General features: G+C 65.9%; 43 protein-coding genes and 1 tRNA gene (1 of these 44 only partly in view). 30 read left to right on the top strand and 14 right to left on the bottom strand.

The annotated features are described in order from the left end of the window. The 5 genes from V9K93_RS00440 to V9K93_RS00460 all read left to right on the top strand — a co-directional run. Nucleotides 1-102, top strand: partial view of a hypothetical protein gene (locus V9K93_RS00440; protein ID WP_337301923.1) — the end only. 537 nt of this gene lie to the left of the window's left edge; only the last 102 of its 639 coding nucleotides appear in the window; the start codon falls outside the window, past its left edge; its stop codon occupies nt 100-102. Between the two features lie 173 nt (nt 103-275). Next, a tRNA-Met gene (locus tag V9K93_RS00445) sits at nt 276-352 on the top strand. Between the two features lie 132 nt (nt 353-484). Next, on the top strand, nt 485-739 hold the full coding sequence (locus V9K93_RS00450) for a hypothetical protein (RefSeq protein WP_239498896.1): 255 nt from the start codon (nt 485-487) through the stop codon (nt 737-739). After that, complete coding sequence (locus V9K93_RS00455; protein ID WP_337301924.1) at nt 732-1670, top strand: lysozyme; 939 nt, start codon at nt 732-734, stop codon at nt 1668-1670. The genes V9K93_RS00450 and V9K93_RS00455 overlap by 8 nt, the downstream gene beginning before the upstream one ends. 32 nt (nt 1671-1702) lie before the next feature. Then, the gene (locus tag V9K93_RS00460) at nt 1703-2122 is read left to right on the top strand and encodes a hypothetical protein (RefSeq protein ID WP_337301925.1); all 420 of its coding nucleotides are present in this window, start codon (nt 1703-1705) and stop codon (nt 2120-2122) included. Nucleotides 2123-2178: 56 nt separating this feature from the next. Here the strand turns inward: V9K93_RS00460 and V9K93_RS00465 are convergent, their stop codons facing one another. Continuing rightward, nucleotides 2179-2760, bottom strand: a complete 582-nt coding sequence (locus V9K93_RS00465) for a hypothetical protein (protein WP_337301926.1) — start codon at nt 2758-2760, stop codon at nt 2179-2181. A 183-nt stretch (nt 2761-2943) separates the two neighbouring features. Between V9K93_RS00465 and V9K93_RS00470 the strand changes: the two genes are divergently transcribed. The 7 genes from V9K93_RS00470 (at nt 2944) to V9K93_RS00500 (ending at nt 8244) form a co-directional block, all read left to right on the top strand. Then, nucleotides 2944-3876: an SOS response-associated peptidase family protein gene (locus tag V9K93_RS00470; RefSeq protein ID WP_337301927.1), complete on the top strand. Its 933-nt coding sequence runs from the start codon at nt 2944-2946 to the stop codon at nt 3874-3876. A 96-nt stretch (nt 3877-3972) separates the two neighbouring features. Further along, complete coding sequence (locus V9K93_RS00475; protein WP_337301928.1) at nt 3973-4401, top strand: BLUF domain-containing protein; 429 nt, start codon at nt 3973-3975, stop codon at nt 4399-4401. A 29-nt stretch (nt 4402-4430) separates the two neighbouring features. Continuing rightward, nucleotides 4431-4826 (top strand): hypothetical protein, encoded by a 396-nt coding sequence (locus V9K93_RS00480; protein ID WP_337301929.1) that lies wholly within the window; start codon nt 4431-4433, stop codon nt 4824-4826. Between the two features lie 100 nt (nt 4827-4926). Next, the gene (locus V9K93_RS00485; protein ID WP_337301930.1) at nt 4927-5550 is read left to right on the top strand and encodes a hypothetical protein; all 624 of its coding nucleotides are present in this window, start codon (nt 4927-4929) and stop codon (nt 5548-5550) included. A 382-nt stretch (nt 5551-5932) separates the two neighbouring features. Next, entirely contained in the window at nt 5933-7024 is a 1092-nt protein-coding gene (locus V9K93_RS00490) for a hypothetical protein (protein ID WP_337301931.1), read from the top strand. A 75-nt stretch (nt 7025-7099) separates the two neighbouring features. After that, nucleotides 7100-7531, top strand: coding sequence for a GNAT family N-acetyltransferase (locus tag V9K93_RS00495; protein ID WP_337301932.1), 432 nt, complete (start codon nt 7100-7102; stop codon nt 7529-7531). A 140-nt stretch (nt 7532-7671) separates the two neighbouring features. After that, complete coding sequence (locus V9K93_RS00500; RefSeq protein ID WP_337301933.1) at nt 7672-8244, top strand: hypothetical protein; 573 nt, start codon at nt 7672-7674, stop codon at nt 8242-8244. A gap of 14 nt (nt 8245-8258) precedes the next feature. Here the strand turns inward: V9K93_RS00500 and V9K93_RS00505 are convergent, their stop codons facing one another. Next, nucleotides 8259-8705: a GNAT family N-acetyltransferase gene (locus V9K93_RS00505; protein WP_337301934.1), complete on the bottom strand. Its 447-nt coding sequence runs from the start codon at nt 8703-8705 to the stop codon at nt 8259-8261. Continuing rightward, complete coding sequence (gene smpB / locus V9K93_RS00510; RefSeq protein WP_040007975.1) at nt 8702-9205, bottom strand: SsrA-binding protein SmpB; 504 nt, start codon at nt 9203-9205, stop codon at nt 8702-8704. The genes V9K93_RS00505 and smpB overlap by 4 nt, the downstream gene beginning before the upstream one ends. A 57-nt stretch (nt 9206-9262) precedes the next feature. Here smpB and V9K93_RS00515 point away from each other — a divergent pair, with 57 nt between their 5' ends. Both V9K93_RS00515 and V9K93_RS00520 read left to right on the top strand, forming a co-directional pair. Further along, complete coding sequence (locus tag V9K93_RS00515) at nt 9263-9688, top strand: type II toxin-antitoxin system RatA family toxin (RefSeq protein ID WP_012510750.1); 426 nt, start codon at nt 9263-9265, stop codon at nt 9686-9688. A gap of 3 nt (nt 9689-9691) precedes the next feature. Continuing rightward, on the top strand, nt 9692-9949 hold the full coding sequence (locus tag V9K93_RS00520) for an RnfH family protein (RefSeq protein WP_100468243.1): 258 nt from the start codon (nt 9692-9694) through the stop codon (nt 9947-9949). Between the two features lie 36 nt (nt 9950-9985). On the opposite strand, the gene V9K93_RS00525 is transcribed toward V9K93_RS00520, so the two are convergent. Then, a complete protein-coding gene (locus V9K93_RS00525) occupies nt 9986-10378 on the bottom strand; it encodes an outer membrane protein assembly factor BamE (RefSeq protein ID WP_012510752.1) in 393 nt (130 codons plus the stop codon). A 103-nt stretch (nt 10379-10481) separates the two neighbouring features. Here V9K93_RS00525 and fur point away from each other — a divergent pair, with 103 nt between their 5' ends. Beyond that, the gene (fur, locus tag V9K93_RS00530) at nt 10482-10889 is read left to right on the top strand and encodes a ferric iron uptake transcriptional regulator (protein ID WP_005409235.1); all 408 of its coding nucleotides are present in this window, start codon (nt 10482-10484) and stop codon (nt 10887-10889) included. Between the two features lie 63 nt (nt 10890-10952). On the opposite strand, the gene V9K93_RS00535 is transcribed toward fur, so the two are convergent. After that, nucleotides 10953-12209: an SGNH/GDSL hydrolase family protein gene (locus V9K93_RS00535; RefSeq protein ID WP_337301935.1), complete on the bottom strand. Its 1257-nt coding sequence runs from the start codon at nt 12207-12209 to the stop codon at nt 10953-10955. A gap of 97 nt (nt 12210-12306) precedes the next feature. On the opposite strand from V9K93_RS00535, the gene V9K93_RS00540 reads away from it, so the two are divergent. Then, entirely contained in the window at nt 12307-13224 is a 918-nt protein-coding gene (locus V9K93_RS00540; protein WP_337301936.1) for a LysR family transcriptional regulator, read from the top strand. A 124-nt stretch (nt 13225-13348) separates the two neighbouring features. Here V9K93_RS00540 and recN read toward each other — a convergent pair whose 3' ends face one another. Beyond that, nucleotides 13349-15010: a DNA repair protein RecN gene (recN, locus tag V9K93_RS00545; RefSeq protein WP_253078876.1), complete on the bottom strand. Its 1662-nt coding sequence runs from the start codon at nt 15008-15010 to the stop codon at nt 13349-13351. 114 nt (nt 15011-15124) lie between these two features. Between recN and hrcA the strand changes: the two genes are divergently transcribed. The 4 genes from hrcA to dnaJ all read left to right on the top strand — a co-directional run bounded on the left by hrcA (nt 15125) and on the right by dnaJ (nt 20160). Continuing rightward, entirely contained in the window at nt 15125-16189 is a 1065-nt protein-coding gene (hrcA, locus tag V9K93_RS00550) for a heat-inducible transcriptional repressor HrcA (RefSeq protein ID WP_337301937.1), read from the top strand. A gap of 63 nt (nt 16190-16252) precedes the next feature. After that, a complete protein-coding gene (gene grpE / locus V9K93_RS00555) occupies nt 16253-16768 on the top strand; it encodes a nucleotide exchange factor GrpE (RefSeq protein ID WP_046983364.1) in 516 nt (171 codons plus the stop codon). A gap of 181 nt (nt 16769-16949) precedes the next feature. Further along, nucleotides 16950-18875, top strand: a complete 1926-nt coding sequence (gene dnaK, locus V9K93_RS00560) for a molecular chaperone DnaK (protein WP_012510757.1) — start codon at nt 16950-16952, stop codon at nt 18873-18875. A 154-nt stretch (nt 18876-19029) separates the two neighbouring features. Further along, nucleotides 19030-20160, top strand: a complete 1131-nt coding sequence (gene dnaJ, locus V9K93_RS00565) for a molecular chaperone DnaJ (protein WP_004153270.1) — start codon at nt 19030-19032, stop codon at nt 20158-20160. 92 nt (nt 20161-20252) lie between these two features. Here dnaJ and V9K93_RS00570 read toward each other — a convergent pair whose 3' ends face one another. Beyond that, entirely contained in the window at nt 20253-21050 is a 798-nt protein-coding gene (locus V9K93_RS00570; RefSeq protein ID WP_295377871.1) for an AraC family transcriptional regulator, read from the bottom strand. A gap of 72 nt (nt 21051-21122) precedes the next feature. Here V9K93_RS00570 and V9K93_RS00575 point away from each other — a divergent pair, with 72 nt between their 5' ends. The 3 genes from V9K93_RS00575 to V9K93_RS00585 all read left to right on the top strand — a co-directional run bounded on the left by V9K93_RS00575 (nt 21123) and on the right by V9K93_RS00585 (nt 24878). Further along, nucleotides 21123-22322: an MFS transporter gene (locus V9K93_RS00575; RefSeq protein ID WP_136640021.1), complete on the top strand. Its 1200-nt coding sequence runs from the start codon at nt 21123-21125 to the stop codon at nt 22320-22322. Nucleotides 22323-22848: 526 nt separating this feature from the next. Then, nucleotides 22849-23757 carry a pyridoxal kinase gene (gene pdxY / locus V9K93_RS00580; RefSeq protein WP_337301938.1) on the top strand — a complete coding sequence of 303 codons (909 nt, stop codon included), beginning with the start codon at nt 22849-22851 and terminating at the stop codon, nt 23755-23757. Beyond that, nucleotides 23754-24878: a prephenate dehydrogenase gene (locus tag V9K93_RS00585; RefSeq protein WP_337301939.1), complete on the top strand. Its 1125-nt coding sequence runs from the start codon at nt 23754-23756 to the stop codon at nt 24876-24878. Before pdxY ends, V9K93_RS00585 begins: the two co-directional genes overlap by 4 nt. A 265-nt stretch (nt 24879-25143) precedes the next feature. Here V9K93_RS00585 and V9K93_RS00590 read toward each other — a convergent pair whose 3' ends face one another. From V9K93_RS00590 to V9K93_RS00610, 5 genes are all read right to left on the bottom strand, one after another. Further along, nucleotides 25144-25338 carry a hypothetical protein gene (locus V9K93_RS00590; RefSeq protein WP_046983651.1) on the bottom strand — a complete coding sequence of 65 codons (195 nt, stop codon included), beginning with the start codon at nt 25336-25338 and terminating at the stop codon, nt 25144-25146. A 70-nt stretch (nt 25339-25408) separates the two neighbouring features. Further along, on the bottom strand, nt 25409-27181 hold the full coding sequence (locus V9K93_RS00595; protein WP_337301940.1) for an ABC transporter transmembrane domain-containing protein: 1773 nt from the start codon (nt 27179-27181) through the stop codon (nt 25409-25411). Then, complete coding sequence (locus tag V9K93_RS00600) at nt 27174-27770, bottom strand: IMPACT family protein (RefSeq protein WP_046983661.1); 597 nt, start codon at nt 27768-27770, stop codon at nt 27174-27176. The genes V9K93_RS00595 and V9K93_RS00600 overlap by 8 nt, the downstream gene beginning before the upstream one ends. A gap of 40 nt (nt 27771-27810) precedes the next feature. Next, nucleotides 27811-28791 carry a hypothetical protein gene (locus V9K93_RS00605; protein WP_337301941.1) on the bottom strand — a complete coding sequence of 327 codons (981 nt, stop codon included), beginning with the start codon at nt 28789-28791 and terminating at the stop codon, nt 27811-27813. Then, nucleotides 28788-29306 carry an RNA polymerase sigma factor gene (locus tag V9K93_RS00610; RefSeq protein WP_229298213.1) on the bottom strand — a complete coding sequence of 173 codons (519 nt, stop codon included), beginning with the start codon at nt 29304-29306 and terminating at the stop codon, nt 28788-28790. Before V9K93_RS00610 ends, V9K93_RS00605 begins: the two co-directional genes overlap by 4 nt. 247 nt (nt 29307-29553) lie before the next feature. On the opposite strand from V9K93_RS00610, the gene V9K93_RS00615 reads away from it, so the two are divergent. Beyond that, entirely contained in the window at nt 29554-32394 is a 2841-nt protein-coding gene (locus tag V9K93_RS00615) for a bifunctional diguanylate cyclase/phosphodiesterase (protein ID WP_337301942.1), read from the top strand. A gap of 19 nt (nt 32395-32413) precedes the next feature. On the opposite strand, the gene V9K93_RS00620 is transcribed toward V9K93_RS00615, so the two are convergent. Together V9K93_RS00620 and V9K93_RS00625 are read right to left on the bottom strand one after the other, a co-directional pair. After that, nucleotides 32414-33007 carry an LOG family protein gene (locus V9K93_RS00620; protein ID WP_012510766.1) on the bottom strand — a complete coding sequence of 198 codons (594 nt, stop codon included), beginning with the start codon at nt 33005-33007 and terminating at the stop codon, nt 32414-32416. Nucleotides 33008-33197: 190 nt separating this feature from the next. Next, nucleotides 33198-34694, bottom strand: a complete 1497-nt coding sequence (locus V9K93_RS00625; RefSeq protein WP_136639956.1) for an aminotransferase class III-fold pyridoxal phosphate-dependent enzyme — start codon at nt 34692-34694, stop codon at nt 33198-33200. 210 nt (nt 34695-34904) lie between these two features. Between V9K93_RS00625 and queA the strand changes: the two genes are divergently transcribed. From queA to fabV, 6 genes are all read left to right on the top strand, one after another. Continuing rightward, complete coding sequence (gene queA / locus V9K93_RS00630; protein WP_337301943.1) at nt 34905-35972, top strand: tRNA preQ1(34) S-adenosylmethionine ribosyltransferase-isomerase QueA; 1068 nt, start codon at nt 34905-34907, stop codon at nt 35970-35972. Nucleotides 35973-36098: 126 nt separating this feature from the next. Further along, nucleotides 36099-37229 (top strand): tRNA guanosine(34) transglycosylase Tgt, encoded by a 1131-nt coding sequence (tgt, locus tag V9K93_RS00635; RefSeq protein ID WP_337301944.1) that lies wholly within the window; start codon nt 36099-36101, stop codon nt 37227-37229. Between the two features lie 134 nt (nt 37230-37363). Beyond that, entirely contained in the window at nt 37364-37708 is a 345-nt protein-coding gene (gene yajC / locus V9K93_RS00640; protein WP_012510769.1) for a preprotein translocase subunit YajC, read from the top strand. Between the two features lie 61 nt (nt 37709-37769). Next, nucleotides 37770-39626, top strand: coding sequence for a protein translocase subunit SecD (gene secD / locus V9K93_RS00645; RefSeq protein ID WP_046983659.1), 1857 nt, complete (start codon nt 37770-37772; stop codon nt 39624-39626). Between the two features lie 15 nt (nt 39627-39641). After that, nucleotides 39642-40622 carry a protein translocase subunit SecF gene (gene secF, locus V9K93_RS00650; RefSeq protein WP_136639954.1) on the top strand — a complete coding sequence of 327 codons (981 nt, stop codon included), beginning with the start codon at nt 39642-39644 and terminating at the stop codon, nt 40620-40622. A 685-nt stretch (nt 40623-41307) separates the two neighbouring features. Then, nucleotides 41308-42567 carry an enoyl-ACP reductase FabV gene (fabV, locus tag V9K93_RS00655; protein WP_295380941.1) on the top strand — a complete coding sequence of 420 codons (1260 nt, stop codon included), beginning with the start codon at nt 41308-41310 and terminating at the stop codon, nt 42565-42567. Nucleotides 42568-42694 lie beyond the last annotated feature (127 nt).

The raw sequence follows: 42694 nt of genomic DNA on the forward strand, positions 1-42694 counted from the left end.
GACGGAGATCCAGCGGCGAAGGCACTGAAGTCTGCTGTTGCCAGGGCTGAGTCTGCGTTCAGAGATTTTGCCATGATGAAGCCGCAGCGTTCACGTAGCTGACCTCACTTGTTCCTCATGAGGAAGATTTCTTCCTCATGAGGAACCGCAGTTGCCTCGGGAACCGAAAGTAGGTTTGAATTCCTACAGTGGGCGTTCTTATGGGCGCCTCAATTCAAAGGCCGTTGATTGACCAGGACGTGGGAGTCCGCTGGTCGATCAGCGGCCTTCTTGTTTGCGGGGTAGAGCAGTCCGGCAGCTCGCGTGGCTCATAACCACGAGGTCGGTGGTTCGAATCCACCTCCCGCTACCAAATGGCCGGTAGTCATGGCCACCACTCAAGCCAGCACATAGGCCGTCGTGAGACGCGCCGCTGGTGTCCGCGCGACCTTGCAATCGTGGTAGTGGTGGGCCATGCCGGCCTCCTTTCATTGGGGGAACCGCGGTGAGCATCAAAGAGCAGATCACAACGGACCTGGCGGTCGCAGGTTCGAAGATCGGAGCGACTGTCAGCGTCACCGCTGCGACGTACTCGCCGGGGTACACCCTGAGCGACTGGGCCTTGATTGGCACGATCATCTTCACTGTCGTCCAGACCCTCACGTTGATGATGAAAAACTGGGGTGACTGGTCTGCCTGGTGGACTGCGCGCATGGGCAACGCCAAGCGCTTCTGGGCGCGGATCCGCCGCCGTGGCTGACAGCAAGCTCAGCAACAAGCAGCGCGTCGGCTTCGCCGCCGCGCCGCTGGTGCTGATCGGCGCCCTGGTGGCCGCCTTGGGCTCGAACGATTCAGCCCACGAGGGGCGCCGCTACACCGCCTACTACGACTCGGCCGGCATCCTAACCGTCTGCGCCGGCATCACGGGCCCGGCGGTGGTGAAGGGCAAGCGCTACACCGACGAAGAGTGCACCAGGGTGGAGACGGCTTACGTCCGCACCATGCTCGGCCACATGGGGCAGTGCGTTCGCGGCGAGTTCGAGTTCCACGAGATCAAGGCGTGGGGCCACTTCGCCTACAACATTGGCACCCCGGCGTTCTGCGCCAGCACCGCGGCGAAGCGGCTAAACGCCGGCGAGCGCCAGGCCGCATGCACCGAAATGTGGAAGTGGCGCTACGTCACCATCGGCGGCGTGAAGCGTGACTGCGCGCTGCCGCAGTGGAGCTCGAAGTGCGGCGGCATCATCGATCGCCGGCAGTGGGAAAGCCCCATGATCAAGGCCGGCCGCTATGCGACGCAGGGAGTGAACACCCTGCGCGGCGATCCCGTCGTGGCAGATCTGTCGCCTTGGGAGATCCTGCTGCAGGCCAACGGCTTTGCACCGGAGAAGGTGTCCAGGCAGTACGAGACGACACGCGCGCTGAAGAACTACGAGCAGCACATCCTCGATCGCCGAAAATCACTGGTAAACGCCTTCGCCATGGCGCTGCGCAATGGTGACGCCGGCGACCGCGCCTCCGTTCTGGCCAAGATCCGCGACTTCAACAAGGTCAATCCGGAGCTGGCCATCACTTCGAGCGGTCTGCAGCAGTCCGTCAAGAACCGCGCCCGCTATAGCGCCAGGGCCGAGGCCGGCATCATCCTCAACCCGAAGCTGGCCGCGCGTCTGAACAAAGCCGTGACGGAGTAGCTGCTGCAACTTTGCACCGCCATCGGATCTGCTTGGATGAAACCAATGTGAAGACGCCGGCGATGGTGCCGGCCCTATCGATACAGGGGCATTGGTTGATGGACAAGAAGGACTTGCGGGTGGTGGCCAGTGGAAAGGGATCGCAGGAGAAAACCCAGCCGAGGGACAGTGGTGCTGGTTTTCTTTCGCCTGCAACAGGCTTGGAGGTGGGGCCCAAGGCATCGAGGGGGCGGCACTCCCGCCGCCAGACGCTGGAGAAGGGCATGGAAGATGAGCGCCACAAGGCACAGGTGGTCTCGATGGAGGCCTTCAAGGCAGGCCGGGTAGGGCAGATTCCGCCGGAGGTGCTAGACATGTATGACCAGCTGACACGCGACCAGCATGCGCTGGTGCGGTCCTCGATCGTGCTGCTGATAGCGATGCGGAGGCGATTGGGCCTGCCGGACTTGTAATCGAACTCAAAGACGACGGGCCGATGCGGCGCATCGGCCCGGGTCCGATACAACCCTTAGATGTCAGTAACGATTCGGCTGAAGACTGCGGTGTTGTCCGCATCTACGGCGCGGAGAATGAAATCAGGGCGGTACTTAAAAGTCGCCTTTACTCTTACAAAGATCCGGCCCTTTCCGCTCTTTTGTAGGTAAATGCAAGCCGCAGATCCGTCGGCCTTGGTCGACGCGCGACGTGAAGCGGGGGTGCCGTCCTCATTCAGTGATTGAACCATGCCAGGGTCGGTGAACCACTCGGATGATGGCGCCTCTGCACACTTTGCTCCGCATTTCTTGGTTCCGCCGGATGAGCCCTTTGTGCAGCTGTGGTCCCGTTCTACTATGGCCCGCTGGGCGGCGTACTCTGCGCTGCGCTCGGATTTGAATCGTTCCTGCAGTTCTTCGAAGCGCTCCCTATAAATCCTCGGCTTTTGATTTGATGGAATCGTGGGGTCGTTCTTCACTGCATCTCGCATGACATCGTGTTCGCCTTTGAACTTGACGAAGTAATAGTCAAGGGGCTTCAGGGAAGTGTTCGCGTCCGCGAGGATTGGGGTGACAAGTAACAGCAAAAACAATGCGAAGCTTGAGATTCGATTCATGATGTTCCCCCTGTTTATTGGCATGGTCGCCGAGGTGGATCCTGCCAGAGGAATATTCTTGCGGCCACAATGGGGTGCCTCGTACTGACGCCTTCCTATTAACTGGGACTATCCTGTCCGGGTTTTATAAGCGAATCGATGTTCACTCACGGCGCCATAGGGCAGGCGTAATGCAATCCGGCCATGTGCTATTCCGCCCAGATCACCGCCGCCTACCAGAAGCTGGTCCGCATGACCGGCGCCACGCTGTCCCTCCAGGAGTTCGCAGCGCTGTACGCTCACGACCCGGGGAAGAAGCGGCCCAAGACCCCGAAGGCCATGGACGACGCATTCCGGGCCGGCGCCACGCCGGCGGAGCTTGCGGTGTGGGCAGAGGTCGAGCAGTGGAACCGGGCGGAGGCCGCGGTGCTTGAGCAGGAGCTGTTCGCCAACCGCAAGCGCCTGGTCGATGCCGAGCGCGCGCTGCATGTGAAGGAAACGAAGAAGGCCCGGGAAGACGTGCGAATCGCTGGCAACAAGATTGAACGCGCCCTGGCCAAGCTGGCCGATCTCAAACGCTCCGAACCGAAGGACCGCGACAGCCGGATATTCCCCGGGGTCTACGCCCCGGTGATCATTTCCGAGGGCGGTAAGCTGGTCATTAAGCCCATGCGCTACCAGTGCCGCCTAGCCGGGAAGCCGGCCAACTATGACCAGCGCTTCCCGGGCACCTACAACGCGCGTCGGGATAGCCTGGAGAAATTCTGGGCGCCGGCATTCGGCCACACCCATGGGCTGATGGTGGTGGAGACGTTCTACGAGAACGTGGAAGGTCCGGACGGCAAGAACCAGGTGGTGCAATTCACGCCGCGCACCGGCGAACCAATGCTGGTGGCCTGCCTGTGGGCGCACTGGACGGATCCCGCGGGAAAAGCACCCGACCTCCTGTCGTTCGCTGCCATCACCGACGAGCCCGAGCCCGAGGTCGCTGCTGCTGGCCACGATCGGACGATCATCAACATCAAGCCCGAGCATGTCGGCGCCTGGCTCAATCCGGATCCGGCCGACCTGGCCGCGTTGTATCGGATCTTCGACGACAAGCGGCACCCCTTCTACGAGCATCGGCTGGCAGCCTGAGCAGTTCCGGAAACTGTGACCTGATGCCCGCGATCTAGACGCACCTTCAACTCTTCCGCGGCTAGGATTTTGGGCCCACGTTCAGGAGTTCGTGCCGTGCCAAATCGGGCCGTTGTCTTTGTGAGCGAAGCGTGCGAAGGCCTTGACGGCCGTCGCCTGTCTGAAATCATGGGGGATGCGTCGGAGTTCAACCGGCGGGCCGGCGTCACCGGGGTGACCCTCTTCGACGGTCGCAGGTTCCTGAGCTACATGGAGGGTCCGCCAGACGGGCTGGACGTTGCTTTCTCCAGGGCGGCCGGCGCGACCAGCCACTGCAACCTGATCGAGATCGCCCGCGGTCGCGTAGGTCAGCGCAGGTTGCCGTACTGGCCGATGCGTTGTATCCCCGTGTCCGCCCCAGAGCTCGTACAGCTGGTAGGCGCGGACTGGACCGGCTTCCTGCAGCGCGGCCAGGACCAGGCAGCTCCGGCGACCGCGATGGAACTGCTGGTCGCGGTGGCGGAGCCATTCGCAGAGACTGCGTAAGCGCGGCGCGCGAGCGATAGAGCAATAGAGTGCTCACAATCGCAGCCGCTGCGACCGCCATTCGTATTCTGCCGGCCATGCCGCTTCCCGATTCCTTCTACTGGACTACGCGCTCTGCGAGCTGGCCGGGCGATCCGCTGACCGTGATCGCCTGCCAGGGCGTCTGGCTCGTCTCCATGACCCAGCGTGTCGATGACGACATCTGGGTGGCTCACCTCGATCGCCACCGGCATGGTCCTGGTGGCGGACCATGTCGGCAGTGCACCAGCTACGAGCAGGGCAGCGCCGGCGCCGAGCTCTGGGTCACCAGGCACGAGGCGCGATTGCGGGAGGACGTGGCCAAGATCCTGAGCTGGCAGGAAGCGGTGCGGGCGAACAGGTTGGCCAGGGCGGACACAGATCCACCGTTCGGCTGGATGGGGTGAGGTCTGCGGTTGCTCTGGAAGATTGCAGGAACCCCCAATTTGATCAATTCGTCAAATCGTTCAGGCAGGATATGCACTCTCCATGGATGAAGGGTGCTCGATGCCTATTGAGATTCTGATTGCGCCTGCGGCGCCCGCTGCGGATTCCGCAGGTGATTTGTTGAAGTATGGCTTGCCGGTTGGATCTTTGATCGCTGGCATTTTGCTAAAGGCGGGCGTGGACTGGCTCGCGACTATCCGTAACGAGAAAGTGGCGAAGAACAAGGAAACACAGCAGCACGAGAACGAAAGGAATCAGCGTATTCGGGAACGGGAGCGCGAAAACTTATTGGAGCTTCAGCCCCTCCTGACGGTAGCCGGCAATGCGGTTCATGAAATACATGCCGCCTTGCAGATAAAAGAAAAGGTTGCTTCACAGAAGGCGTTGCTAGTTGCACTCAATAAGCTATCTGAGGTCCAGTCGGCCATGGTGTTGATTGGAAGCAGATCGCATACAAGTGCAGTCTTGAGTGGCGTGAGCGCGCTCACTCAGGCAGCTGTAGCGATGGTAGGGAAAACCGCCGAGCCCGATATCACTGAAGCATTCAATGCTGCAACAGCCGCGTATCGTGACGTAGCAGGTACTGTGGGTTCGAGAATTCGTGATCTCGAGCGTGGTGCCCCCATTGCTGAGTTCGCCGCGCAGGACGCTGGTGCGAAGCCTGCAGACACATCAGGGGTATGAGCTAGCGCAAGTTGCCAGCTTTAAAAGCTGGCAAGAAAGCTGGCAAGTTGCTGCCAATCCATGCCCATTTCTGCCCATACGGCAGTCATGAACAAAAAAGCCCATCAAGCTAAGGCATTGATGGGCTTCGTTATTTCTGCTTCCTGGAAACCGGCGCCGATGGCGTCACGGGGACAATGCACCCCCGGTTTCTTCAAGTCTTGCAAGGCTTTCAGGTTCCAAGTTGACCAGATGTCGCCCAAGAACCTGCCTAACAGGGCAAATGGTACGGCAATCTTCCTGAACAGTCACGCGCGGGGATTGCCTCGTGCCTGCCGCTTGGCACGTTGCCATCCCCGGGGAGGCGTGCTCGAATTTCCCGACGTCATTCCACGGGCCTCCCATGGTCGTATCCGTCAGCTCTGGCAAGATGCGACTGGGATGGGCGGGGGCGCTTGCCGCGGCCGTTCTGGCAATGCAGGCATGGCCCGTCGTAGCGGCCGAATCCCCGCAGGCGACGGTGGAGGTGGCTTACAGCCCATCGCTGGACCTGTTCAACCTGCTCGACAACCTGCCCGATTGGCTGCCGGGATACACCGCTTCGGTCTACCGGGATGAATGGCAGCGGCGCTTCGGCCTGGACGAGCGGGACCGCGCGTTGTTGGCTGCCTATGCCGCATTCCGCCAGCGCACGTCACCCCTGGCGCGTGATCACGAGGTAATGGCCGCGGCGGCCGAGCGGGTGTTCGCAGGTGCAGACACCCGCGACGGCGATCCGTTCGCCAGCCATTTCCTGGCGGCAGAATCGTTCGATGCAGCCGTCAGGGCCGCGCTTGTCGGCCAGGGCCGCCGTGACCAGAGGCTGCTGCGACGGTATTACGCGCGCTTCGCCCCGCGTGCCCGCCAGCTGCTGGCCGGGCAGGCGCCATTCAACGCGCAGAAGCGCGAACTCGCACGGCAGCTCGCATCCCGCCCGGTCGGTGGCCTTGCGGCGCAGATGCAGGCGTTCTTCAGAGTGGATGCTCCAGCCACCTTCCAGGTGCGTTTCCTCTGGTGGCCGGATGCGACGCAGACCCAGGCCAAGCTGCGGGGCGGTTACATCTTTCTGTTCTCGACGTTCGATGCCGAGGAAGACTGGGCACCGATCGTGATGCACGAGTACAGCCACTTTCTTTCCGCTGGGCAGCCGCCAGCACAACGAAGGGCGTTGGCCGAAGCCTTCGTGACGTTGTGCCCGGCCGCGCTGACGCTGCGCAACCCATTGAATGCGCTGGAGGAACCGCTGGCGATCTACTGGGGCCAGTACCGGTTCGAGCAGGAGGTACGGGGTGGCACGCTGTCGCCGGAGTCGTCCTGGTACATCCAGCCCCATGCAGACCGGGCAGCGAAGGCGCTCGCGGCAGCGTTCCCGGCAACAGGTCCTGCGCCACACCTGGAGGCCGGCCAGCTCTTGGATGCAGCGGCATCTGCCTGTGCTGACGCCAAGGTGAAGTAACGTTGGGCGCTGCGCCAGGCCCGCGCAGGGTTGATAGGATCAGGATCCTGGATATGCAGCCTATGGACGGAGCCGATGCCGCTTGAAATCGCTGTAACGGATGAACCCAGCGACGAGGCGCTGGACCTGATTGGCAGTGGCCTGGACCAGTTCAATCTGGAGGCTGCGGGGTATGCCGATCGACGCGCGCTGGCGGTACTGGTTACCGATCCGGCCAGCGGCAAGGTGGTAGGGGGCCTTACAGGGCGAACGTCGCTGGGCCTGTGGTTTGTCGATCTGTTCCATCTACCACCGGAATACCGAGGCAGCGGGCTGGGCTCGCGTGTGTTGAAGGCTGCGGAAGACGAGGCGCGGCGGCGGGGTTGCCGCTCCGGTGTGCTGTACACCATCAGCTTCCAGGCGCCGGACTTCTATGTGAAGCATGGCTGGACCGTATTCGGTGAAGTGCCGTGCGATCCGCCCGGTACGTGCAGGGTGTTCCTCAGCAAGGATCTGTCAGCGGGGTGAGCGCGGCCGCCGCCCACGCGTCTTGTCAATCCGCAACTTGTTGTAGAGCGCATGTCATAGCGGATTGCTAACTTCGTGGGCACGAATTTGCGACACACTGGCAACGACCATCCAAGCCAGGACAGACACGGAGACGGTGGGTGACCGATGCAAGCCAACAACGCAGCCTGCGACAGCTGGTCGGGCCGGTCGGGGCCGACTACCAGCGGCGCGCGTTGCCGCCGGGCTGGGTGTGGGCGGTGCTGGCGGTGCTGCTGGCGGCCACCTGGCTGACTGAGTTGCCGGCTACGGCCGCTGCCGCGTTGGTGGCCAGCGCGGTGGTGGTGCATTGGTCGCAGCGGGGCCGGTTCCATTGGCTGGGCTGGCGCCTGCCGGCGCTGGCGGTGCTGGCTGCCCTGCTGTGGGGGCCGGAGGTGCTGTCGCAGTGGTTTGAGCACGGGCTGGCCATGGTCCTGATGTCGCTGGCCAGCCTCAGCATCGGTGTGCATGTCTGGCAGTCGCGCCAGATGGCCCGGCAGCTGCAGGGCGCGGCTGATTCGCTGGATGACGCCCAACTACTGGCGCTGTTGCCGGCTGATGCGGCTGAATTGGCCCGGAAGTGGCGGGCGGGCGATGACCGCTACGCGCCGGAACTGGCCGTTGTGATGCACCTGGCGGTGATGCACGCAGCGCTGGCGCCGCGGATGCGCAGGCAGGGCATGCTGGCGGGTTGACCGACCGGCGGCTTCTACAGCCGCTGCGGCCAGGAACCCGACAATGGTTTGCGCAGGTAGATCCGCTCATGACCGGGTGGGCAGTCGGGCAGTCGCCCATACACGGTGTAGCCCTGCCGCAGGTAGAAGGCTTCGGCCTGCCAGTCGAAGGTATCCAGCATCACGCTGCGGGCGCCATGGCGGCGCGCAACGGCTTCTGCTTCCGCCAGCAGCCGCTGGCCGATGCCTTGCCCGCGCAGTTCCGGGTCTACCCACAGCACATGTACCTGCAGCCAGCCGGCACAGACGTCGGCCAGCACACCACCGCGCAGCGCGCCGTGCTCGTCATGCCAGGCCAAGCGGACTGGAGTCTCATCGAATGAATCGCCGCCGTGGGCCTGGTTGAAGGCCAGCAGGCGCGCGCACAACGTGCGCATTTCATCGGCGCTGGCAGTCACCATGGCGCCGATGGGAGTGATCATGCGTCGCGGTTACCGCGACGCATCACGCGCTGCTTCTCGATCGCCCAGTCACGATCCTTGGCAGCATCGCGCTTGTCGTGGGTCTGCTTGCCCTTGGCCAGCGCCACTTCCAGCTTGATCTTGTTCTTGCTCCAGTACATCGCCGTTGGCACGATCGTGTAGCCATCACGCTCGACCTTGCCCACCAGCTTGTCGATCTCGCTCCGGTGCAGCAGCAGCTTGCGCTCGCGCCGGTCATTGGCCACCACATGGGTCGAGGCCTGGATCAACGGGGTGATCTGCGCGCCGATCAGGAAGATCTCACCATCCTTGACGTAGGCGTAGGCGTCGACGATGTTGCCGCGGCCAGCACGGATCGACTTCACTTCCCAGCCCTGCAGGGCCAGGCCGGCCTCGAAGCGATCTTCGATGTGGTACTCGTGACGGGCACGCTTGTTCAACGCGATGGTTTTGTTGGCCGTCGCGCTCTTTGCTTTATCCTTGCCGCTGTTCTTGCTCATTTCCGTATTGTCTCCGATTCGGGCCCGCCCGGTCGATTGCCGAAACGTCCTGTATTCATGCCAACTATCCGCCGCAGCGCCCTGGTCGAACATTCGGCCGCACGCATGTTCGACCTGGTCAACGATGTCCAGGCTTATCCGCGCCGCTTCCGCTGGTGCTCGGCTGCCCAGATCCTGGAGCAGGGCGAGGACCGCCTTGTCGCGCGCCTGGACCTGGGCCTGGGCTCGTTCAGTACCTGGTTCCAGACCGAAAACACCCTGCAGCGCCCGCACAGCATCGACATGCAGCTGCGTGACGGTCCGTTCAAGCAACTGCACGGCCGCTGGGAATTCCATGTGCTGGCCGAGGATGCCTGCAAGGTGACCCTGACCCTGGAGTTCGAGCCCAGCTCGCGGCTGCTTGGCCCGGCATTGGCGATCGGCTTCCAGGGGCTGGCCGACCGCATGGTCAACGACTTCGTCCGCGTCGCCGACGAGGCCTGAACGATGATCGAGGTCGAGGTGGTGCTGGCCTGGCCGCGACAGGTGCTCTCGCGCCGGCTGCAGCTGGAAGAGGGCGCCACCGTGGCTGAAGCCATTGTCGCTGCCGCGTTGGAAGGCAGTGCTGGATGCCCGGCCGTGGCCGTGCACGGCGTACTGGCGCGCCCGCAGCAGGTACTGCTGGATGGCGACCGCATCGAGCTGCTACGCCCGCTGCTGGCCGACCCCAAGGACAACCGCCGGCGTCGCGCGCTCGGCGGTTGATTCCCGCAACCCGTCCGCGTGGACGGGCAGGGGGCCTCAGCGGCCCTTCTTCTTCTTGTCCTTCGGCAGGTTGCGGCCGAACTGGCGGACGGTCTGCTGGGCCAGGGCCTTGTCGTTGCCCGGGAAATACTCGCCTTCCCAACGGGTCACGTTGTCGTTCTCGAAGAACACGGTGAAGTTCTTCACCTCGGTACGGCCGAGGCGGTTCACGCGCTGGCTGGCGGTGTAGTCCCAGCGCTGCGCATGGAACGGGTCGGGAATGGACGGGGTGCCCAGCAGCGCGGTGACCTGCTGCTTGCTTTGCCCGACCTGCAGCTTGGCCACGGCATCTTCCCGGATCAGGTTGCCCTGATAGATGGGTTGCTTGTAGATGATGCCGCACCCGGTGGTGGACAGGGCGACGGCGGCGACCAACAGGAGATTGCGCATCGGGACTGGCGGTTGGGGAAATCAAACCGATGATACACTCCCGGCGTGCCACCGCGACCCAATCCGAGGCAGCTGGCGCTAAATCGCCAATGAACGGAGACCTATGGAAACCCACGACCTGCGTAAAGTCGGCCTGAAGGTGACCCATCCGCGGATGCGGATCCTGGCGCTGCTCGAGCAGCGCAACGCCCAGCACCACATGACCGCCGAAGATATCTACCGCCAGCTCCTCGAGCACGGCGACGAGATCGGCCTTGCCACGGTGTACCGGGTGCTGACCCAGTTCGAGGCCGCCGGCCTCGTGCTCAAGCACAATTTCGAAGGCGGCCAGGCCGTCTACGAGCTGGACCGTGGTGGCCACCATGACCATATGGTCGACGTGGACAGCGGCAAGATCATCGAGTTCGAAAGCCACGAGATCGAGGAGCTGCAGCGCAAGATCGCAGCCGACCACGGCTACGAGCTGGAAGAGCACTCGCTGGTGCTGTACGTGCGCAAGAAGCGCAAGTAAGCCGTTCCGGCCAGCTGGATGCGACAAGACCCCGGGCCTGCCCGGGGTTTTTCGTTGATGGGGTCAGTGCCCTTTCCCTGCGGGAAGGGGATCCGACCCCGGCCTGCCCAGCACGGCGTCCAGATCCACCGCCTCGGCCATCGCCTGGTTGCCCGCATCGCCCGGGTGCAGGTGGTCGCCGGAGTCATAGGCGGCAGCCATCCGTGACGGATCCGCCGGGTCGCGCAGGGCGGCATCCAGATCGATCACCGCATCGAACGGGCTCCCGGTACGCAGCCAGGCATTGAGCTGCTGGCGCAGCGCTTCTTTTTCCGGCTGGTAGTAGTCGTCCAGCGGCGTGCCGGGCAGGGCGCCGGCGAACGGCGTCAGGGTGGCAACCAGAATGCGCAGGCCCCGGCCACGGGCCTGGTCGGCCAAGGCGCGATAGCCAGCCTGCAGTTCGGCCAGCGTTGGCCGCACCTGGTTCCGGGCGAAGGCGGTACCGGGCCAGCTGATGTCGTTGATGCCGATCAGCACGATCACGCTGGCCACGCCCGCTTGGTCCAGCGCGTCACGCTGGAAGCGACTGAGGGCGGCGTCCCCCATCCCGTCGCGCAGCAACCGGCCACCGGAGATGCCGGCGTTGACCACGGCCACGCCTTGCGGTGCCAGGCGCGCCGCCAGATGGTCGGTCCAGCGCTGGTCCTGGTCGAGGCTGGCGGTAGCGCCGTCGGTGATTGAATCGCCGATCACCACCACGCTGCGCGCGCTGGCCGCCGCCTCGACCTCGATGCCGGTCAGGAACAACCGGGCAGTGCTGGGGCTGGCCCGCTGCAGGTCGAGGGTTCGGCTCTGGTCGCCTTCGGCGATCCAGCTGGTCTGGCGGCCGTCCCAATGGAAGGTCTGCAACGGGATTGGTCTGGGCACGTAGGCGCTGACCTGCAGGGCCTGGCGGTGTTTGGTGGCCAGTGGCAGAGGATCGCTCAGCCGTTCCTGGCCGGGGGCGATCAGCACGCCGGGCTGGCCGTCGAAACGGAGTGGCTGCGGCGTTGCGCCTGCCTGTGCCGCCACACTCGCCGCTCCGATCCGCAGCGGCTGGGTGCCGTAGGCATTGCTCAGTCGCACCCGCAGCCGAGGGCCGCCCAGGCTGATACGCGCGGTCTGGCGGAAGGTCTGGTCATGCAGCTCGGCCGGAATAAGGGTGGGAAACAGGAAATCCGCGCCCCACACCCGCTGCGGGCTGGCCTGCCAGCTGGCGACCCAGTGCGGGGCAGGGGCGGCGCTGGCAGCGCCGGACAGGGTGATCAACGCGGCGGCGGTGAGCTGGCTGAAGCGGTTCATCGGGCAATCCCGGGAGGAGGGAGCGCCATGGTGATTCCGCAGTGATCTGTGAACTAGACTGCGCATGGATAATCATCTGTGAACTGTATTCATAGCCATGGCACGACCCGACATCAACCGATCCGGCGAACTGGGAGTGTTCGTGCGGGTGATCGAGACCGGTGGCTTTTCCGCCGCCGCCCGTACGCTGGACATGACGCCGTCGGCAGTCAGCAAGCTGGTGGCACGGCTGGAGCAGCGGCTGGGCACGCGCCTGCTGCAGCGTTCCACCCGCCAGCTGCAGCTGACCCCGGAGGGCTGCGCGTTCTATGAGCGTGGCCTGCGCGTGCTCGCCGACCTGGAGGAGGCCGAGCGTTGCGCCAGCGCGCATGCCGAGCCGCGCGGACGGCTGCGGGTCAATTCCAACGTGCCGTTCGGCCAGCATTTCCTGTTGCCGCTGCTGCCGGCGTTCCTCGAGCGCAACCCGCAGGTCGGGGTGGACCTGACCTTGAATGACGAGGTGATCGACCTGCTCGAGCAGCGCACCGACGTGGCCGTGCGCGCCGGCCCACTGAAGAGTTCCAGCCTGGTCGCGCGACGGCTGGGCGCAACGCGGATGATGATCGTGGCCGCACCGGCCTATGCGCAGCGGCACGGCCTGCCGCGCAACGCTGAAGAGCTGCTGTCGCACAACCGTCTGGACATCGGCCATGCGCGTGCGATGCAGGGCTGGCCATTGCTGCAGGAAGGGCGCGAGCGGATGCTGCTGCCCAGCGGCAATGCCCGCGCCAGCAACGGCAATGCACTGCGTCAGCTGGTGCTGGGGGGCTTGGGCATGGCGCGACTGGCGACCTATCAGGTGCAGGAGGACATCGCTGCCGGACGCCTGTTGCCGGTGCTGGAAGCGGCCAATCCCGGTGACCTCGAAGAGGTGCACGCAGTGTTCCTGGGGCAGGGCGGTTACCTGCCGCTACGCGTACGCGCGTTCCTCGATTTCCTGGTGGAAACGGTGGATCTGGCGCGGCCGTTGGGGTGAGCCTGGTAGTGCCGGCCGTTGGCCGGCAACCTCACGATCTTCGCCCAACCGCGTCGGGGTGCCGGCCAGCGGCCGGCACTACCGTGCGGAAGTCGAGCATGGCCCGACGCTACAAAAGCGGGCCTCAGACCTGCAGCAGCTTGCGTGCGGCGGCGCGCGCTTCCTTGCTCACTTCCACGCCGCCGAGCATGCGTGCCAGTTCTTCTTCGCGCGCCTTGCTGTCCAGCTTTTCCACTGCGCTCTGGGTCATGCCTTCCACCGGCGCCTTGCTGACCCGGTAGTGCGCATGGCCCTTCGAGGCGACCTGCGGCAGGTGGGTCACGCACAGAACCTGGCGCTTCTCGCCAAGCGCACGCAGCTTCTGCCCGACGATGTCAGCCACCGCGCCGCCGATGCCGGAGTCGACTTCGTCGAACACCATGGTCGGCACCGCATCCAGGTCCAGCGCGGCCACTTCGATGGCCAGCGAGATGCGCGACAGTTCACCGCCGGAGGCCACCTTGCGCAGCGCGCGCGGCGGTTGGCCGGCGTTGGCCGCGACCAGGAATTCCACGCGTTCGGCACCCTGCGGATCGGGCTTGCCGGCGTCCTGCGGCTCCAGCTCGATCAGGAACTGGCCGCCGCCCATGCCCAGCTCGGCAATAATGCCGGTGGTGGTGGCCGACAGTTCGGCAGCAGCGCTGCGGCGGCTGGCGGACAGTACGTCGGCCTGTACGCGCCAGGCGGCGGCGGCCTTGTCGATCTCGCCGGCCAGGCGCTGCAGGCGCTCGTCGGCGCCACGCAGCTGTTCCACTTCGGCATGCATGCGCTCGCGCTGCGCGCCGAGCTCGTCCATCGGCACGCGGTGCTTTCGGGCCAGGTCGTGCAGGCGGCCGAGGCGACGCTCGTTCTCCTCGAACTGCTCGGGGTCGGCGTCGAGGTCATCGTGCACCCGGTCCAGCAGCGACAGGGCTTCGTGCAGCTGGATCGAGGCGTTCTCGATCAGGCCGTCCACCTCGCCCAGGCGCGGGTCGTGCTCGATCAGCCTCGACAGCTCATGGCGGACCTGTTGCAGCAGGTCCAGTGCGGAACTGCCGTCGTCGCCGTTGAGCTGGTTGCTGGCCGCCTGGCAGGCGCTCAACAGGGCGCTGGCATGGGCCTGGCGGCGGTGGCTGGCGCCGAGTGCGGCGATCGACTCCGGCTCCAGGTCCTCGCGGTCGAGCTCGCGCAGCTGGTGTTCGAGGAAGCCGATCCGGTCACTGACGTCGCCCTGTTGCGACAGGGCAAGCGATTCGTCGACCAGCGTCTGCCAGGCGGCGGCGGCACGGCGCACCTGGCGGCGCTCGTCCTCGTTGCGGGCATAGGCGTCGAGCAGGGCCAGCTGCGACGGACGCGTCAGCAGGGCCTGCTGCTCATGCTGGCCATGGATTTCGACCAGCAATCCGGCCAGGTCCGCCAGCTGTGCCAGCGTCACCGGGCGGCCGTTGATCCACGAACGTGAACCGCCATCGGCGCGGATCACCCGCCGCAGCTGGCACTGTTCCTCATCGTCCAGCTCGTTGTCGGCCAGCCACTGGCGTGCGGCCTGCAGCTGGTCCAGCGCGAATTCGGCGGAAAGCTCGGCGCGCGCGGCACCGTGGCGGACCACGCCACTGTCGGCGCGGAGGCCGGACAGGAAGCCCAGGGCGTCGACCATCAGCGACTTGCCGGCGCCGGTCTCGCCTGAAACGACCGTCATGCCGGGCCCGAACTCCAGTTCGGTGGCGCGGACAACGGCAAAATCCTTGATCGAAAGATGTCTGAGCATGGGTAAGGGGTATCAGCAGCCGCGCAACGCTAGCACGTGGGCGAGGGAGGTCCAATGACTTGCCAAGGTGATGCGCCGCCATTATCTAGTGTCCGTGTCTCACAGGTTGATTCCATGCACGGTTCTCCCGACCAGCTTGCCCCGCGTGCGCGCCATCTGCTGCGCACGCTGATCGCGCGTTACATCCAGGACGGCGAGCCGGTCGGCTCGCAGACGCTGGCGCGCGTGGCCGGCCTGGAGGTCAGCCCGGCCACCATCCGCAACATCCTTGGCGACCTCGAAGACCTGGGGCTGCTGGCGTCGCCGCATACCTCGGCCGGGCGCGTCCCGACCGCGCATGGCTACCGGGTGTTCGTCGACAGCCTGCTGCAGATGCAGCCGCCGGGCGAGGGCGAGCTGGCCCGCCTGCGTCAGGAACTGGCGGGCGGCGGCAGCACCCAGGCCCTGCTCGGCAGCGCCTCGGAACTGCTGTCGGCGATGAGCCACTTCGTCGGCGTGGTCAGCGCGCCACGACGCGAGCAGTTCGCCTTCCGCCAGATCGATTTCGTGGCGCTGGATGGACGCCGGGTGCTGGCGATCCTGGTGTTCGCCGACAACGAGGTGCAGAACCGCGTCATCGAGACCCGTCAGGACTTCGTGCCAGGCCAGCTGGAGCAGGTCGCCAACTACCTCAATGCCCATTTCGCCGGCCTGCCGATGGCCGAGATCCGTACCCGCCTGCTGCTGGAGCTGCGCGACGCCCGCTCGGAGCTGGAGCAGCTGCTGGCGCACAGCATCGAGCTGGCTGAGCAGGCGCTGCAGCCGCCGGCCGACGACATGCTGGTGGCCGGCCAGACCCGGCTGATGGGAGTACAGGACCTGTCCGACCTGGAGCGACTGCGTGAGCTGTTCGAGCTGTTTTCCAGCAAACGCGAGATCCTGCAGCTGCTGGAGCGCACCATCCAGGCCCCGGGCGTGCGCATCTTCATCGGTGAGGAGACAGGGATGATGCCGCTGCAGGGCGTCTCGCTGGTCACCGCCCCGTACACCGCCAATGGCCAGGTGCTGGGCGTGCTGGGCGTGATCGGGCCCAAGCGGATGGCCTACGACCGCATGATCCCGCTGGTCCAGGCCACCGCCGATGTGCTCGGCGCGGCCTTTTCACCGGCCGGGCGTACTCCCGGAACATCCGACGCTTGAAACGCAGCATCCCGCCCACACTAGGGTGGGTGGAGGCGGAGATTGACCGCCAGGGACCCAGACATGAACCACGAACATCCAGATATCGAATCCCAGCAGAGTGCCGCCGATGCGGCCGCCGCCGCCGGCGTGAACGACGAAGTGGAGCGCCTGCGCGCCGAGCTTGAGCAGGTCAAGGCCGATGTACTGCGCGAACGCGCCGACCTCGAGAACCAGCGCAAGCGCGTTGCCCGCGACATCGAGCAGGCCCGCAAGTTCGCCAACGAGAAGCTGCTGGGCGAGCTGCTGCCGGTGTTCGACAGCCTGGATGCCGGCCTGAAGGCCGCCGGCGATGATGCCCATCCGCTGCGTGAAGGCCTGGAGCTGACCTACCGGCAGCTGCTGAAGGTCGCCGGCGACAACGGCCTGGTCCTGCTGGACCCGACCGGCCAGCCGTTCAATCCGGAGCATCACCAGGCCATCAGCCAGGTGCCGACTCCGGGTGCCGCCCCGGGCAGCGTGGTGACCGTGTTCCAGAAGGGCTACCTGCTCAACGAGCGCCTGCTGCGGCCGGCGCTGGTGGTGGTGGCGGCCGACTGACCCCCGCGGGGCCGGGAGGCGGGCACGACCCGCGCCCGACCCGACGCTGAACGCGCCGGACAACCGGAAACACAGCGTTCGGAGGATGGCTTGAATGTTCCACGGGCCTCCCCCACTTCGTATTCATCCACCGGCCGAACGGCCGGACTGACCTAAACAGCATTCTTCAGGAGTCTCCCCCATGGGCAAGATCATTGGTATCGACCTCGGCACCACCAACTCGTGCGTGGCGATCATGGACGGCGGCAAGGCCCGCGTCATCGAGAATTCGGAAGGCGATCGCACCACTCCGTCGATCGTCGCCTACACCAAGGACGGCGAAGTCCTGGTGGGTGCCTCGGCCAAGCGCCAGGCCGTCACCAACCCCAAGAACACCTTCTACGCGGTGAAGCGCCTGATCGGCCGCAAGTTCACCGACGCCGAAGTGCAGAAGGACATCGCGCACGTCCCGTACAGCATCCTGGCCCATGACAATGGCGATGCCTGGGTGGCCACCAGCGATGCCAAGAAGATGGCACCGCAGGAAATCTCGGCCAAGGTGCTGGAGAAGATGAAGAAGACCGCCGAGGACTTCCTCGGTGAGAAGGTCACCGAAGCGGTCATCACCGTGCCGGCCTACTTCAACGACAGCCAGCGCCAGGCAACCAAGGACGCTGGCCGCATCGCCGGCCTGGACGTCAAGCGCATCATCAACGAGCCGACTGCGGCCGCGCTGGCCTATGGCCTGGACAAGGGCGACAACAAGGATCGCAAGATCGTTGTGTACGACCTGGGCGGCGGCACCTTCGACGTTTCGGTGATCGAGATCGCCAATGTCGACGGCGAGAAGCAGTTCGAAGTGCTGGCCACCAACGGCGACACCTTCCTGGGTGGCGAAGATTTCGACAACCGCGTCATCGAGTACCTGGTTGAAGAGTTCAACAAGGACCAGGGCATCGACCTGCGCAAGGATCCGCTGGCCCTGCAGCGCCTGAAGGATGCTGCCGAGCGCGCCAAGATCGAGCTGTCCAGCGCCCAGCAGACCGAAGTGAACCTGCCGTACGTCACCGCCGACGCGTCGGGTCCGAAGCACCTGAACATCAAGCTGACCCGCGCCAAGCTGGAGTCGCTGGTGGAAGAGCTGATCAGGAAGTCGATCGAGCCGTGCCGCGTCGCCCTGAACGATGCCGGCCTGCGTTCGAGCGACATCAGCGAGGTGATCCTGGTCGGCGGCCAGACCCGCATGCCGAAGGTGCAGCAGGCGGTGACCGAGTTCTTCGGCAAGGAACCGCGCAAGGACGTCAACCCGGACGAAGCCGTGGCACTGGGTGCTGCGATCCAGGGCGGCGTGCTGGGCGGCGACGTCAAGGACGTGCTGCTGCTGGACGTGACCCCGCTGTCGCTGGGTATCGAAACCATGGGCGGTGTGTTCACCAAGATCATCGAAAAGAACACCACCATCCCGACCAAGGCCTCGCAGGTGTTCTCCACCGCCGAGGACAACCAGTCGGCGGTGACCGTGCACGTGCTGCAGGGTGAGCGCGAACAGGCCCGCTTCAACAAGTCGCTGGCCAAGTTCGACCTGTCCGGCATCGAGCCGGCCCCGCGTGGCCTGCCGCAGGTGGAAGTGTCCTTCGACATCGACGCCAACGGCATCCTGCACGTGTCGGCCAAGGACAAGAAGACCAACAAGGAACAGAAGGTCGAGATCAAGGCCGGTTCGGGCCTGTCCGAGGAAGAGATCGCGCGCATGGTCGCCGACGCGGAAGCCAACCGCGAAGAAGACAAGAAGTTCCAGGAACTGGTGCAGGCCCGCAACCAGGCCGACGCCCTGATCCACGGCACCCGCAGCGCCATCACCGAGCACGGCAGCAAGGTTGGCGGCGATGTCATCGGCAAGGTGGAAGCGGCCCTGGCCGACCTGGAAACCGCGATGAAGGGTGACGACAAGGCGCAGATCGAAGCCAAGTCGAAGGTGCTGGAGGAAGCTGGCCAGTCGCTGTTCGCCGCTGCTTCGGCCGAGCAGGGCGGTGCCGCCCCGGGCGCCGACGCCGGCAATGCGGGCAAGGCGCAGGATGACGTGGTGGATGCCGAGTTCACCGAAGTCAAGGACGACAAGAAGTCCTGATCCGGACCGACGCGGGACGCTGCCTGCCAGCGTCCCGTTGTCGTACCAGGGTCCTGACCGCCCTCTGGCGTGTCGGGGCGCCCGACGCAAGAGCGGACCTGGTTCCGCTCTTCCGCTTTGACGAATCCCGACTTTCCGGAATGCGATCCACGATATGAGCAAGCGCGATTACTACGAAGTGCTGGGCGTTGCCCGCACTGCCAACGACGAAGAGCTGAAGAAGGCCTACCGCCGTTGTGCGATGAAGTTCCACCCGGACCGCAACCCGGGTGATGCGGCGGCCGAAGCCTCCTTCAAGGAGTGCAAGGAAGCCTACGAAGTGCTGTCCGACGGCAACAAGCGCCGCATGTACGACAGCCACGGCCACGCCGCGTTTGAGCACGGCATGGGCGGTGGCGGCGGTCCGGGCGGCCCGGACATGAACGATATTTTCGGCGACATCTTCGGCAACATCTTTGGTGGTGCAGGCGGCGGTGGCCCGCGCCAGGCCCGCCGTGGTGCCGATATCGGTTACGTGATGGAGCTGGACCTGGAAGAAGCGGTGCGTGGCGTCGAGCGCCGCATCGAAATTCCAACCCTGGCCGAATGTGGCGACTGCGATGGCAGCGGCTCCGAAGACGGCAAGGTCGAGACCTGCAACGTCTGCCATGGTCGCGGCCAGGTGCGCATCCAGCGCGGCATCTTCGCCATGCAGCAGGCCTGCCACAACTGCGGCGGCCGCGGCCAGATCATCGCCAAGCCCTGCAAGACCTGCCACGGCAACGGCCGTGTCGAGGAAGACAAGGTGCTGTCGGTGAAGGTGCCGGCGGGCGTGGATACCGGCGACCGCATCCGCCTGTCGGGCGAAGGCGAGGCCGGTCCGGCCGGTACGCCGCCAGGCGATCTGTACGTGGAAGTGCGGGTACGCGAGCACGCGATCTTCCAGCGCGATGGCGACGACCTGCATTGCGAAGTGCCGATCCGCATCTCGCAGGCCGCGCTGGGCGACACCGTGCGCGTGGCCACCCTCGGCGGTGAAGCGGAAATCCGCATCCCGGCCGAGACCCAGACCGGCAAGCTGTTCCGCCTGCGCGGCAAGGGCGTGCGTTCGGTGCGCAGCCGCAGCGAAGGCGACCTGTACTGCCGTGTGGTGGTGGAGACCCCGGTCAACCTCACCAACGATCAGCGCAAGCTGCTGGAGCAGTTTGAGGCGACCTTCAACGGTGAGGATGCGCGCAAGCACTCGCCGAAGTCGGCGACCTTCATCGATGGCGTGAAGGGCTTCTGGGACCGGATGACGTCCTGATTCTTCAACGGAAACGTTGAACGGTAGCGCCGGGCCGTGCCCGGCGTTTTCGTTTGTGGTGCCGCACTGCCGCCGCCGGGCATGGCCCGGCGCTACCGGAAAAACGCCGCCGGAGTCTGCCCGAGCTGGCGCTTGAACATGCTGGTGAATGCACTCGGGCTGTCATAGCCCATCGCCAGTGCGACATCGATGACCTTTTCGCCGAGCGCCAGCCGTTCCATTGCTGCCAGCAGCCGCGCCTGCTGCCGCCACTGGCCAAAGGTCATGCCCAGTTCGCTGGCGAAATGACGCTGGATGGTTTTCACGTCCACCGCCAGTGCCTGCGCCCAGTCCTGCAACGTTGCGTCATCCGCAGGATGCTTCTGGATGTGCAGGCAGATCTTCAGCAGGCGGGGATCGGACGGTTCCGGCAGGTGCAGCGGCAGCGCATCCATCCGCCGCAGTTCGTCCAGCAGCAGGCGCACCACACGGCCATCGCGGCTGTCGTCCTCGTGCGCGCCCTCGATCAGGCTGGCAGCCAGCAGCAGTTCACGCAGCAGGGGGGCCACCTGTATCGCGAAAGCTTCGGCAGGCAGGTGTGGCGCGAACTCCGGCTCCACATACAGGCTGCGCATGTGTACCTCGGCAATGCAGTCCACCGCATGGGCAATGCCGGCAGGCACCCAGATCGCACGGGTGGAAGGCACTACCCAGCGGCCGACTTCCGAGCGCACCACCATCAACCCGGACTGCGCGTAGACCAACTGGTGGCGGCGGTGCTTGTGCGGCGAGATATGCGTGCCGGCCTGGTAATGGCGGGCACGGCAGGTCACCGGTCGTTGTATCGGCACCTCCCGCCAGGGAGCGGTTTCGCGGACCGGGCAGGGGATGTCCTTTTTGCGATAGGCCATGACCAGAACGCGGCAGAAGGGAGGAAGGTGCAACCGTAGCATGCGTGGCTCGCCCCCAACCTGACTGTGTCCATGTCGACCCTGGCTTCCCCCAAAACGACCTCACGCCCGGTGGCTCCCGGCGTGTTGGCCGCCATTTCTACCTCGCATGTCGTCAACGACATGATGCAGTCGCTGATCCTGGCCATCTATCCGGTGATCAAGGGCGGCTTCAATCTCAGCTTCACCCAGATCGGCCTGATCACGCTGACCTACCAGCTCACCGCCTCGATCTTCCAGCCGCTGATCGGCATCGCCACCGATCGCCGTCCGGCGCCGTATTCGCTGCCGATCGGCATGGCCTCGACCCTGTGCGGCATGCTGCTGCTCGGCTTCGCGCCGAACTACACGATGGTGCTGCTGGCGGCGGCGATGGTCGGCATTGGTTCGGCCATCTTCCACCCGGAAGCCTCGCGCATCGCGCGGCTGGCCTCGGGCGGTCGCCATGGTTTCGCGCAGTCGGTGTTCCAGGTCGGCGGCAACTTCGGTACCGCGCTGGGCCCGTTGATTGCCGCCGCGGTAATCGTGCCGCATGGCCAGCATGCCGCATCGTGGTTTGCCGGCGCCGCCCTGATCGGCATTGCATTGCTGACCTATGTCGGTCGCTGGTACGCGCTGCACCTGGGTACACCGCGTCCGGCCAGCACCGCGTCGATGGCCCCGCGCCATCCGCCACGCACCGTGGCCAGGGTGCTGGTGATCCTGCTCGTGCTGATCTTCAGCAAGTACTTCTACATGGCCAGCATCGGCAGTTACTTCACCTTCTACCTGATCCACCACTTCGGCATTCCGGTGGCGCAGGCGCAGCTGCACCTGTTCGCCTTCCTGGTGGCCTCCGCCGCCGGCGGATTCCTCGGTGGACCGCTGGGTGACCGCATCGGCCGCAAGCCGATCATCTGGACCTCGATCCTCGGCGTGGCGCCGTTCGCGTTGATGCTGCCGCATGCCGACCTGCTGTGGACCACGGTGCTGGCGGTGCTGATCGGCTTTGTGCTGTCCTCGGCGTTCTCGGCCATCGTGGTGTATGCGCAGGAGATGATGCCGCACCGTATCGGCATGGTGTCGGGGCTGTTCTTCGGCTTCGCGTTCGGCATGGGCGGGCTGGGGGCGGCCGTGCTGGGCCTGCTGGCGGACAAGACCAGCATTGAGTATGTCTACCAGCTGACTGCGTTCCTGCCGCTGCTCGGCATTGTCGCGGCGTGGCTGCCACCTTCGCGGCCTGTTGTTCACTGAGGGGTTTGAGTTTGCAGGGCTTGCAGCCCTGCACCTGCTTAAAGCCGAAGCAACAGCCGAATCTGGTTTCCTGAGGGTTGGCGGGGTGGGTCCGGTTGAGGGGGACGCCGTAAATACGTCCATGTAGGCTTGGTCGCGGCATCCATGCCGCTCACACCCCTCAACCGGACCCACCCCGCCTTCGACAGTTTTCCGCGATCTGTCAGAGCGGCGTTTTGCTCTGGTAGGTGTCGACCTTGGTCGACACGGATGAATTCATTCGATGTCTCACAGATGTGTCGACCAAGGTCGACACCTACCAACAGCACACGGAATCTGTCAGAGGTGGGGCGGTGTCGGAGTGCGGGGTGTCAGCCGCATGGATGCGGCTGCCAAGCCCCCATGGATGGGTTCACGGCGTCCCCGCACTCCGACATCGCCCCGCCATCCCAGGGGATGCGAGCTTTTGCCGTTGCCTTTGCCGTTGCTTCGGCAGGTGCAGGGCTGCAAGCCCTGCCGAAAACCCCCTTGGGCGTAGAATGCGGGCATGAGCGAATCCCTTGATAACCACCTGGTCCACGGCCGCCGCCAGCGGCCGGACGGGCCCTCGCCGATCGATGTCATCTCGGTCCAGTCGCAACTTGTCTACGGCCACGCCGGCAACAGCGCCGCGCTGCCGCCGATGCGTGCACTGGGCGTGCGCGTGGCGGAGATCCCGACCGTGCTGCTCAGCAATGCGCCGTTCTACGACACCACCCGCGGCCGCGTGCTACCCGCCGACTGGTTCGCCGATCTGCTGCTCGGCACCCGCGAACGCGGCCTGCCGCAGCGGGCGAAGATGCTGGTATCCGGCTACTTCGGCAGCACGGCCAATGGCGCCGCGTTTGCCGATTGGCTGGATGAAATCCTGCCGGCCTGCCCGCAACTGCGCTACTGCCTGGACCCGGTGATCGGCGATACCCATACCGGGCCCTACGTGGAACCGGGCCTGGAGGCGATCTTCGCCGAACGCTTGCTGCCGCATGCCTGGCTGGTGACGCCCAATGCCTTCGAACTGAATCGCCTGACCGGCATGCCTGCGCTGGCCGAGGTTGACGCCATCGCTGCCGCGCGCACGTTGCTGGACCGCGGTCCGCACTGGGTGATCGCGCACAGCGTGGGTGGCAACCCGGGTGAGTTGGTGACTTTGGCGGTCGGCCGCGAGGAAACCTGGCGCTGGACCTCGCCGCTGCTGCCGGTGGACGTGGCCGGTACCGGCGACGTGCTGATGTCGCTGGTGGTGTCGTTCCTGCTGCGCGGTGAGTCAATGCAGCAGGCGATCTCGCGCGCCATCGCCGGTACTCATGCGGCATTGGAAGCGACCCTGGACAACGGCTTCGAGGAATTCGACGTGATCGCCGCGGCGCCTGCCGCGCTGGCCGAAGGCATGCGCTTCCGCGCCGAACGCGTGGCATGAGCGGCCTGCAGGAACGCACGCCGCGCACGGTCGGCATCATCGGTAGCGCCGGCGCCTATGGGCGCTGGTTGACCCGCTTCTTCCAGCAGCACATGCAGTTGCAGGTGATCGGCCACGACCCGGCCGATGCAACCTCGCATACGCCGGAGCAGCTGTTGGCGCAGGCCGATGTGCTGGTGTTCTCGGCACCGATCCGGCACACGCCGGCGCTGATCGCCGAATACGTGCGGCAATCGGCCGGTCGCGAGCGGGACCGCCTGTGGCTGGATGTGACTTCGGTAAAGGAGGCACCGGTACAGGCGATGCTGGCCTCGCAGGCCGAAGTGGTCGGGCTGCACCCGATGACTGCTCCGCCCAAGGCGCCGACGCTGAAGGGCCGGGTGATGGTGGTCTGCGAAGCACGGCTGCAGCACTGGCAGCCGTGGGTCGACGCGTTGTGCGCGGCGCTGCAGGCCGAGTGCGTGCGCGCCACGCCGCAGCATCACGACCAGATGATGGCGCTGGTGCAGGCGATGGTGCATGCCACCCATCTGGCCCAGGCCGGCGTGCTGCGCCAGTACCAGCCGCAGTTGGGAGATCTTGCTGCGATGATGCCGTACCGCTCCGCGTCGTTCGAGCTGGATACGGCGATCATCTCGCGCATCCTCTCGCTGAACCCGGCGATCTACGAGGACATCCAGTTCGGCAATCCCTACGTGGCGCCGATGCTGGAGCGCCTGGTGGGCCAGTTGCAGGCCCTGCAGGTACAGGTCGGGCAGGGCGACGACACTGCGCGTGCTGCGTTCCGCGAGCAGTCGCTGTCGGCCAACCACAATGCCTTCGGTGAGCAGGCGCTGGCCGCTGGCAACTACACCTTTGAACGGGTGGGGTACCTGCTGGCCGACCTGACCGAGCGCAACGCGTTGTCGGTACACCTGCCGGAAGATCGTCCAGGTTCGTTGCGTGAGCTGCTGAACGTGTTCGAGCAGCATCGCATCAGCCTGGCCTCGATCCATTCCTCGCGCACTCCAAGCGGCGAAGTGCACTTCCGTATCGGTTTCGTGGCGGGAAGTGATCCGGCCGCCATCGCACTGGCGGCGGCCGAGGTGGACGCCAGCGGCATCGGACGGGTGCTGGGCTGAGTATATTCATCCACAGGCGGTGTGGATGATTTCTGAGCAAAGGTGTGGATAACCGCCTGCAGCCCTTGCCAGGAAAGGCTGTCAAGATGGTTGGTCAAAAATTCACCACGCTTTTTATGGCGTCGGGCCATGCTCAACTACCCTTGGCAAAAAGCGTGTCGACCAAGGTCGACACCTACCAGGGCGTGGCGATACGAGCAAGGTCGACACCTATCAGGGCGGGGCGATACGAGATCCGGTAGCGCCGGGCCATGCCCGGCAAACCTCAGATCGTCAGCCGCACTTCACCGCCACTGGTGGTGAACTCACGGCCATTGCGGACCAGCTGGCGTCCATCATCCAGCTCGTAGCGCGGCGTGGACTCGGAGTTGTGCCCGCTGCCATTGGCCTCGGGCTTGAACTCGATGATGATGTGGCTGTCGCCATTGCTGTCGACGGCGGGGAACTGTCGGAACGACATCGTGCACCTCCTTCAGCAGGTGTTGCTGACGCGTGGCCAGCTTGGCGCGCCGGGTGTTAGCCGGCTGTCATCAATCGATGAACTGCAGCCTTGCCAGTTCAGCGTACAGACCGCCTTCGGCCAGCAACTGCGCGTGCGTACCCTCGGCCACGATGCGGCCCTGGTCCATCACCACGATGCGGTCTGCCTTGAGCACGGTGGCCAGGCGGTGGGCGATGACCAGCGTGGTACGGCCGGCCATCAATCGCTCCAGCGCCTGCTGCACGCCATGCTCGCTCTGCGCATCCAGCGCGCTGGTCGCTTCATCCAGCAGCAGGATCGGTGCGTCCTTCAGCAGCGCACGGGCGATCGCCACACGCTGCTGCTGGCCGCCGGACAGGCGCGCGCCACGCTCACCCAGTTCGCTGTCGTAGCCCTGCGGCAACGCACGCAGGAAGCCGTCGGCCTCGGCTGCGCGCGCAGCATCTTCGACCTCGGCGTCGCTGGCCTGCAGGCGGCCGTAGCGGATGTTGTCGCGTGCGCTGGCCGCGAACAGGGTGGGCTGCTGCGGCACCAGCGCAAGCTGGTCGCGCAGTTCGGCCGGATCGACCTCGCGTACATCGATGCCGTCCACGCAGATGTGGCCAGCAGCCGGATCGTGGAAGCGCAGCAGCATCGACAGCACCGTACTCTTGCCGGCGCCGGATGGCCCCACCAGCGCCACGGTCTCGCCCGGGCGCACATGCAGGTTGAAGTGATCCAGCGCGGCCTGGTCAGGGCGCTGAGGGTAGTGGAACACCACGTCGTTGAACTGGATCTCGCCGCGCAATGGCTGTGGCAATGCGTGCGGCTGTGCCGGTGCGCGGATCTCGATGTCTTCCTGCAGCAGTTCGCCGATGCGGCCCATGCCGCCGGCCGCGCGCTGCAGCTCGTTCCATACTTCGGCCAGCGCGCCCACCGAGCCACCACCGATCAGTGCATACAGCACGAACTGGCCCAGCGTACCGGCGCTGAGGCGGCCGTCGATGACGTCGTGCGCGCCCAGCCACAACACGCCGACGATGGCGCCGAACACCAGCAGAATGGCGCTGGCGGTGACCAGCGACTGTGCGCCGATGCGGCGGCGCGCGGCACCGATGGCATCAACGAGTGCCTTGTCGAAGCGTCCGCGTTCGTACGGTTCGCGTGCATGTGCCTGCACCGTGCGCACCGCTCCCAGAGTTTCGCTGGCCAGGCTGTTGGCATCGGCGATGCGGTCCTGGCTGTTGCGTGCGACCGTGCGCAGCTTGCGCGCGCCGATGATGATCGGCAGCACCGCCAACGGGATACCCAGCAGCGACCACGCGGCCAACCGCGGGCTGGTGACGAACAGCATCGCCAGGCTGCCGATCACGGTGACCGTGCTGCGCAGGGCCACCGACATGGTCGAGCCGACCACGCTACGCAGCAGTTCGGTGTCTGCCGTCAGGCGCGATACCAGTTCACCGCTGCGGCTGCGGTCGTGGAAGCCCGCGCCCAGGTGGATCAGGTGGGCGTACAGCTGGCTGCGCAGGTCGGCTACCACCTTTTCGCCAAGCAGCGATACGAAGTAGAAGCGCGCCGCCGTGCCCAGTGCCATGACTACCGCCACCAGCATCAGCAGGGCGAACGCGCGGTTGATCTGGCCGCCACTGGTGAAGCCATGGTCAATCATCTGCTTCACTGCCGGTGGCAGGCTCAGCGTTGCCGCCGATGACACCGCCAAGGCCATCAGCCAGGCTGTGAACAGGCCACTGTGGCGGCGCACGAACGGCCACAGCGTGCGCAGGCTGCCGAGGCGGCGCAGCGGCGGGGTCGAAGCGGGGGCGTCGTCCTTGTCAGTCATCCTGGTCGTCGTCTTGTATGCGGATACGGTCACGGGTGGCGTCGCGCAGGCGGATTTTCAATGCGTCGACCTGATCGGCAGGCAATTCGACCCGCAGGCACACGCCGTCGGCATCGAACTGTTCATCGCGCTTCTCTGCGGCGAAGACGGGCAGGGTGGCGTGCAGGGTGCCCAGATCCTCGAACCCGGCCAGCAGCCGCAGCCGGGACATGGCCACCAGCGGCAGTCTCGGCGCGGTACGCAGGCATTCGGCCGCGGCCCCGCCATAGGCACGCACCAGACCGCCGGCGCCCAGCTTGATGCCGCCGAACCAGCGCGTCACCACCACCATCACCCGGTCGAAGCCCTGGCCATCAATGGCGGCCAGGATCGGCCGGCCGGCGGTGCCGGCCGGCTCGCCATCATCGCTGGATCGATAGTCCTGGCCGTGCCGGTAGGCCCAGCAGTTGTGCGTGGCGTCAGTCACCGCAACCTGCTGCAGGAAGGCCATCGCCGCCACCGCACCGTCGATTGGCGCGGCGTGGGCGATGAAACGGCTGTGCTTGACTTCCAGCGTGTGGTTGACTGGCTGGGCGAGGGTATCGGGCATCCCCACCATTCTACGGGGTTGCTGCAGTACCCGGTCCGGCTCAGTCGTCCAGCAGCGGACGCAGGTCGCGCGGCAGGCGCGATTCCGGATACTGCTGGATGTAGCGCTCCAGGCTGGCGCGGGCGAGGTCGCGCTGGCCATCGTCGCGACGTTCTCGAATTTTCTGCAGCCACTGCCGCCGTGGCAGCCGGGCGTCAGCGGCCACGGCGGCCTGCACCGTGTCCGCACTCAGGCCAGCATCGCTGCCGCGGCGCATGACCCCCGGTGCGGAACGGCTGGGGGCTTCGCGCTTCATCGAGGTGATCTCTACCCGGTCCAATGCCGGGGCCTGTTCGGCCTGGACGCTGTTGGGCTCTGGCGTGCCTGCCGAGCGTGCCTTCAGCGAACCACTGGCGACAGCCGGCGCCATCAGCGGCGCGGGTGCCGAGTAGGCAGTGGGGGCAGGGGGCGCCGGTGGCGCCGCAGCCGGGGGCGGCGGCAGTGCAGCGAAGGCGCTGTCGGCAGCGGGTTCTGCCGCCATCGATCGCGCGGCCGGTGCCGGTGCATCGGTGGCTTCTACTGGTGCTGGCTTGCGCTCGCGTGCAATGGCTTCTGCCGGGGCGGCAACAGCTTCCGGTGTTGCCGGGGCAACAGCCGGTTCTGCAGCGGCAGCCGTGCTGTCTGCGGCGCTGCTTTCAATCGTCTGCTCAGTGGCGGCGACATCGGCAGCTGCAGGCGCTGCCGCCATCTGGGCTTCGCCGGCGGGAACCGGCGGCGGTTCCGGGCGCAGCTGCCAGGCGATACCGATCGCGAACACCATCGAGGCCGCGATGCCGAACACAGCCGGCCAGCGCGGGCGGGTGCGCCGCACGCGGGGCGCGTCCGGTGAGGTGGTGGCATCGGCGGACGGCGCATCCACGGCGGCACGTGCCGCGGCCAGGATGGCGGCGTCCAGCGCGGCCGGCGGTGCCTGCTCGGCGCGACGGCCAAGCAGCTGGGCCAGCTCGCGTTCTTCCGGCGTCAGGGGGTCGTTTCGGTTCATGCGTTCAATCCCGCACGCAGCTTGTCCATCGCATAGCGCAGCCGCGATTTCACGGTTTCCCGGCCCACGCCGGTGATCTGGCCAATCTCCTCCAGGCTCAGTTCCTGATCCAGCCGCAACTGCAGCACTTCACGCTGCTCGGGCGGCAGTTGCTCCATCGCCAGCTGGATGCGGCGACGCTGTTCGAATTCGGAAAGCTCGGCTTCCGGGGTCTGCCCGTCCTCGATCGCCGCCAGGCGCAGGTCGGCATCGGCCGGCGCGGCGGGGCGGTGGCGGGCAGCGCGCCAGTGGTCGTTCAAGCGGTTGTGGGCGATGCGGAACAGCCAGGTGCTGAACGCCGCTTCGGGCTGCCAGCCGGCGCGGGCGCTGATCACCCGCTGCCACACATCCTGGAAGATCTCCTCGGCCAGCGCGTTGTCCCGCAGTTGCCGCAGCAGGAAGCCGAACAGGCGCTTGCGGTGGCGTGCATACAGGCTTTCGAACGCGCGCAGGTCGCCACCGGCCCAGGCCAGCATCAAGGCTTCATCGGTTGGCAGTGCGCTGGCTTCCACGGCGTACAGGGTAAGGCCTGCAGACGGTGGCGCATAGCCGGTGGCGGCGGTGGGAAGGGCGAGGGTCATGGCTCGGAAGGGGCTACGGTCGGCAGGAAAAACGTACGGGCGCACGATTCGGGGTTTGCGGGCTTCCATTGCCCCCCGGGTGGCGCGCTATGCTCGGCGGCTCAGGGGAGGCGACGCACAGACGGCGCCAAGAGATTGTCATTTGTCCACGCATGCTGAACCGGCGGAAGAACCACTACACGAGGCCGTGCTGAGCACGGCGCTGGTGCGCGCGCTGCATGCGCTGCTGCCGGAAACGGCAGTGCTCCGGGTCGGCTGGGAAGACCCGCAGCTGGGGCGTGGCGAGGGCGGCTGGCCGCCCGTCAGCGGTGACCGGCCTGCAGTACCTGCTGGCATCGGCGATGGCCAGCATGGCTGGGACTACGACGGTGCGCGCCTGCTGCTGTCGGTGGAGGGCGCGATCCCCTCGCCGGCGTGGTGGGGGCTGGCCCGGCAGGCGATGGAGCTGGCCCTGCAGCGCGGCCGCCAGGCGGGACAGATCAAGGCGCTGGAGGAGGCCGAGCGTCTGCAGCAGGCGCTGTTCCAGATCGCCGACCTGGCCGGTGCCGACCTGGAGATGGGCGAGATGCTGCGCCACGTGCACGGTGTGCTGGGCACGCTGATGTACGCCGAGAACTGCTACATCGTCGAGTACGACGATGTGCGCGACCAGATCCGGTTCCTGTACTTCGCCGACCAGGTCGATGACTTCGTTGCCGACCCGGCGCAGAGCCATGACGCCAGCGAGATGCCGCGCAGTCTGACGGTGGCGCTGCTGCGCCATGGCAGGCCGCTCAGTGGCCCGTCACGCGAGCTGCTGGCGCGGGTGGTCGAGCAGGAGCACGATCCGCAGCGTGGCCCGGAAAGCCTGGACTGGCTGGGCGTACCGATGCTGCGCGATGGCCGCGTGTGCGGTGCCATCGTGGTGCAGAGCTACGAACACGCGGCCCGCTATGGTGAGTCCGAGCGTGCCCTGCTGGGTTTTGTCGCCCAGCATGTGCAGACCGCGATGGACCGACGCCAGGCCCAGGTGCGGCTGGAACAGCAGGTCGAGCGGCGCACCCAGCAGCTGCAGCGCGCCAACCACAGCCTGCAGGACGAGGTGGCCGAACGACGCCGTGCCGAGCAGCTGCAGACCGCGTTGTACAACATCGCCGAGATGGCGATGTCGGCCGACAGCCTGGCCCAGTTCTACGGGCGGGTACACGGCGTGGTGGGGCGCCTGCTCGACGCGCGCAATTTCTACATCGCGCTGGTCAACGCGGCGGGCAACGGACTGGATTTCGTCTATTCGGTGGACGAGCACAATGCCAGCCGTGCGCCGCGACCGTTCAGCCGTGGCCTGACCGAATACGTGGTACGCAACCGGCGGCCGCTGCTGGCTTCGCGCGCGCAGATCGATGCGCTGCTGGCCAACGGCGAGGTGCGCGAATCCGGTGCGCGCTCGCATTGCTGGCTGGGCGTGCCGCTGCTGCGCGACGACGAAGTGGTCGGCGCGATCGTGGTGCAGAGTTACAGCCAGAACAGCACCTTCAGCGTGCACGACCAGCGCCTGCTGACCTTCGTCGCGCAGAACATCGGCACCGGCCTGGCCCGCCAGCGCGACCAGCAACGGCTGCGTTCGGCGCATGCCGAGTTGGAAAAACGGGTGGAAGAGCGCACCCGCGAGTTGGCCGAAGTCAACGAGAAACTGCTCGGCCAGATCGGCGAGCGGCTGCGCGCAGAACAACGGCTGACCCACCAGGCCATGCACGATGCGCTGACCGGCCTGCCCAACCGCCTGCATCTGCTCGACCGCCTGCAGGATGCGTTGTCGCTGGCCCGTCGCGAGGGTGGACCGGTGTTCGCCGTGTTGTTCCTTGACCTGGACCGCTTCAAGCTGGTCAACGACAGCATCGGCCATGCCGCAGGCGATCGCATGCTGGTGGAAGTGGCCAAGCGCATCGTGTCGATGGCCAGCACCGACGATGTGGTGGCGCGGCTGGGCGGTGACGAATTCGCAGTGCTGCTGCAGTGTCCGCAGGGCCTGGCGCAGGCACTGGATTTTGGTCAGCGACTGCTGCTGGCGCTGCAGGAATCGATGTGGATCGCCGGCCGCGAACTGTTCCCGTCTGGCAGCCTGGGCATCGCCCTGTGGAACCCGCGCTACCGTACCGGCGAAGAACTGCTGCGCGATGCCGACGCCGCGATGTACCGGGCCAAGGCGCAGGGCCATGACCGCTGCGCGATCTTCGACGAGGACATGCGCGAGCAGGCCATGCGCAGCCTCGACCTGGAAGCCGATCTGCGCCGCGCGATCAACAACCACGATTTCGTGCCGTTCTACCAGCCGATCGTGCGCCTCTCCGATGGCGAGGTGGTCGGGCACGAGGCGCTGCTGCGCTGGCAGCACGAGCGCCGTGGCCTGCTGCTGCCGGGGGCGTTCCTGGAGCTGGGCGAGGAGAGTGGGCTGATCGAACAGGTTGACTGGCTGATCTACGAACAGGTCATCGCCGGCCTGGCCGAAGGCGGGCACACCTATGTGTCGGTGAACGTGTCACCGCGTCATTTCCGCTCTGCTGAGTTCAGCGGCCGGCTGTTCGGCCTGCTGGATGCGTACGGTGCCGATCCGCAGCGGCTGCGGCTGGAGATCACCGAGGTCGCACTGCTGGATGACGGCCCGCACACGCTGCGCATCCTGCAGGGCCTGCGCGAGCGCGGCATCCAGGTGCAGCTGGATGATTTCGGTACCGGCTTCTCGGCGCTGTCCTACCTGCACCGCTTCCCGATCAGCACGCTGAAGATCGACCAGAGCTTCATCGCCGGTCTGCATGGACCGGAAGTGCAGAGCACGCGCGCGCTGGTCGAGGGCGTGCTGTCGCTGGCGCGCACGTTGGGCATCGAGACCATCGGCGAGGGCATCGAAACCGAGGCGCAGCAGCAGACGCTGCGCGAACTCGGCTGCGACTATGGCCAGGGCTACCTGCTGGGGCGGCCGGCACCGTGGGGCTGCGCGGCGGCCTGAACCACCGCGCAGGGAAGCCTCAGCGCAGGGCGGCGCGACGCTTTTCGTCGATCCACTTCGAGGCCTGGGCCGGCTGGTAGTTCTTCATCCACGCCAGCATTTCTTCGATGTCCGAGCCGTACCACAGGTCCTGGCGCTGGTCCGGGTGCAGGAAGCGCTCTTCCACCATGCGATCGATCATGCCGATCAGCGGCGCGTAGAAGCCTTCCACGTCGAGGAACGCGCACGGCTTGTTGCCGATGCCCAGCTGGCGCCAGGTCAGCATCTCGAAGATTTCTTCCATGGTGCCGAAGCCGCCCGGCAGGGTGACGAAGCCATCGGCCAGGTCGAACATGCGCGATTTGCGCTCATGCATCGAACCAACGATTTCCAGTTCGGTCAGGCCGCGATGTGCCACTTCCCAGTCGGCCAGCTGGCGCGGAATCACGCCGGTCACTTCGCCGCCGGCAGCGAGCACGGCATTGGCCACGGTTCCCATCAGGCCGACGTTGCCGCCGCCGTACACCAGGCGCATGCCATCGCGGGCGATGCGGTCGCCCAGGGCAAGGGCGCGTTCGGTATAGGCCGGCTTGCTGCCAGCGTTGGAACCACAGTACACACAGATCGATTTCATGGATCTTCCTGTCTCTTGGCCGGAAACGAAAACGCCCCATCGCCGACCGCAGAGCGGTCAGGGACGGGGTGTCTATGGATTATGGACCTTCGCGGTTGCCGTCTGTAGAGCCGAGCCGCGCTCGGCTGTTCTTCGTTCAGATCGCGGCAACGGTAGAGTCGAGCAAGCTCGACTCTACAAAGAACGGGGCTTACGCCGCGGCGGCCTGCTCGCGGCGCGGGCCTTCACGCAGGGCGCGGCCGACCAGGCCCACCAGCAGGTCCAGCTCCTCGCTGTCCATGCCGAAGTGCGGAGTGAAGCGCAGCGAGTTCTCGCCACCGTGGATCACGTTGATGCCGTGCTGGCGCAGCCATTCCTCGGTGGAATTGGCGCCGTAGCACTTGAACTGCGGGGCCAGCTCGCAGGAGAACAGCAGGCCGGTGCCCTGCACCTTGGTGATCAGGCCGCCCAGTTCGCCCTTGAGCTGCTCCAGCTTGCGCACCGCCTCGGCACCGCGCTCGGCGATGTTGGCGCGTACCTGCGGGGTCAGCTGGGCCAGGGTGGCGCAGGCCACGTCCAGCGCACGTGGGTTGCTGGTCATGGTGTTGCCGTAAATGCCCTTGCGGTACAGCTGCGCGGCATGCTCGGTCACGGCCAGCACCGACAGCGGGTACTGCGCGGCGTTGAGCGCCTTGGAATAGGTTTCCATGTCCGGCGGATCGAGGCCTTCGAAGCCCGGGTAATCGACCACCGACAGCACGCCATGCGCGCGCAGGCCGGCCTGGATCGAGTCCAGCAGCAACAGGCTGCCATGGGCACGGGTCAGTTCGCGGGCCACCGCATAGAACGACGGCGGCACCGAACGGCCCGGGTCGCCTTCGCCCATCACCGGCTCCAGGAACACCGCCTCGATGAACCACTGGTTGCGCGCGGCATCCTCGAACACCTTGCGCAGGCCGGCCTCATCGTACGGCGCCACGGTAATCACCGAGTCCTCGCCGCGGTAGCTGGCCAGGTGCTGCATGTAGCTCTTGCGGCTGGAATCGGAATACAGGGCAGGGCGGTCGGTACGGCCATGGAAGCTGCCCTTGACCACCACGCGCTTGATCGCGGCGCCGGCGTGGCGGGCACCCGGGTCGGTCTGCAGCTTGGCATTGACGTCGGCGATGCGAGCGGCCAGGCCGACCGCTTCAGAGCCGGAATTCAGGCACATGAAACGGGTGAACGGGCAGCCGCCACGACGGTGGCCGATCTCGGCGCGCAGCGCGGTGATGAAGCGCTGCTGGGACAGGCTGGGGGTCATGATGTTGGCCATCACCTGCGGGCGCGCCATCGCCTCCAGCACGGCATCCGGGGTGTGCCCGAAGCCGAGCATGCCGTAGCCGCCGGCGTCGTACAGCACCGCGCCCTTCAGGGTGACCACCCAGGGGCCGCGTGCGGCCAGTGCCACGTACGGAGTCACCGCATCATCGGCATAGAAATTGACGAAGCCGTCCTGCATCGCGTCGATCTGCGCCTGTTCGTCCTGCGCCAGCAGCGGCCCCAGGTCGGCCTGCACGCGCGCGAATTCCTCGGCGGCGGCGTCCACCGCGGCGATCAGCTGCGGGTGGTTGGCGGACAGGGCCTTCAGGGTGGCATCGTCCAGGCCGGAGGTGAGGCGGGTGCCGGGCTGGTTGCGCAGGGGGGCGAGACGTTCGATGAAGCTCATTGCAGATCTCCTGAAACAATGGGTCGCACGGGTCTTCAAAAGCAAAACGCGCGTCATCACGCGCGCTTGGGGCAGGCTCGTGCAGCGGACTTCCAACTCGATGCTAGCACTTGTTTTTTTGCGCGATAACCCCGCAGAAACCTGCTGCATAGCAGCATTTTGCGCGACGTTCCCCGCGAAGCGCGCCGGCTCGCAGACGCTGGACGTACAATGCGCGCCATTGTCGACCTGTTGCCGCCCACTGCCTTGAAGAAGTCCGATTTCAACTACGACCTGCCGGCTGAACTGATCGCGCAGGCGCCCTTGGCCGAACGTTCCGCAAGCCGCCTGCTGCTGGTGCCGCAAGCCCCCGCCGCCTTCACCGATCTGCAGGTGCGAGACCTGCCGTCGCTGCTGCAGCCGGGCGATCTGTTGGTGTTCAACGACACCCGGGTGATACCGGCGCGCCTGTTCGGGCAGAAGGCCAGCGGTGGCCGCGTCGAGATCCTGATCGAGCGCCTGCTCGGCGGCCAGCAGGCACGTGCCCAGGTGGGCGCCAGCAAGTCGCCCAAGGCCGGCAGCCGCATCGCGCTGGATGCCGGTGGCGAAGCCGAGGTGCTGGGCCGCGACGGCGAGTTCTATGTGCTGCAGTTCCATGTGCCGGAATCGCTGGAGCAGTGGCTGCTGCATGCCGGCCGCCTGCCGCTGCCGCCGTATATCCAGCGCGAGCCGGGCATGGACGACCGTGAGCGCTACCAGACCGTGTTCGCGCGCGAAGTGGGCGCGGTGGCGGCGCCGACAGCCGGCCTGCATTTCGACGAACCGCTGCTGGCCGCGCTGAAGGACAAGGGCGTGGACTTTGGCCACGTCACCCTGCACGTGGGTGCGGGCACCTTCCAGCCGGTGCGTGCCGATGACCTGAAGGACCACGTGATGCACCGCGAGTGGCTGAACGTGGGTGCCGAGCTGGTGCAGCAGGTACGGCGCACGCGCGCCGCCGGCGGCCGGGTGATCGGCGTCGGTACCACCGTGGTGCGCGCGCTGGAAAGCGCGATGCGCGATGGCGAACTGCTGCCGTTTGCTGGTGAAACGCAGATCTTCATCACCCCGGGCTACCGCATCCGCAGCGTCGACGCGATGGTGACCAACTTCCATCTGCCGGAAAGCACGCTGCTGATGATGATTTCCGCGTTCGCCGGCAAGGAGCGCGTGTTCGAGGCCTACCAGCACGCGATCGCGCAGCGCTACCGCTTCTTCAGCTACGGCGACGCCATGCTGCTGTTCCCGCAGGCGGGGTAGGGTAGCGCCGGGCCATGCCCGGCGAGCACGCCGTGCTGCCCAAGAGCCGCCGGACGTGGCCCGGCGCTACCTGTAGGTGCCGCGTTTGGGGGACAATAGGCGACTATTTGCCCGAATGACCGCTCCATGTCCCGATTGCAGTTCCAGCTCCAGACCCGCGACGGCCGTGCCCGCCGTGGCCGCCTGACCTTCCCGCGTGGCACGGTGGAAACGCCGGCCTTCATGCCGGTGGGTACCTATGGCTCGGTCAAGGGCATCCTGCCGGACCAGGTGCGTGCGTTGGGTGCCGAGATCATCCTCGGCAATACCTTCCACCTGTACCTGCGGCCGGGCCTGGACATCATCGCCGACCACGGCGGCCTGCATGGCTTCTGCCGCTGGGATGGCCCGATCCTGACCGACTCCGGCGGCTTCCAGGTGTTCTCGCTGGCCCACCGCCGCAAGATCACCGAGCAGGGCGTGACCTTCGCCTCGCCAACCGACGGTGCCCGGGTGTTCCTGGGCCCGGAAGAGAGCATGAAGATCCAGAAGGTGCTCGATTCGGACGTGGTGATGATCTTCGACGAGTGCACCCCGTACCCGGCCACCGAAGACGTTGCCCGCCGTTCCATGGAACTGAGCCTGCGCTGGGCCCAGCGCAGCCGCAACGCGCATGACGAGCTCGGCAACGACGCGGCCCTGTTCGGCATCGTCCAGGGCGGCGTGCACACCGACCTGCGCAGCCGCTCGGCCGATGCCCTGCAGGCGATCGGCTTCGACGGCTATGCCATCGGCGGCCTGGCCGTGGGCGAGCCCGAAGACGAGCGCAACGCCATGCTCGACCACCTGGACCCGGAACTGCCCACTGACCGCCCGCGCTACCTGATGGGCGTGGGCCGGCCGGAGGACCTGGTCGAGGGTGTCGCACGTGGCGTGGACATGTTCGACTGCGTGATGCCCACCCGCAACGCGCGCAACGGCCACTATTTCACCTCGTTCGGCACCGTTCGCATCCGTAATTCCCAGTACGCGCGCGACATGGACCCGATCGAGCCGGGCTGCGGCTGCGTGGCCTGCACCGGCGGCTACACCCGGTCCTACCTGCGCCACCTGGACCGCTGCAACGAGATGCTGGCGCCGATGCTGGGCACCCTGCATAACCTGTTCTATTACGAAAAGCTCATGGCCGACATCCGCGCGGCGATCGAGGCGGGAACCTTCCTGGCCTTCCGTGAGTCTTTCTACACGGCACGCGGGGCGGTCGCGCCGCCCCTGTAACCCGAACACCCCCTGCCAAACGGCCCAAGGACGAATGCCCGGGGCCGTGGCATACTTCAAGGCTGACCCAGATCCGCGGTCGACACCTCGTGCCCGTGAAAGGGCCGAAGCGCCGCCCAACCAAAGGACCAACGATGAACCTGCTTGCCTTCCTGATTCCCGCCGCCCACGCCCAGGCCGCCGGCGGCCAACCGCAGGGCATGGGCCTGACCACGCTGCTGTTCCCGGTCATCCTGATCGCCATCATGTACTTCCTGATGATCCGCCCGCAGATGAAGCGGCAGAAGGAGCACAAGTCCATGCTGGAGAAGATCAAGCGTGGCGACGAAGTGCTGACCAACGGCGGCATCGCCGGCAAGGTCACCGACATCGGCGACAACTTCGTCACCATCGAAGTGGCCGAGAACGTGCGCATCCGCGTGCAGAAGGGCGCTGTTGGCAGCGTGCTGCCGACCGGCACCCTGGATTCGGCCAAGTAAGCCACTCCCTTTCCGAAGCACAACCGCGGCGCCGGGGATGGCGCCGCGCGGGACCCAAGCAATGCTCGAATTTCCACGCTGGAAGTACGTCGTCATCCTGATCGTACTGGCGCTCAGCGCGCTGTACGCGCTGCCCAACATCTACCAGAAGGACCCGGCCATCCAGATCACCGCCAACCGTGGCGGGCAGATCGACGATGCGCTGCGTGACCGTGTGCTGGCCGACCTGAAGAAGGCCGGCGTGGACGCCGTTGGTGCCGAGAAGGAAGGGGAGAGCCTGATCGTCCGCCTGCCGGACCTGAAGGCGCAGTCCGCTGCCAGCGACGCCCTGCGTGACACCGTCGGTGAGAACTACACCGTGGCCCTGAACCTGGCCTCGACCGTGCCGGACTGGCTGGCCAACCTCGGTGGTCGCCCGATGGTGCTGGGCCTGGACCTTCAGGGTGGCGTGCACTTCGTGCTGCAGGTCGACCAGAAGGCCGCCCTGGACAAGCGCCTGGATGCCTACACCGAAGACGTGCGCAGCACCCTGCGTGATGCGCGCATCCCGTACCAGTCGGTGGAACGCCGCGCTGACAACAGCATCGTGGCCAACCTGAGCCCGTCCGCCGGTGACGATGCCGCGCAGCGCGCCCGTGCCGCCCTGGTCAAGGCGCAGCCGACCCTCGGCTATGACATCAGTGGCAACCGCATTACGGTGACCGTGCCGGAAACCGAGATCACCCAGATCGCCAACGGCGCCATCGAGCAGAACATCAACACCCTGCGCAACCGTGTGAACCAGCTCGGCGTGGCCGAGCCGATCATCCAGCGCCAGGGTGCCGACCGCGTGGTCGTTCAGCTGCCGGGCGTGCAGGACACCGCCGAAGCCAAGCGCATGATCGGCGCCACCGCCACCCTGGAATACCGTGCGGTGGTCGAGGGCAACGCGCAGGACGCCATCACCGCCGGCCGCATCCCGCCGGAGGCGAAGGTCTACCAGCAGCGTGATGGCCGCGGCCCGATCCTGCTGAACAAGCGCGTGATCGTCACCGGTGACCAGATGGTCGGCGCGCAGGCGGTGACTGATTCGAACAGTGGCTCCCCGGCAGTCAGCGTGACGCTGAACAACGTCGGCGGCCAGCGCATGTTCGACTTCACCAGTGCCAACGTGAACAAGCCGATGGCGGTGGTCTATACCGAGCGCGTGCCGACCGTGACCGTCGTTGACGGCCAGGAAGTGCGTGGCTTCAAGGTCAACGAGGAAGTGATCTCGGTGGCCAACATCAACGGCGTGTTCGGCAAGAACTTCCAGACCACCGGCCTGCAGAAGAAGGAAGCCGAGGACCTGGCCAAGCTGCTGAAGTCCGGCTCCCTGGCGGCGCCGATGGACTTCGTCGAAGAGCGCGTGGTCGGCCCGAGCCTGGGCGCCGAGAACGTCAAGAACGGTATGCGCGCGGTCGTGTTCGCATTCCTGTTCACCCTGGTGTTCTTCAGCGTCTACTACCGCATGTTCGGTGTGATCACCTCGATCGCGATGCTGTTCAACCTGCTGATCGTGGTCGCGGTGATGTCGCTCTTCGGTGCGACCATGACCCTGCCGGGCTTCGCCGGCCTGGCGTTGTCGGTCGGCCTGTCGGTCGACGCCAACGTGCTGATCAACGAACGTATCCGTGAAGAACTGCGTGCCGGCGTGCCGGGCAAGACCGCGATCGTGACCGGTTACGAACGTGCTTCGGGCACCATCCTCGACGCCAACCTGACCGGCCTGATCGTCGGTGTGGCGCTGTTCGCATTCGGTACCGGTCCGCTGAAGGGCTTCGCGCTGACCATGATCATCGGTATTTTCGCCTCCATGTTCACCGCGATCACCGTGTCGCGTGCACTGGCGACGCTGATCTACGGCCGCCGCAAGAAGCTCCAGAACGTGGCCATCTGACGGGACGACACGCACATGAAACTGTTTCCGCTGCACATCCTCCCGAACGACACCAAGATCGACTTCATGCGCTGGCGCCATGTCGCGATGGTCGTCACGATCATCGTGTTCCTGGCCTCGATCGCCATCATCGGCTTCAAGGGCTTCAACTACGCCCTGGACTTCACCGGCGGCACCCTGATCGAAGCCCGCTTCGACAAGGCGGTGGACGTCGAGCAGGTCCGTACCAAGCTCGAAGAGAGTGGCTTCGACGGCGCCCAGGTACAGAGTGTTGGTGGCAACACCGATCTGCTGATCCGCCTGGCCCCGCACGGTGAGCACGCCCCGGGCACCGGCGATGCCGCGCACGAGGACAAGGCCACCGCCGCGGCCGTAGTGAAGGCGCTGTCCACCGCTGACAACCAGGCTACGGTGCTGCGCAATGAGTTCGTGGGTCCGCAGATCGGCAAGGACCTGGCGATGAATGGCCTGTACGCCACCATCTTCATGCTGGCCGGCTTCCTGATCTACATCGCGGTGCGCTTCGAATGGAAGTTCGCGGTCACCGCCAGCATCGTGGCGATGTTCGACCTGATCGTGACGGTGGCTTATGTGTCCCTGCTGGGCCGTGAGTTCGACCTGACCGTGCTGGCCGGCCTGCTGTCGGTGATGGGCTTTGCGATCAACGACATCATCGTGGTCTTCGACCGCGTCCGCGAGAACTTCCGCAGCCTGCGCGTGGACTCGATGGAAGTGCTGAACCGTTCGATCAACCAGACGCTGTCGCGTACGGTGATCACGGCTGTGATGTTCTTCCTGTCAGCGCTTGCCCTGTACATGTACGGCGGCAGCTCGATGGAAGGCCTGGCTGAGACGCACATGATCGGCGCGGTGATCGTCGTGCTGTCCTCGATCCTGGTGGCGGTGCCGATGCTGACGATCGGTTTCCTGCGCGTGAGCAAGCAGGACCTGCTGCCGAAGGCGAAGGACGTCGAGGCATTGGCCCGTCGCCCGTAGGCACCTACTGCATGCAGCACACAGAGAACCCCGCGCAAGCGGGGTTTTTTGTTGGCAGGGCGGCGCCCTGCACCTGCCGAAGCAACAGCAACAGCCAAATCCAAAGCGAAGCGGCATTCCGTGGGATGGCGGGGCACTGTGAGTTTGCGGGGACGCCGTAAACCCATCCATGGGGGCTTGGTCGCCGCATCCATGCGGCTCACACCCCGCAAACCCACAGTGCCCCGCCTTCGACAGGTTCACGCGGCTGTTGGTGGGTGCCGACCGTTGGTCGGCACATCTGTCAGATATCGATACAAACAAATGGGGGCAGATCCGTTTTCCTTCGGAAAACGGATCTGCCCCCAAGAGCTGTTCCGACAGATCGCGGAAGACTGTCGAAGGCGGGGTGGGTCCGGTGGAGGGGGTGTGAGCGGCATGGATGCCGCGACCAAGCCCCCATGGACGGGTTCACGGCGTCCCCCTCCACCGGACCCACCCCGCCATCTCACAGGAACCCAGCTTTTGACGTTGCTCCGGTCTCTGCAGGTGCAGGGTGCAACCCTGCAAAACACCACCACCCTACGCCAGCGTCGGTTGTGCAATCTTCCCCCGCGCACTACGATCCTGCGGTTCGCGCGCGCAGGCGCGCGCCCGTATTCCTGCTGAGCGCCCCGCGCGCCGCATCTGCCAACCCGAGGTATCCATGGTCATCAAACCGCGCGTCCGCGGCTTCATCTGCGTCACCACCCACCCGACCGGCTGCGAGGCCGCCGTCAAGCAGCAGATCGACTACATCCGTGCGCGCCCGCCGATCCAGAACGGCCCCAAGCGCGTGCTGGTGATCGGTGCCTCTACCGGCTACGGCTTGGCTGCGCGCATCACCGCGGCGTTCGGCAGCGGCGCGGCGACCCTGGGCATCTTCTTCGAGCGCCCTGGCACCGAGAGCAAGCCGGGCACTGCGGGCTGGTACAACTCCGCCGCGTTCCACAAGTACGCCGACGAAGCCGGCCTGTACGCCAAGAGCATCAACGGCGATGCCTTCTCCGATGAAGTGAAGGCCAGGACCATCGAGATGATCAAGGCCGATCTCGGCCAAGTGGATCAGGTGGTCTACAGCCTGGCCGCGCCGCGTCGCAAGCACCCGAAGACCGGTGAAATCATCAGCTCGACGCTGAAGCCGATCGGCGAGCCGATCACCCTGCGCGGGCTGGACACCGACAAGGAAGTGCTGACCGAGACCCACCTGCAGCCGGCCACGGCCGAGGAAATCGCCGGCACGGTCGCGGTGATGGGCGGTGAGGACTGGCAGATGTGGATCGACGCGCTGGCCGATGCCGGCGTGCTGGCCAACGGCTGCACCACCACTGCCTTCACCTACGTGGGTGAAGAGATCACCCAGGCCATTTACTGGAACGGTTCGATCGGCGCGGCCAAGAAAGACCTGGACACCAAGGTGCTGAGCCTGCGCGAGAAGTTGGCCAAGATCGGTGGCGACGCCCGCGTGTCAGTGCTCAAGGCGGTAGTCACCCAGGCCAGCTCGGCCATTCCGACCATGCCGCTGTACCTGTCGCTGCTGTTCAAGGTGATGAAGGAAAAGGGTACCCACGAAGGCTGCATCGAACAGCTCGATGTGCTCTACGACATCCTCTACGGTGCCAGCGCCGATGGCGTGGCGGTCGATCGCCTGCGCCACGACCTGGTTGATGGTGACGGCAACAAGGTCGCGCTCATCGACGAAGAAGGCCGCCTGCGTGCGGACTACAAGGAAATGGCGGCGGACGTGCAGGGCAAGGTTGTCGCGCTGTGGCCGCAGGTGACCAACGAGAACCTGTACGAGATCAGCGACCTGGCCGGCTACAAGGCCGACTTCCTGCGCCTGTTCGGCTTTGGCGTGGAGGGAGTCGACTACGAGGCCGACGTCAACCCCGACGTGAAGATCGACAACCTGGTCGATCTGACCTGATCAAGCAAAAGGCCGGCGAAAGCCGGCCTTCTCTTTTGGTAGTGCCGGGGGGGGGGGGGGGCCCCCCCCGGGCGGGGGGGGGCGGGCCGGCGGCGGGCCGCCCCCACGGGCACACACACACCACCCC

The organism is Stenotrophomonas sp. CCNWLW162, from assembly GCF_037203745.1.
In the GTDB taxonomy this organism is placed as follows: Bacteria; Pseudomonadota; Gammaproteobacteria; order Xanthomonadales; family Xanthomonadaceae; genus Stenotrophomonas; species Stenotrophomonas maltophilia_AQ.

Excerpts from the sequence above, each read along its gene's own strand:
- tgt (WP_337301944.1), top strand. The coding sequence starts at position 36,099 with ATGTCCCGATTGCAGTTCCAGCTCCAGACCCGCGACGGCCGTGCCCGC.
- V9K93_RS00470 (WP_337301927.1), top strand. The coding sequence starts at position 2,944 with ATGTGCTATTCCGCCCAGATCACCGCCGCCTACCAGAAGCTGGTCCGC.
- V9K93_RS00595 (WP_337301940.1), bottom strand. The coding sequence starts at position 27,181 with ATGACTGACAAGGACGACGCCCCCGCTTCGACCCCGCCGCTGCGCCGC.
- V9K93_RS00535 (WP_337301935.1), bottom strand. The coding sequence starts at position 12,209 with ATGAACCGCTTCAGCCAGCTCACCGCCGCCGCGTTGATCACCCTGTCC.
- V9K93_RS00465 (WP_337301926.1), bottom strand. The coding sequence starts at position 2,760 with ATGAATCGAATCTCAAGCTTCGCATTGTTTTTGCTGTTACTTGTCACC.
- recN (WP_253078876.1), bottom strand. The coding sequence starts at position 15,010 with ATGCTCAGACATCTTTCGATCAAGGATTTTGCCGTTGTCCGCGCCACC.
- V9K93_RS00575 (WP_136640021.1), top strand. The coding sequence starts at position 21,123 with ATGTCGACCCTGGCTTCCCCCAAAACGACCTCACGCCCGGTGGCTCCC.
- V9K93_RS00590 (WP_046983651.1), bottom strand. The coding sequence starts at position 25,338 with ATGTCGTTCCGACAGTTCCCCGCCGTCGACAGCAATGGCGACAGCCAC.
- V9K93_RS00520 (WP_100468243.1), top strand. The coding sequence starts at position 9,692 with ATGATCGAGGTCGAGGTGGTGCTGGCCTGGCCGCGACAGGTGCTCTCG.
- V9K93_RS00485 (WP_337301930.1), top strand. The coding sequence starts at position 4,927 with ATGCCTATTGAGATTCTGATTGCGCCTGCGGCGCCCGCTGCGGATTCC.
- fur (WP_005409235.1), top strand. The coding sequence starts at position 10,482 with ATGGAAACCCACGACCTGCGTAAAGTCGGCCTGAAGGTGACCCATCCG.
- V9K93_RS00585 (WP_337301939.1), top strand. The coding sequence starts at position 23,754 with ATGAGCGGCCTGCAGGAACGCACGCCGCGCACGGTCGGCATCATCGGT.
- V9K93_RS00515 (WP_012510750.1), top strand. The coding sequence starts at position 9,263 with ATGCCAACTATCCGCCGCAGCGCCCTGGTCGAACATTCGGCCGCACGC.
- V9K93_RS00495 (WP_337301932.1), top strand. The coding sequence starts at position 7,100 with ATGCCGCTTGAAATCGCTGTAACGGATGAACCCAGCGACGAGGCGCTG.
- yajC (WP_012510769.1), top strand. The coding sequence starts at position 37,364 with ATGAACCTGCTTGCCTTCCTGATTCCCGCCGCCCACGCCCAGGCCGCC.
- dnaJ (WP_004153270.1), top strand. The coding sequence starts at position 19,030 with ATGAGCAAGCGCGATTACTACGAAGTGCTGGGCGTTGCCCGCACTGCC.
- V9K93_RS00600 (WP_046983661.1), bottom strand. The coding sequence starts at position 27,770 with ATGCCCGATACCCTCGCCCAGCCAGTCAACCACACGCTGGAAGTCAAG.
- V9K93_RS00605 (WP_337301941.1), bottom strand. The coding sequence starts at position 28,791 with ATGAACCGAAACGACCCCCTGACGCCGGAAGAACGCGAGCTGGCCCAG.
- V9K93_RS00625 (WP_136639956.1), bottom strand. The coding sequence starts at position 34,694 with ATGAGCTTCATCGAACGTCTCGCCCCCCTGCGCAACCAGCCCGGCACC.
- V9K93_RS00570 (WP_295377871.1), bottom strand. The coding sequence starts at position 21,050 with ATGGCCTATCGCAAAAAGGACATCCCCTGCCCGGTCCGCGAAACCGCT.
- queA (WP_337301943.1), top strand. The coding sequence starts at position 34,905 with ATGCGCGCCATTGTCGACCTGTTGCCGCCCACTGCCTTGAAGAAGTCC.
- fabV (WP_295380941.1), top strand. The coding sequence starts at position 41,308 with ATGGTCATCAAACCGCGCGTCCGCGGCTTCATCTGCGTCACCACCCAC.
- secD (WP_046983659.1), top strand. The coding sequence starts at position 37,770 with ATGCTCGAATTTCCACGCTGGAAGTACGTCGTCATCCTGATCGTACTG.
- V9K93_RS00620 (WP_012510766.1), bottom strand. The coding sequence starts at position 33,007 with ATGAAATCGATCTGTGTGTACTGTGGTTCCAACGCTGGCAGCAAGCCG.
- smpB (WP_040007975.1), bottom strand. The coding sequence starts at position 9,205 with ATGAGCAAGAACAGCGGCAAGGATAAAGCAAAGAGCGCGACGGCCAAC.
- V9K93_RS00505 (WP_337301934.1), bottom strand. The coding sequence starts at position 8,705 with ATGATCACTCCCATCGGCGCCATGGTGACTGCCAGCGCCGATGAAATG.
- V9K93_RS00525 (WP_012510752.1), bottom strand. The coding sequence starts at position 10,378 with ATGCGCAATCTCCTGTTGGTCGCCGCCGTCGCCCTGTCCACCACCGGG.
- hrcA (WP_337301937.1), top strand. The coding sequence starts at position 15,125 with ATGCACGGTTCTCCCGACCAGCTTGCCCCGCGTGCGCGCCATCTGCTG.
- dnaK (WP_012510757.1), top strand. The coding sequence starts at position 16,950 with ATGGGCAAGATCATTGGTATCGACCTCGGCACCACCAACTCGTGCGTG.
- V9K93_RS00540 (WP_337301936.1), top strand. The coding sequence starts at position 12,307 with ATGGCACGACCCGACATCAACCGATCCGGCGAACTGGGAGTGTTCGTG.
- V9K93_RS00610 (WP_229298213.1), bottom strand. The coding sequence starts at position 29,306 with ATGCTGGCCTGGGCCGGTGGCGACCTGCGCGCGTTCGAAAGCCTGTAT.
- secF (WP_136639954.1), top strand. The coding sequence starts at position 39,642 with ATGAAACTGTTTCCGCTGCACATCCTCCCGAACGACACCAAGATCGAC.
- pdxY (WP_337301938.1), top strand. The coding sequence starts at position 22,849 with ATGAGCGAATCCCTTGATAACCACCTGGTCCACGGCCGCCGCCAGCGG.
- V9K93_RS00490 (WP_337301931.1), top strand. The coding sequence starts at position 5,933 with ATGGTCGTATCCGTCAGCTCTGGCAAGATGCGACTGGGATGGGCGGGG.
- grpE (WP_046983364.1), top strand. The coding sequence starts at position 16,253 with ATGAACCACGAACATCCAGATATCGAATCCCAGCAGAGTGCCGCCGAT.